General features: G+C 63.4%; 38 protein-coding genes (1 of these 38 cut by a window edge). 12 read left to right on the top strand and 26 right to left on the bottom strand.

Annotation, left to right across the window (positions count from 1 at the left end; translation table 11 throughout):
- Window positions 1–938: the 5' portion of a lytic transglycosylase domain-containing protein gene (locus GEOBRER4_RS02380; RefSeq protein ID WP_185244080.1), read on the bottom strand. It extends 499 nt beyond the left edge of the window; 938 of the gene's 1,437 nt are visible here — the first part of the coding sequence; the start codon lies at window positions 936–938; its stop codon lies beyond the left edge, outside the window.
- Between the two features lie 500 nt (window positions 939–1,438).
- On the bottom strand, window positions 1,439–2,575 hold the full coding sequence (locus GEOBRER4_RS02375) for a DUF362 domain-containing protein (RefSeq protein ID WP_185244079.1): 1,137 nt from the start codon (window positions 2,573–2,575) through the stop codon (window positions 1,439–1,441).
- Window positions 2,576–2,630: 55 nt separating this feature from the next.
- On the opposite strand from GEOBRER4_RS02375, the gene xerC reads away from it, so the two are divergent.
- Both xerC and GEOBRER4_RS02365 read left to right on the top strand, forming a co-directional pair.
- Entirely contained in the window at window positions 2,631–3,512 is an 882-nt protein-coding gene (xerC, locus tag GEOBRER4_RS02370) for a tyrosine recombinase XerC (RefSeq protein ID WP_185244078.1), read from the top strand.
- A 165-nt stretch (window positions 3,513–3,677) separates the two neighbouring features.
- On the top strand, window positions 3,678–6,194 hold the full coding sequence (locus tag GEOBRER4_RS02365; protein ID WP_185244077.1) for an ATP-binding protein: 2,517 nt from the start codon (window positions 3,678–3,680) through the stop codon (window positions 6,192–6,194).
- A gap of 70 nt (window positions 6,195–6,264) precedes the next feature.
- Here GEOBRER4_RS02365 and GEOBRER4_RS02360 read toward each other — a convergent pair whose 3' ends face one another.
- The gene (locus GEOBRER4_RS02360) at window positions 6,265–7,860 is read right to left on the bottom strand and encodes an acetyl-CoA hydrolase/transferase C-terminal domain-containing protein (RefSeq protein WP_185244076.1); all 1,596 of its coding nucleotides are present in this window, start codon (window positions 7,858–7,860) and stop codon (window positions 6,265–6,267) included.
- Between the two features lie 711 nt (window positions 7,861–8,571).
- A complete protein-coding gene (locus GEOBRER4_RS02355) occupies window positions 8,572–10,656 on the bottom strand; it encodes a methyl-accepting chemotaxis protein (protein ID WP_185244075.1) in 2,085 nt (694 codons plus the stop codon).
- A 292-nt stretch (window positions 10,657–10,948) separates the two neighbouring features.
- Here GEOBRER4_RS02355 and GEOBRER4_RS02350 point away from each other — a divergent pair, with 292 nt between their 5' ends.
- Window positions 10,949–11,392, top strand: coding sequence for a PAS domain-containing protein (locus GEOBRER4_RS02350; protein WP_185244074.1), 444 nt, complete (start codon window positions 10,949–10,951; stop codon window positions 11,390–11,392).
- Between the two features lie 97 nt (window positions 11,393–11,489).
- On the opposite strand, the gene bfr is transcribed toward GEOBRER4_RS02350, so the two are convergent.
- From bfr to GEOBRER4_RS02330, 4 genes are all read right to left on the bottom strand, one after another.
- Window positions 11,490–11,957, bottom strand: a complete 468-nt coding sequence (gene bfr, locus GEOBRER4_RS02345) for a bacterioferritin (RefSeq protein ID WP_185244073.1) — start codon at window positions 11,955–11,957, stop codon at window positions 11,490–11,492.
- Window positions 11,958–12,274: 317 nt separating this feature from the next.
- Window positions 12,275–13,552, bottom strand: coding sequence for a uracil-xanthine permease family protein (locus GEOBRER4_RS02340; protein WP_185244072.1), 1,278 nt, complete (start codon window positions 13,550–13,552; stop codon window positions 12,275–12,277).
- A 63-nt stretch (window positions 13,553–13,615) separates the two neighbouring features.
- Window positions 13,616–14,245 (bottom strand): uracil phosphoribosyltransferase, encoded by a 630-nt coding sequence (upp, locus tag GEOBRER4_RS02335; RefSeq protein WP_185244071.1) that lies wholly within the window; start codon window positions 14,243–14,245, stop codon window positions 13,616–13,618.
- A 186-nt stretch (window positions 14,246–14,431) separates the two neighbouring features.
- On the bottom strand, window positions 14,432–15,256 hold the full coding sequence (locus GEOBRER4_RS02330; protein ID WP_185244070.1) for a rhomboid family intramembrane serine protease: 825 nt from the start codon (window positions 15,254–15,256) through the stop codon (window positions 14,432–14,434).
- Window positions 15,257–15,454: 198 nt separating this feature from the next.
- On the opposite strand from GEOBRER4_RS02330, the gene GEOBRER4_RS02325 reads away from it, so the two are divergent.
- Window positions 15,455–16,546, top strand: a complete 1,092-nt coding sequence (locus GEOBRER4_RS02325; protein ID WP_185244069.1) for a Glu/Leu/Phe/Val family dehydrogenase — start codon at window positions 15,455–15,457, stop codon at window positions 16,544–16,546.
- Between the two features lie 35 nt (window positions 16,547–16,581).
- On the opposite strand, the gene GEOBRER4_RS02320 is transcribed toward GEOBRER4_RS02325, so the two are convergent.
- From GEOBRER4_RS02320 to GEOBRER4_RS02300, 5 genes are all read right to left on the bottom strand, one after another.
- The gene (locus GEOBRER4_RS02320) at window positions 16,582–17,802 is read right to left on the bottom strand and encodes a dihydrolipoamide acetyltransferase family protein (protein ID WP_185244068.1); all 1,221 of its coding nucleotides are present in this window, start codon (window positions 17,800–17,802) and stop codon (window positions 16,582–16,584) included.
- Window positions 17,803–17,940: 138 nt separating this feature from the next.
- Window positions 17,941–18,903, bottom strand: coding sequence for an alpha-ketoacid dehydrogenase subunit beta (locus GEOBRER4_RS02315; RefSeq protein ID WP_185244067.1), 963 nt, complete (start codon window positions 18,901–18,903; stop codon window positions 17,941–17,943).
- Window position 18,904: 1 nt separating this feature from the next.
- Window positions 18,905–19,960: a pyruvate dehydrogenase (acetyl-transferring) E1 component subunit alpha gene (gene pdhA, locus GEOBRER4_RS02310; protein WP_185244066.1), complete on the bottom strand. Its 1,056-nt coding sequence runs from the start codon at window positions 19,958–19,960 to the stop codon at window positions 18,905–18,907.
- Between the two features lie 290 nt (window positions 19,961–20,250).
- Entirely contained in the window at window positions 20,251–20,928 is a 678-nt protein-coding gene (locus GEOBRER4_RS02305; RefSeq protein WP_185244065.1) for a TVP38/TMEM64 family protein, read from the bottom strand.
- A gap of 158 nt (window positions 20,929–21,086) precedes the next feature.
- On the bottom strand, window positions 21,087–22,613 hold the full coding sequence (locus tag GEOBRER4_RS02300; protein ID WP_185244064.1) for a mercuric reductase: 1,527 nt from the start codon (window positions 22,611–22,613) through the stop codon (window positions 21,087–21,089).
- 251 nt (window positions 22,614–22,864) lie between these two features.
- Between GEOBRER4_RS02300 and GEOBRER4_RS02295 the strand changes: the two genes are divergently transcribed.
- Complete coding sequence (locus GEOBRER4_RS02295) at window positions 22,865–25,423, top strand: sensor domain-containing protein (protein ID WP_185244063.1); 2,559 nt, start codon at window positions 22,865–22,867, stop codon at window positions 25,421–25,423.
- A 102-nt stretch (window positions 25,424–25,525) separates the two neighbouring features.
- Here the strand turns inward: GEOBRER4_RS02295 and GEOBRER4_RS02290 are convergent, their stop codons facing one another.
- The 13 genes from GEOBRER4_RS02290 to GEOBRER4_RS02230 all read right to left on the bottom strand — a co-directional run bounded on the left by GEOBRER4_RS02290 (window position 25,526) and on the right by GEOBRER4_RS02230 (window position 46,324).
- Window positions 25,526–26,389 carry a hypothetical protein gene (locus tag GEOBRER4_RS02290; RefSeq protein ID WP_185244062.1) on the bottom strand — a complete coding sequence of 288 codons (864 nt, stop codon included), beginning with the start codon at window positions 26,387–26,389 and terminating at the stop codon, window positions 25,526–25,528.
- A 69-nt stretch (window positions 26,390–26,458) separates the two neighbouring features.
- On the bottom strand, window positions 26,459–26,608 hold the full coding sequence (locus GEOBRER4_RS02285; protein WP_012528890.1) for a lmo0937 family membrane protein: 150 nt from the start codon (window positions 26,606–26,608) through the stop codon (window positions 26,459–26,461).
- A 59-nt stretch (window positions 26,609–26,667) separates the two neighbouring features.
- Complete coding sequence (locus GEOBRER4_RS02280) at window positions 26,668–26,859, bottom strand: Thivi_2564 family membrane protein (RefSeq protein WP_085814049.1); 192 nt, start codon at window positions 26,857–26,859, stop codon at window positions 26,668–26,670.
- A gap of 182 nt (window positions 26,860–27,041) precedes the next feature.
- Entirely contained in the window at window positions 27,042–27,221 is a 180-nt protein-coding gene (locus GEOBRER4_RS02275) for a CsbD family protein (protein WP_185244061.1), read from the bottom strand.
- Between the two features lie 302 nt (window positions 27,222–27,523).
- The gene (locus GEOBRER4_RS02270) at window positions 27,524–28,174 is read right to left on the bottom strand and encodes a response regulator transcription factor (protein ID WP_085814051.1); all 651 of its coding nucleotides are present in this window, start codon (window positions 28,172–28,174) and stop codon (window positions 27,524–27,526) included.
- A gap of 10 nt (window positions 28,175–28,184) precedes the next feature.
- Window positions 28,185–30,527, bottom strand: a complete 2,343-nt coding sequence (locus tag GEOBRER4_RS02265; protein WP_185244060.1) for a PAS domain-containing protein — start codon at window positions 30,525–30,527, stop codon at window positions 28,185–28,187.
- On the bottom strand, window positions 30,524–31,510 hold the full coding sequence (locus GEOBRER4_RS02260) for an ABC transporter substrate-binding protein (RefSeq protein ID WP_185244059.1): 987 nt from the start codon (window positions 31,508–31,510) through the stop codon (window positions 30,524–30,526). Before GEOBRER4_RS02260 ends, GEOBRER4_RS02265 begins: the two co-directional genes overlap by 4 nt.
- 281 nt (window positions 31,511–31,791) lie before the next feature.
- On the bottom strand, window positions 31,792–32,676 hold the full coding sequence (locus GEOBRER4_RS02255) for a M48 family metallopeptidase (RefSeq protein WP_185244058.1): 885 nt from the start codon (window positions 32,674–32,676) through the stop codon (window positions 31,792–31,794).
- 12 nt (window positions 32,677–32,688) lie between these two features.
- On the bottom strand, window positions 32,689–33,192 hold the full coding sequence (locus GEOBRER4_RS02250; protein WP_085814055.1) for an SH3 domain-containing protein: 504 nt from the start codon (window positions 33,190–33,192) through the stop codon (window positions 32,689–32,691).
- A 161-nt stretch (window positions 33,193–33,353) separates the two neighbouring features.
- On the bottom strand, window positions 33,354–41,570 hold the full coding sequence (locus GEOBRER4_RS02245; protein WP_185244057.1) for a CHAT domain-containing protein: 8,217 nt from the start codon (window positions 41,568–41,570) through the stop codon (window positions 33,354–33,356).
- Window positions 41,567–42,211 (bottom strand): DUF1318 domain-containing protein, encoded by a 645-nt coding sequence (locus tag GEOBRER4_RS02240; protein WP_185244056.1) that lies wholly within the window; start codon window positions 42,209–42,211, stop codon window positions 41,567–41,569. Before GEOBRER4_RS02240 ends, GEOBRER4_RS02245 begins: the two co-directional genes overlap by 4 nt.
- A complete protein-coding gene (locus GEOBRER4_RS02235) occupies window positions 42,201–45,797 on the bottom strand; it encodes a translocation/assembly module TamB domain-containing protein (RefSeq protein ID WP_185244055.1) in 3,597 nt (1,198 codons plus the stop codon). The genes GEOBRER4_RS02240 and GEOBRER4_RS02235 overlap by 11 nt, the downstream gene beginning before the upstream one ends.
- A gap of 182 nt (window positions 45,798–45,979) precedes the next feature.
- Window positions 45,980–46,324, bottom strand: coding sequence for a hypothetical protein (locus GEOBRER4_RS02230; RefSeq protein WP_226377865.1), 345 nt, complete (start codon window positions 46,322–46,324; stop codon window positions 45,980–45,982).
- Window positions 46,325–47,231: 907 nt separating this feature from the next.
- On the opposite strand from GEOBRER4_RS02230, the gene GEOBRER4_RS02225 reads away from it, so the two are divergent.
- The 7 genes from GEOBRER4_RS02225 (at window position 47,232) to GEOBRER4_RS02195 (ending at window position 57,639) form a co-directional block, all read left to right on the top strand.
- Window positions 47,232–47,849 (top strand): TetR/AcrR family transcriptional regulator, encoded by a 618-nt coding sequence (locus tag GEOBRER4_RS02225; protein WP_185244054.1) that lies wholly within the window; start codon window positions 47,232–47,234, stop codon window positions 47,847–47,849.
- Entirely contained in the window at window positions 47,839–49,314 is a 1,476-nt protein-coding gene (locus tag GEOBRER4_RS02220; RefSeq protein WP_185244053.1) for an ABC1 kinase family protein, read from the top strand. Before GEOBRER4_RS02225 ends, GEOBRER4_RS02220 begins: the two co-directional genes overlap by 11 nt.
- A 146-nt stretch (window positions 49,315–49,460) precedes the next feature.
- Window positions 49,461–50,147 carry an ABC transporter ATP-binding protein gene (locus GEOBRER4_RS02215; protein ID WP_185244052.1) on the top strand — a complete coding sequence of 229 codons (687 nt, stop codon included), beginning with the start codon at window positions 49,461–49,463 and terminating at the stop codon, window positions 50,145–50,147.
- A complete protein-coding gene (locus tag GEOBRER4_RS02210; RefSeq protein WP_185244051.1) occupies window positions 50,144–52,693 on the top strand; it encodes an ABC transporter permease in 2,550 nt (849 codons plus the stop codon). Before GEOBRER4_RS02215 ends, GEOBRER4_RS02210 begins: the two co-directional genes overlap by 4 nt.
- 213 nt (window positions 52,694–52,906) lie before the next feature.
- Window positions 52,907–53,713, top strand: coding sequence for an outer membrane lipoprotein-sorting protein (locus GEOBRER4_RS02205; protein WP_185244050.1), 807 nt, complete (start codon window positions 52,907–52,909; stop codon window positions 53,711–53,713).
- Complete coding sequence (locus GEOBRER4_RS02200; protein ID WP_185244049.1) at window positions 53,710–54,942, top strand: hypothetical protein; 1,233 nt, start codon at window positions 53,710–53,712, stop codon at window positions 54,940–54,942. The genes GEOBRER4_RS02205 and GEOBRER4_RS02200 overlap by 4 nt, the downstream gene beginning before the upstream one ends.
- A 114-nt stretch (window positions 54,943–55,056) precedes the next feature.
- Complete coding sequence (locus tag GEOBRER4_RS02195; RefSeq protein ID WP_185244048.1) at window positions 55,057–57,639, top strand: sigma 54-interacting transcriptional regulator; 2,583 nt, start codon at window positions 55,057–55,059, stop codon at window positions 57,637–57,639.
- Window positions 57,640–57,671: the final 32 nt, after the last annotated feature.

The raw sequence follows: 57,671 nt of genomic DNA, 5'->3' as shown, positions 1-57,671 counted from the left end.
GTCGAGCCGCGGCGCAGCGCGGGGTTCAAGTCGCGTATGGCCTGCACCTCGACACCGCAGGCCTTGGCCACGACCTCGAGGTCGGTGCGCGACGGGATCTTCACCACGTCGAACTCGATTGGGGGAAGGTAGGCAACGTCGGCAAAGCCGTGCTTGGCTGGTTCCTTGGCGATGATGGCGGCGGCCAAGAGTTTCGGGACGTAGTCCTTGGTCTCCCGGGCCAGATAGCTCCCCTTGGAGATCTCCCAGAAGTCGCGGGTGTTGTACATGTTGATGGCGCGCAGGATCTTGTTTTCTCCCGCGTTGTACCCTGCGGCTGCCAGGTACCAGTCGTTGTTGAAGAGCGCGTAAAGCTCTTTAAGGTAGAGCGCCGCGGCAACCGTCGCCTTCAAGGGATCGCGCCTCTCGTCGATCCAGGGGTCGATCCTGAGCGCGTAACGTTTCCCCGTCTGGGGCATGAACTGCCAGGGACCGACCGCGCTCGCCACCGAGACCGCGTGCGTCATGAAACCGCTCTCGATCATCGCCAGATAGACCAGGTCCTCGGGGAGCCCTTCCTTCTTCAGCACCGTCTTCATCATCGGGATGTAGCGCTCGCTCCGGGAGAGCCACTTGGCGAAGACCGGACGAGCCGGCCCCTGGAAGTAGCGGACGAAGTAGTCCACCTTGGTGTTGAAGGTAAGCGGGATATCGGAGTCGGGAAGTTCCATCTCCGGCAGTTTGAGGTCGTAATCCTGGGAATCATCGCTGAAATCTTCATCGTCGGAGAAATCCGAGGGGGTGAGGCCGAGTCCTTTGGAGAGCGCGACGTCGGAGGAGTTGGAGGCGACCTGCATGGCCCGGGCCAGGTGGCGCTCGTCGGCGGCCGAGCTGGCGGGCGCTGCGAAAGCGGTGGTAGAGAACAGCAGTGACAGTATGATGAGGGTCGCTTTGATCATTCAATACCTATTTACGGGGTTGTACCGCGGCCGAACGCACAGGTGCGCAGAATAGCGGAATTCAGAGGAGTTGTCAATTCAAAGGGGCTTTTGACGCTGTCGCGAGGGGGTTGCGCTTGAGGGGGGGGCACGGCGCAGGTTACCGTTTCCTGCCGGATATGAGGGAATGGACTTGTGGCAAATGCGCAGGGGCGGTGGCTGCGGGCTCGTCGGTGCCAGGTTAAATGCCCGGCAGAAGCGGGAAGCTGGGTGGGGAAATGAAAAAGCCCCCTGCCGGTAGGGCGGGGGGCTTTTTGGGGAACGCCCGCCGGTGTTATCCGGCGGGCTGACTAGGGCAACCCTCTTTGCAGTGGGTTACGGGGCGAATCATATAGAAATTGGTCCACATATCTGATGTCTCCTTTTCCCTGGTGGATTTTCATCCCTCGCTGTGTGGTTCCCGGAGGATGCTGCAAATATAATACTCGCGTTCTTCAATGTCAACCCGCCCCCAGGGTGAATTAAAGGGAGGTGCCGCTCTTTTTTATTAGCGAAAGAAGCCAGCCGTCCCTGAGCCTCAGCGCCGCATGCGGGCAGAGTTCCCGGCAGCAAAAACAGCGTATGCAGCGACGGTAATCGAAGCGCAGCCTCCCCCCCTCGACCCTGATCGCCCCAGGAGGACAAGCCCTGACGCAGATCTCGCAGAGCCGGCACGCCCCCTCCACCACCTCGGGCCGAGAGGTGAGCTGGTTTCTGAGCCGGTGCTTCAGGAACCCGGGAAGGCCGAACTGCACGTCTGACAGGTGGGGTAGTCTGAAGCTGCGGTAGGGGACTTCATTAGATTGAAGCCCAAGATATTCCACCTCGGAGCGCTCGGCTCCGGGAAGCTTCATCCGGCGCGCCGCGTTCTCCACGTAGAGGAGCTTTTTGGGGATGCCGGCTATCTCCGCTGCCACGAGGTCCACGGCGACGGCGTTCTCCCCCGCCAGAAGGAGGCCGACCTGGCAGGGGTCGCCACTTCCCGGGCCGTTTCCCTCCATGCCGACTATGGCGTCCACGATGTTCAGGTCCGGTTCGCGCAGCCGGTACACCTCCAAGAGCATCCTGGCGAAGAGATCCTTGTCCGCACCCGCCTTCAGGTGCCAGGCGGCCTTCTGCGTCCCCACAATGGCGCCGAAGAGGTTCTTGACGCAGCAGGTCATGGTCATCATCTCGTGCGTTTTCAGCTTGGGGAGGTTGATCAGGCGGTCCGCCTCAAGGTAGGGGGCGGCGAGCTCGAAGCGCCGGTAGAGTCCCAGGCCCGGAACCTCGCGGGTCTGCTCGAATGGGACGAACTCGGCCCCGGTCTCCTCGATCACCGGCAGCAGCCCCGAGCGCTTGGCGACCTTGACGGCGCTTCCTATTCCCGGCGAATCCCCGACCAGCGCCACTCCCCCCGCCAGCTGCACCTGCCGGATCACGGCCCGCAGCAGTTCCGGGTGCGTGGTGACGGCGGCCTCGGGAGGCTTCGCGGCAAGGAGGTTCGGCTTGATCAGAACCCGTTCGCCGGGCTTCACGAAGCGCTCCATCCCGCCCAGGCGGGCCAGGAGCCGGGCCACCCCTTCCTGGACCAACTCCCGCCGGTAATCACCCACCTTCTCTACCGCAACCTGGTACATCGCTCCTCCGGAAATTCGTTGTCAAGCTGGGGTTTCATGAGTAAGATTCCATACCATGAAAGCTGAACTGGAGCAATTCTATAGCTACCTGGAGACCGAACGCAACGTCTCCCCCCACACGGTCGCCGCCTATAAAAGCGACCTGGAGCAGTTCCGCGCCTTCCTTGCCAAAGACCTTGAGGAGCCTCGTGCCGAGGAGGTCGACCACCTCACCATCAGGCGCTACCTGGCGCAGTTGCACAAGGTATGCGCCAAAAGCTCCATCGGCCGCAAGCTCGCCGCGATCAGGGCGCTGTACCGGTTCCTAATACGCGAAGGGAAGCTGGAGAAAAACCCGGCTGAACTCGTGAGTACCCCGAAGAAGGAAAAAAAGCTCCCCTTCCATCTGAACATCGACCAGGTAAGCGCACTGGTTACGGCGCCGCAAGGGGATTCCCCCCTGCCGCTTCGCGACCGCGCCGTTTTGGAGACGCTTTACTCCTGCGGCATCAGGGTGAGCGAGTTGACCGGCATGAACGTCGGGGACATGGATCTTGCAGCCGGTCTCGCCCGGGTCCTGGGCAAAGGGGGGAAGGAGCGGCTGGTCCCGGTCGGCTCCTGCGCCAGAAGCGCCCTGGCCGCCTATCTTGCCGAGCGCGGCAACCCTGGCTCATCCGAGCCGCTGATCCTGAACGCCCGCGGGGGACGGCTCACCCGGCGCAGCGTGGCACGCATAGTCGACGCCCACATGCTTCTCATCGCCACCATGCGCAAGGTCTCCCCGCACACCCTGCGCCACACCTTCGCGACCCACCTCTTGGAAGGAGGCGCCGATCTGCGCGCTATCCAGGAGCTCTTGGGACACGCCTCCCTCTCCACCACCCAGAAGTACACCCACGTCAGCATCGACAAGCTGATGGAGGTCTACGACAAGGCCCACCCCAAGGCGCGCGACTAACCGGTCGCGGTTAATCTTCATTCATTCCCGCTATTTAAGTACACAGAACGCTTGCGCGGCGGCGCAATACGTTGTAACTTGCACAGCGCCATTTTCTTAATGAGACAGCCCACCCCACATCCGGACCCCGGATCCAGCAGCAGCACACTGATGGAGCCCATCCCCATGACGAAAAAGCAGCTATACAACAGCAGGATACTGCTCACCTACCTCAATCTGCTCAAGAACAGGTACCAAGAGGTGGACCCCGCCGACATCCTGGAGTACGCAGATATAAGCCCGTACCACGTGACCGATGCCGCCTACTGGTTCACCCAGTCCCAGGTGGACCGGTTCAACGAGCGGTTGGTGCAGCTGACTGGGAATCCCGGCATCGCGCGCGAGGGGGGAAGATACGCCGCCTCCCGCGACTCGCTCGGCTTCATAGGGAAGTACGTCCTTGGGCTCGTCGGCCCCGGCGACGCCTTTTTCAGCATTAATAAATCCAGCTCCAACTTCACCAAATCCTCACGTTTCGAATGCAGGAAGATCGCCAAGAACAAGGTGGAGATCACTGTCACCGCTCTTCCCGGGGTGAGGGAAAGCGCCTTCCAGTGCGAAAACCGCATCGGCTTCTTCGAGGCGATGCTGGCGAGCTTCAACTGCGAATCTCCCCTGATCGAACATCCCGAGTGCAGCTTCAAGGGAGGCGCCTGCTGCCGCTACGTCATCTCCTGGCGCAACAGGCTGCCGCGACGGCTGCGCACCACTCGGAACTGGCTCACGGCTGCGATGGTCGCAGCCGCCGTCGGTTTCCATTCCCCCTCCCCCTGGTCGGCCCTGTCGCTCGGCCCGCTGTTTCTCGCCTTCTTCTTCGCCTTGAGCCACCTGGCCTCGCACCTGGAGAAACGTGAACTGCGTGCGGCGCTGGTGAACCTCAAAGAATCGACGGACGAACTACTGGAACAGACGACCACCAACTACCAGAACGCCCTGCTGGTCAACGAAGTCGGCCAGGCGCTCAGCAAACGGGCCGGCCAGGAGCGGCTGCTCGAAGACATCGTAGCCGTGCTGGAAATGAGGCTCGGTTACGACAGGGGGATGATCCTTCTTTCCGACGCCCAGCGGAGCAAACTGAAGTTCCGGGTCGGATTCGGTTACGACGAGTCCCAGCTGAGCGTGCTGCAGGACGCCTGTTTCAACCTGGACAAACCGAACTCGCGTGGGGTCTTCGCCACCTGCTTCACGGAACAGAAACCTTTCCTCATCAACGACTTCGCCGAGGTGGCCGCGCTGCATTCCGCCCACAGCGTCCAATTCGCGCAGCAGATGGGGACCAGGTCCTTTATCTGCTGCGCCATTGTCTGCGAAGGTGAACCGCTAGGGGTCCTGGCAATGGACAACGTGCGCAGCAAGAGGCCCCTGGTCGGCAGCGACCTGAGCATTTTGATGGGGGTGGCGCCGGTAATAGGGATCAGCATCAGCAACGCCATCCATGTCGACAACGAGAGACGGATAACGGAGCAGTTGCGGCAGTCGCAGAAGAGGGAGGCGATGGGGGAATTCGCAAGCGGCGTGGCACACGACTTCAACAACCTGCTGACCGCCATAATCGGCTTCGCAAGCCTGGCACAAGCGAACCTCGTTGCCGACAGCATCCCCTTCCAGTACCTCGACGAGGTGCTAAACGCCTCAGAGCGCGCCACCTACCTCACCCGGGATCTGCTCGCCTTCGGCAGGAACCAGGCGGCCAACCCCCAGGCGGTGGACCTGAACCGGATCGTCGGGCAGATGGAGAGGCTTTTGGGGCGGCTCATCTCCCGGCAGATCGAACTCAGGGTCTCGCTTTGCGACGAGGCGCCCACGGTCCTCGCCGACCCAGGGCACCTGGACCAGGTTGTGATGAACCTGGCCACCAACGCCCGCGACGCCATGAACAACGCCGGCATCCTTACCATAGAGACTGCTGTAGTGGAGCTCTCCTGCGACTCCACCAGGTCGCCAGGCGCCAAGTCCGCCGGGCGTTACGCGAGGCTCTCGGTCCGGGACACGGGGAGGGGGATGGACGAGGAGACACGGGGGAGGCTTTTCGAGCCTTTCTTCACAACCAAGGAAGCCGGGCAGGGAACCGGTCTGGGACTCGCCATCGTCCAGGGGATCGTGCAGCAAAGCGGTGGCTTTATCGAAGTGGAAAGCTCTCCCGGGAAAGGGGCCTGCTTCCTGATCCATCTCCCCCTGCTGCAGGAGATCGAAGAACCCGCTCAGGCTCCGCTGGCCGTATATCCCCTCTCCTCCCCCGGCGGCGAAACCGTACTGGTGGCCGAAGATGCGCTGGAGGTGAGGAGGGTCACGGCTGAGTTGCTGCAGCAGCACGGCTACAGGGTCATCGAGGCGGCTGACGGATGCGAAGCGCTGGAAAAGTTCCTCAAGCACCAGGATCAGATCAAGCTGGTGATCATGGACCTGGTGATGCCCAGGATGGGCGGCCGCGACGCCTTCGACGCCATCGCCAAGTGCAACCCCGATCTCAAGGTCCTTTTCACGAGCGCCTACCCTCCCGAAGAGGTCGACGCTGGCCGGTCGGTCCTGCCGGAAGGAAGCTTCCTTGCCAAGCCGTGCCAGCCGCGTCCCCTGCTTCTTGCCGTCAGGCGCCTGCTCGGCAGCAGCCTGAGCATGAGGCAGTACTCGGCCAGACGCGGCTGAGGCGCCAGGACGCAAAAAAGCCCCGCCGGACTCCGGCGGGGCTTTTTCAGTTGTTTCAAACTGCGAGCGATTACTCGCAGAGGTCGATCTTGACGTCCCAGTTCTTGAGCTTCATGGTGCCGTTCTTCTCAAGGTTGAGGTGCATCTTGAAGGCGCGGTCCCAAAGCTGCGGCTCGTGGCCGACCTTCTTCGCCAGGCACTCTTTCTCGGCGATGTCGAGGTACTCGGTGAGCTGCGCCTTGTAGTCCGGGTGCGCGCACTTCTCGATGATGCGGCGGGCACGCTCCTTGGGAGCCATGCCGCGCAGGTCGGCCAGGCCCTGCTCGGTGATGACGCAGTCGAGGTCGTGCTCGGTGTGGTCAATGTGCGAGCAGTGCGGCACCACGCAGGAGATACCGTTCGGGTCGGTCTTCGACGGACGGGAGGACGGGGTGTGCATCATCTTCAGGAAGCCGTTCCTCAAGAAGTCGCCCGAGCCACCCAGGCCGTTGATCATGCGGGTACCACCGACCAGGGTGGAGTTTGCGTGCGCGTAGATGTCGATCTCGACCGGGGTGTTCATCGCGATGCACCCCAGACGACGAATCGGCTCAGGGGCGTTGGAGATGGAGAGCGGACGCAGGGTGATCTTGTCGAAGTACTTGTCCATGTTCTCGAAGAAGCGCGGGAAGCCCGGGGTCGCCGAGAGGGAAAGGGAGCAGGAGGAGGCCGCGTCGAGCTTGCCGGAATCGAACAGGTCGAGCATGGTGTCCTGGAGCACCTCGGTGTACACGGTCAGGTTGGAGAAGGGGCCCTTGGCGAGGCCGCCGATGACGGCGTTGGCGATGGAGCCTACGCCCGACTGGATCGGGAGGAGGTTCTTCGGCAGACGGCCGGCTTTCACCTCGTGGGTGAAGAAGTCGATGATGTGGTTTGCAATCGCCTCGGAGGTGTCGTCCTGCTCAGCGAAGGCACGACCCTGGTCGCGCAGCTTGGACTCGACCACGGCGACGACCTTGCTCGGGTCGCACGGGATCGAGGTGGAGCCGATCCTCTCGCCGGCGTGGGTGATCCCCAGGATCTGACGGTTCGGCGGGGTGAGCGGGGTCAAGAGGTCGTGGATACCTTCGAAGGAAGGCTGTCCGGTGTTAACCTCGAGGATGATCTTGTCGCAGATCATCAGGATTTCGGGGATGACGCCGCAGGAAGAGGTCGGCACCAGGGAGCCGTCTTCCTTGATCGCGGAGACTTCGATGATGGCGAGGTCGAGCTTGCCGCTTTCGGAGTCCTTGGTGTAGAAGCCGTAGCCCAGGTCCTGCGCGAACAGGGAGAGGTGCTTGTCGCCCATGCGGATGCGGCCCGCGTTGATGCCGGCGGCGATGTTCTTGCCGGTCTGGTACGGCCAGCGGCGGTCGATCATGTCCAGAGTTGCCCAACGGTCTTCGGTCTCGGCGCCGACGGAAGCACCGATGAAGAGGTTGAATTTCAGCTTGCCCTGCAGGTTGTTCTTCTCGACATGGTCAGCCAGGGCGATAGGCACCACTTTCGGGTAACCGGCCGGGGTGAAGCCGGACCAGCCAAGGTTCATCCCGTTCTTGAAGAAATCGATGGTCTGCTCGGGAGCCATGACCTTGTTCAAAAGTTGCTTGCATTGTACCCGGTCTTGCAGTGTGCCGTACTCGGACATAACTTCCTCCTGTTCTGTTTTGGTGTCTACGACAAAAACCAGCCGCGAAGCTGATGTATAACAAGGGCTTGGCTGCGGCGCCGGATCGTTTTGCTTCATGATCCTGCAACGCGGTTGCATGTGCCTGGCGAAAATTAGAACCGGATTCTACTGAAGAGAACTATGAGAGTCAAGCGTAATAAACCAAGGGAGCTGCGCCCTGTTGCATCGAGTGTCTCACCCGCGTCGAGCTGATTAACGCCTTCTTAGCATTGCACGGGATCCGATGTATACAGTATGCAATCTAATCTGAACGCGCTGTTTCAGTCAAGAATAAAAAAATGTTTCGGGTGTGGCTTAGAGGGGTTGGTTCAACTGCCGGCCATGTTTGTCACGTGATACCGAAGGGTTCGCTTTCCCGGCCTCACTCCGAGAGATGGCATTTTTGCCCCGCGATAAAGGCCGCAATGTGCGCTATCCTGCGGCCGTAAAAGCCGTACCAGACCAGCTTCAGGACCCGCCTCTTTTCAGGAACGCCGGCGGCGGCAGATGCCGGAAACAGCAAACACCGTATCAGGAGAAAAAGGCGCCTGAAACCGGCGAAAATAGAACAACTGCGCCCCCGAAGGGCAGGATCGTGCACAGCAAAAGGGCCAATTGCTAAAAAAACGGCCGTACCCCAAGGAGGTACGGCCTGTTTTATTTCGAAATATTCCTGCTGAAAGCGGAGCGTCACTCCTCGGCCCGGTAGCCCAAGCGCACGGCACCCCAGTGACGGTTGTTGAAGCTTATCGGCGTGGAGATGTCGTTCATGATCTCGCCGGTATCCCTCATGTAGGTCTGCAGCAGGAACGCCTCGCTGTTTTGCGCGGCCTTGAGTCCGGTCTTGTCGTTGAAGATCCTCTTGGTACGGTTGTTCACCCGGTCCAGGTCCGGGTCGCCGGTCAGGGGCTTTGAGTAGCGCAGGTTGTGGCTGGCGACGTAGCCGCGGTCGTCGACGCAGATCGCGAAGAAGACGTTGCCGTTACGGGCCAGGATCTCCTCCTGGAGCGGCGAGACATACTGGTCGAAGAAACTGTCGAATGCGGTGTTGTATTTTTGCGGCGACGTGTTCGGGATGGGGCGGTAGTTCCTGTCGCTCATATCCGCCATGGTGATCTTCCCGGCAGCGACCCCGGCTTCTATGGCCTCGACAAACCGGTCCCGCAGCTCGCATGCCATGCGCTTCATCTCGTCATGGCGGTTGCCCACGCTGAACTTGCCGACGGTGGAGAAGATCTGCTCCGCCACACCGGTCAGTTCTTGGAACGCCTTTTCGCTCTCAGTCATGTCTGTGTGCACCATAGATGCCGATTCAGAAACGTTGTGGATCTTGTCGGCGATCTCGTTGGTGGTGGCGCTTTGTTCTTCCGTGGCCGACGCTATCTGGTTTATCAGCTGCGCCGTCTCGCCGGCAAGCCCGAGGATTTTCTCCAGGCACTCCTTGGCAGCCAGCGACTTGGAGACGCCGTCTTCCACCCGCTCCTGCTCCTGCGAGATGGATCGCGCCGCCTCGCGGCTTTCGACCTGGATGTTGGTAATTATCTTGGCTATCTCCTTGGTGGAGGTGGCCGTTTTCTCCGAGAGCATCTTCACCTCGTCAGCGACAACGGCGAAACCGCGCCCGTGCTCCCCCGCACGAGCCGCCTCGATGGCCGCGTTCAGAGCGAGCAGCTTGGTTTGGTCCGCTATGTCCTCGATCAGGTTGATGATGTCACCGATCTGCGCTGACGACGATTCGAGTTTCCCCACCGTCTCCAGGGTCTGCGCCACGTTCTCCCGCACCGACACGATGCTGTTGCAGGCATCGTCCACAACCGACATCCCGCGACTGGCCGCCTCGTCCACCTCCGCCGAGAACCCGGCAGCCTGGTGGGTGTTGCCGGCGACAACGTTGAGCGTGGCGGCCATCTCCTCGGTAGCCACCGCCACCGTCTCGGAACGGTCCTTCTGGTCCGCCGAGCAGACCACCGTTTTTTGCGCCCGACTCGAGACGTGGCAAAGAGAGATGGAGATGTGCTCTGCCAGGTCGTAGAGGACCGTAACCGTCTCCCTCAGCTTTCGCACCAGGTGGTTGATGTGCCGCGCCAGGTCCCCTATCTCGTCGTTGGAACGTACCGGGATCTCCTTGGTGAGATCCCCTTCCCCTTCGGCTATGTCCTTGAGCTTCTCGGAGAAAAAGAGCAGGTCGCGCACCACCGTCTTCTTGAAGAAGAGGTACATGCAGAGCATCATGCCCAGGAAGAAGGCCACCCCCGCCGCCAGGAGGATCGCTATCATCCTGATCGCGTTCTTGTACCCCTCCTCCATGGAAGAGGTGAGCAGCAGCCCCCCAAGATACTTGTCAGAGGCGTCGTGGCACTGCTTGCAGCGCTCCTCGTTAACAAGCGGAACCGCGGTACGAAGCACGTGTATCCCGTCCAGGACCTGCCGGATCTCGATCCGTTTGCCCGCCGCGAGACTGTCTGCTACCTGCCGGTCCAGCTTCTCGGATACGGTATCCTTTCCTTCCTTGTTGAAGATCTGGACATCGAAGCCGAACTTCTTCTCCTTGGCCACCTTCGCCAGGTTCGCCACCGACTGGATATCCTCTTTCATCATGAACGCCGCAACCTCCTCGGTAATGACGGCTTCCATGGTACGGCTGTTTTTTGCCTGCAACTCCATGCTCGACCGGTACTGCAGCCAGATGGCAAGGCACCCTACAATGGTGATGCCGATGAAGAGGTTTATCCCCACTATAGACAGGATTTTGTGCATCAGTTTGTTCTTGAACATCTGGCCTCCTCGAATAATCCTTTTCCAACGCCTCTTTGGTAGGAGTATCGGCAGGTTGTCCCGCTACTTTAGCGGTGACGTTTACAATTATTTTTACTTAACCAAACAACGTTCTTGAAAACCACAGACTAACGCGGACGGTTTTTCGGGCACCGCCGTCACTGTTGGCTCATGACGACTGTCTCTGTAAATTTTTTTTGCCAGATGCGTTTAGCTGCCGCTATTTGATCTGAATCAAAGCCTGTCGCTGCGACTGATGATATGCTTTGCTAAAAACACCCGGAGGTGTTCCATGAACCAATTAGAGGACCATGAACTGCACCGGCAACTGGTGCAAGAGTGCAACGACGCCATCATCTTCTCCGACCGGCAAGGGGTGATCAGGCTCTGGAACAGTGGAGCCGAGCGCATGCTGGGGTTTTCCGCGGAAGAGGCGATAGGGAAGTCGCTGGACATCTTCATCCCGGAGAACCAGCGCGCCCGCCACTGGGAGGGGTACTTCAGGGTGATGGAAACCGGTTACACCCATTACCAGACCGACCTGCTCGCGGCCCCCGCCCTGCGCAAGGACGGCAGCCGCATTTCCACCGAATTCTCCATGACCATCATCAGGGACGCAGACGGCAAAGTTGCCGGGACGGCGGCGGTGATGCGGGACGTTACTGCGAAGTGGCAGAAGGATAAGGCGCTGCGGGCAAGGCTTGCCGAGCTGGAAAAGGAGTTGGGGGAGAGGTGATGCCGCAGGCGTGTCGCTGGGCCTTGGAAAAAGAAAGGGCTCCGGAGTTTGACTCCGGAGCCCTTTCCGCGACCGCGATGGGTAGGAGGTGGCGACTTCACCCCACCTGGTCGACGAGGTAGTTCTGCACGCCCATCTGGGCTATCTGGTCCAGTTGCGCCTCGATATCGTCTATGTGGTCCTCTTCCTGATCGAGGATCGACTGCAACAGTTCGCGGGTTCCGTTGTCCCCCAACTCCACGGCAATCCTGATGCTTTCGTTGTACCCCTTGATGGCGGTCTCCTCCAGGGCGTGGTCGAACTGGTGCATCTTGGGGATTTCGCCGCCGATATGGATCGGGTCCAGCCTGCTGACGATCGGCCTCCCTTCCAGGAACAGTATCCGCTCGATGAGCTTCTCGGCGTGTTTCATCTCCACGATCGCCCTTTCCCTGATCTTTCCGTGCAGCCTTTTGTACCCCCAGTTCTCGCACATCTCGGCGTGAACCATGTACTGGTTCGTGGCAGTCAGCTCTTCGGCCAGGCGCACGTTCAACTGCTCAATCACCCTTTCGTTTCCCTTCATCTAAAACCTCCTTTTATATATGTGGTAGCAGCCGCCAGACCGCTCGACACTCCGACAGGGGTACGCTGGCACTGGTTAAAATTAATAGTCATTAATTTTAACGCATATGATTATACCGAGCGAGAGACGATTGGCAATGCTCGGAGTTCGTTGCGAAGAACGGTTGCTGCCGGCTTTGTCCGGATGGTTGCCTGGGGCAAGGAAGATGGGACGCGAACTGAAAGGCGGGTTGCACGGGAGAGGGTGGCGATACGAAGAGTGGGCAGCTGAAAAGCGCTGACGCGCCGGCGGCAGAGGCCGGCGCGCCAGGATCAATGTCAGGGGACGGTCTCCGGTTCCGCCTCGTCCGTCTCGACCCCCATGGGGAGTGCTTCGCCCTTGGGGAGGACCAGGTTGAGCAGAATCGCAGCTATGCCGCAGAGCGAGACGCCGTGCAGGTGCTGTCCGGCCACGTTGAGGCTCAGCCCTCCGATGCCGAAGACCAGCACCAGCGAGACGATGATCAGGTTGCGCGGGCGGTGCATGTCGACCTGGGCGTGGATCAGGGTGTTGAGGCCCACCGACGCGATGGAGCCGAAGAGGAGCATCATGATACCCCCCATGACCGGGACAGGGATGGACTGCAGGATGGCGTTGAACTTGCCGAAGAAAGCCATGACGATGGCGAAGCCGGCGGCCCAGGTCATGATGACCGGGTTGTAGCAGCGGGTGATCATCACCGCCCCGGTTACCTCTGCATAGGTGGTGACGGGGGGGCCTCCGATCAGCGCGGCGGTGCAGACGGCGAGCCCGTCGCCGAGCATGGTGCGGTGCAGGCCGGGCTTCACGGTGTAGTCCTTGCCGGTCACGGCGCCAATGGCGACGACGTCGCCGACATGCTCGATGGCCGGGGCGAGCGCCACCGGGATCATGAACAGGATTGCCGCCCAGTTGAACTGGGGGGTCACGAAGGTCGGGACCTCGATCCAGGGGGCCGCGGCAATCTTGGTGAAATCGACCAGCCCCAGGAAGATGGAAAGGACATAGCCGACGGCCACGCCGGAGAGGACCGGCAAAAGCCGGAAGATCCCCTTGGCGCGCACGGCAACCGCGGCGGTGGTGGCAAGGGAGATCGCCGCCACCAGGATGGCGGTGTCGTAATCGACCAGCACCCCCTTGCCGTCACCGGTCTTGCCCATGGCCATGTTGACCGCAACGCCGGCAAGCCCCAGGCCGATCACCATGATGATGGGACCCACGACCACCGGGGGCATGATGCGGTGGATGAAATCCGCGCCGCGCAGGTAGATCACCAGGGAGAGCGCGAGGTAGAGCCACCCGGCGGCGAAGAGCCCGCCCAGGGTGGCCGGCATCCCCCAGGTCTGGACGCTGTAGATGATGGGCGCGATGAAGGCGAAGGAGGAGCCTAAGAAGATGGGGACTTGGCGCTTGGTGCAGATCTGGAAGATGATGGTGCCCACGCCGGCGCCAAGAAGGGCCATGCTCGGGTTGAGCCCGGTGAGAATCGGCACCAGCACCAGCGCCCCGAACGCGACAAAAAGGATCTGCGCTCCGGAAAGCGCCTGGCGCCATACCGGTTCTTTTGCTTCTGACATGCAGTTGACCTCGCTAGGAAAGTGATACGGGAGGAAACGCCCCCGTTTTAATTGCAGGGTGCGTTACTTGGTGCCGAAGATCTTGTCGCCGGCGTCCCCCAGCCCGGGGAGGATGTAACCTTGCTCGTTCAACCTCTCGTCGATCGCGGCCACGTAGATGTCGATCTCGGGGTAGGCCGCGGTGATCTTCGCCAGCCCTTCCGGAGCGGCGACGAGGCACAGGACGCGGATCTGGAGGCAGCCGTTCTTCTTGAGCATCTCTATGGTGGCGGCCATGGAACCGCCGGTTGCGAGCATCGGGTCGATGATGAGTGCAAGGCGTTCGTCGAGGCTTCCGACGAACCTCTCGAAATAGGTATGCGCCTCAAGCGTCTCCTCGTTGCGGGCCAGCCCCACCACGCTCACCTTGGCGTTGGGGATCATGTCCAGGACGCCGTCCAGCATGCCGATGCCGGCGCGCAGGATCGGGACCACCGTCACCTTCTTCCCCTTCAACTGCTGGATCACAACCTTGCTGCCGTCCCATCCGGTGATGGTCCTCGGCTCGATCTGAAAATCCCTGCTGGCCTCGTAGGCGAGCAGGGAGGCGATCTCCGAAGTGAGCTCGCGGAACTTCTTGGTGCTTATCCCGGCCTCGCGCATCAGGCCGATCTTGTGCTTCACCAGCGGGTGGTTTACTTCATGGACACTCATCAGGATCTCCCGTCCGAAAATTTTGGTCTTACCATACCGGAATTTGCCCATACAAACAAGCAGTTGAGCATTAGACACAACCAATAGGAGACGGATGGGAGGAGCGGCGGAAGAAAAGGGGGACGGGGTACTTTTCATTGGTAAAAAGTGGCCTGTCCCTTTTCCGGTGCGGGGGATTAGTGCGGCTCAACTGAAGCGGTAGGCGAGGGAAAAATAGGCAGCGTAGCAAAGGACGGCCACGGTGGCGACGAGGCAGATCAACGCGAGCAGGCGGTGCGCGCTGTTCTCGCGGCTCCCCTCTTGGTACCCCAGGAGTTTCGCCAGCACGACACCCCCAACGACGCCGCCGCCGTGCCCCCAGTTGTTGATGCCGGGCATGATCAGGCCGAAGAGGACCAGGCTGATCAGCCAGCCGCTCACTTCCCGGGAAACGGCCGCGCCGTAATTGCCGCCGCGGCTTTTACCGAAATAGTAAAGGGCTCCGATCAGGCCGCAAACGGAGGCGGAAGCACCGATGGTGAAGGGGATCCCGGCGAAGAAGGAGGCGACGTAGCCGGCAACGCCGCTTAAGGTGTAAATCACGAACATGCGGCTCGCGCCGAACTCGGCGCTCACCCAGGGGCCGATCTGGCGCAGCGCCATCATGTTGAAGAGGATGTGCAGCAGTCCCCCGTGCAGGTAGTTGGCCGAAATAAGGCTCCAGACGCGCCCCAACTCCAGCACAGGAATGGTGCCAGTAGCGCCCAGCAGCAGCAAGCTGTTCTGGTCCGGCGACAGGAAACTCAAGGGGTTCATGTCGAAGCCGCGCCTGCCGCTCACCAGCAGCGACAGCAGGTAAAAAACGACGTTGGCGGCGATGATCCCCTGCACCACGAAGCCGGCATCGAGACCTCCGCGCAGCATATCTCTGACCCTGGCGCCGAAGCTTGGACGCGGCGCGCCGCACCACATGCATTGTGGTTGTCTGGCGTCTATCTCTCTGCCGCATCTGGAACAGGTTATGGAACGCATCTTTCTACCTCGTAATTTAAGCTGCCCCCCACTGTACCATTTCGCATCTATAAAACAACAAGGCAGAGAGCTTTCGAACGAACAGCCGGCATCTCTGACAGAGAAAGCAAGTGCAATCATTGCGGCGGCCGGTTGGGATGATAGATTTTACGGGTTCGTTTTACAAGCAGGCTGAGAAAAGCAAAGAGGAGGCTTTTTATGCCAGAGATGCTGTTTGACGACTTCGGACCGTGCAAAGTGATAGAACTGTACTCCCCCAAGGAAGGGGTGCGGGGCATCGTGGTGATCGACAACGTCGCGCTAGGCCTGGCTGTGGGAGGCGTCCGTGTCACCCCTACCGTCACTACCGAGGAGATTCGTCGCCTGGCCCGCACCATGACATTGAAAAATTCCATCGCGGGGCTTCCACACGGCGGCGCCAAGGCCGGCATCGTGGCGGACCCGGCCGATCCACGCAAGGAGCGGATCTTCCGCGTCTTCGCCAGGATGATCAGGGGACTTACCGAGTACATCCCCGGCCCCGACATGGGCTGCGACGAGACGTCGATGGCGTGGATCCTGGACGAAACCGGGAGAGCGGTGGGGCTTCCCGAGGAGATCGGAGGGCTGCCGCTGGACCGGCTGGGGGCGACCGGCTACGGGGTCGCCGAATGCGCTGAGGTGGCTGCCCGCTTCGCGAACCTGGAACTGAAGGGGGCCAGGGTGGCGGTCGAGGGGTTCGGGAGCGTAGGCAAAGCCGCCGCGCGCTTTCTGATCGACAAAGGGGCCGTACTCGTTGCAGCCTCCGACACCAAGGGGGCCGTCCATGATCCGGCGGGAATCGATGTGAGCGAACTGATCGAGGCAAAGCGTCAACAGGGGTCGGTCACGGGGTTCGGCAAGGGGAGCCGCCTGGCCGCAGCCGACCTCTTCGACGTCCCTTGCGACATACTGGTCCCGGCCGCAGCCCCGGACGTGATCAACGCCGGGAACGTGGAAAAGATAAAGGCGCGCATTATCCTGCAGGGAGCCAACATCCCGGCCACGGCGGAGGCGGAAAAGCGGCTGCAGCAGCGCGGGGTCCTGGTGGTGCCGGATTTCATCGCCAACGCCGGCGGCGTGATCATGGCGGCCATGGAATACGCAGGGAAGAACGAGACGGAGGCCTTCGCCGCGATCAGGGAGCGGATCAGGAAGAACACCGCCCGAGTCCTTGAGAAGGCGGCTAGCGAGGGGACCCTGCCGCGGACGGCGGCGGACACGCTGGCGCGGGAACGGGTGAGAAAAGCGATGGGGTACCGGGATTACTAAGGAGCCGGTCGCGAAGCGGCAGCCTGGCGCCTGGCCTAGGCGCTGTGCAGAAAAAGCAACGCGGGGTCCTCGAGGTAGCGGAGTACCTTCCCCAGGAACCTCGCTGCATCGGCACCGTCGGTGGCGCGATGGTCGAAGGTGAGCGACAGCGGCAGGATCTTCCTGATGGCGATCTGGCCCCGATGCACCCAGGGGCGCTCGACGATGCGCCCAAAACCCATGATGGCGATGTCGGGCCAGTTGATGATGGGGGTGGCGAAGGTGCCGCCGAAATGTCCGTAGTTGGTGATGGTGAAACTACTCCCGCGCAGTTCCTCCAGCGATATGCTTCGCTCGCGCGCCTTGCGGCCGAGTTCCTGGACCGCCTGCGCTAGCTCGATGATGCTCTTCTTGTCCACATCCCGGATCACCGGGACCATGAGCCCCTCCGGCGTATCCACAGCGATTCCGAAATGGTACTGCTTCTTCAGCACCAGCTCCTGCGCCTCGTCGTCGATAGAGCCGTTCAAAAGCGGGTGCTCGCGCAGCGCGTGCTGGACCGCCTTGATGAAGAAAGGGAGGAAGGTCAGGTGCGCGCCCCGGGACTCCACCTCCCCCTGCTCCCGCACCCGCATCTCCCAGATGTCCGTGATGTCGACCTCTTCCATGCTGGTGACGAAAGCGGTGGTCCTCTGGGAAGCGAGCACGTTCCGGGCGATGGTGCGCCGCAGCCCTCTCAGCGGCAGCCGTTCCTCCTCTTCCGGCACCGGCTTCGCTTTCTGCGCCGCCTGTGGCATCTGGTCCAGGTCCTCGGGCTTGATGCAGCCGTGAGGGCCGGTCCCCCGGATGCCTTTCAGGTCGATACCCCGCTCCCTGGCCATCTTCCGCACCATCGGCGTCGCCAGCCCCTCGAACCCGGCAGGCGCCGCCGGGGGAGACTCCTCCTCCGGTTCCGGCAGTGACCCCACGATGCCGACCGAGGCGGAACGCGGCGTCGGTTTACGCTCCTCTTCGGCACGCTCATTCCTGGCCGGCTCCTTTGCCTCGGCGAAAGTCACCAGCGTCTCGCCGACCAGGACCGTCTCCCCCTCCTTGCGGTGGAGGCGGGCAACGACACCTGCGCGCGGAGCCGGGACCTCGACCACAGCCTTGTCCGTCTCCACCTCCACCAGCGGCTGATGTTCCGCAACAGCGTCCCCTTCAGCCACCAGCCAGCGGCGCAGTTCCACCTCGGCGATCCCTTCACCCAGATCGGGGAGTTTGAAATCCGTAGGCATAAGAAACCCCTTGTTACCCAATCGCTTTTGCCTTCCTCTGTGATGAGAGCCGTTGCTTTTCCCCGGGAAAACCTCTGTGGCCTCCGTGGACCTCAGCGCCCTCTGTGTTCCACCTTTCGCCGTTTGCTCCGGTTTTTGTCAGTACTTAAGCACCTCGTCCAGCGCCGCCCGTATCCGGTCGGGACCCGGAAGGTACTGGTCGATGAGCTTCGCCAAGGGCACCGGCACGTCGGGAGCGGTCACCCTCAGGATCGGCGCGCGCAGGTGCAGCATCGCCTCCTCCGCCAGCGTCGCGGCTATCTCGGCCCCCAGGCCGCAGGTCTTGATCGCCTCGTGGACGATGACCGCCCTTCCGGTCTTTTGAACCGAAGCAAGCAGGGTCTCCAGGTCCAGCGGGTTCAGGGTGAGCAGATCTATGACTTCGGCGTCGTACCCGTCGACCGACTTAAGCACCCGCTCCAGCATGCTCCCCCAGGCAACAACGGTGACCGCGGAGCCTTTACGCGCTAACCGCGCCTTCCCCAGTTCCAGTTGGTAATCCCCTTCCGGCACCTCTTCCTTAATCATGCGGTAGAGCCGTGTCGGCTCCAGGAACAGGACCGGGTCCGGGTCGCGCAGGGCCGCCAAAAGTAGCCCCTTGGCGCTGTAGGGACCCGACGGCACCACCACCTTGAGCCCGGGGATGTGGCAGAAGATGGCCTCCGTGCTTTCCTCGTGCAGTTCCGGCGCCTTGATTCCACCGCCGTAGGGGGTGCGGACCACCAGCGGGCAGCTGAAACGCCCGCGGGAGCGCGATCGCAGCCTTGCCGCGTGGGCGAAGAGCTGCTCGAAGGCGGAGTAGGTGAAGCCCATGAACTGGATCTCCGGCACCGGGCGCAGCCCGTAAGCGGCCATCCCGACTGCGGCCCCCATGATGGCCGACTCGCAAAGCGGGGTATCCAGCACCCTCTCCGGCCCGAAGCGCTCCTGGAGCCCCTCGGTGACGCGGAATACCCCGCCGTCGCGTCCCAGGTCCTCCCCGAGGAGCACCACCCGGTCGTCGCGCGCCATCTCGTCGGCGAGAGCCTGGTTTATCGCCTGCACCATGTTAAGTTGCGCCATGTCAGCGTCCCTTCCTTTGCTCGGCCTGTCGCTGGGTGAGCGTCGCCAGTACTCCGTCGAATAGCTCTGCCGGCGAGGGGTGGGGTGCCGCCTCCATCTCCCCCACCGCCCGATCGATCAGCGCAATCGCCTCGTCCTTGACCACCCTCCCCTGCTCGGGGGTCCAGGCGCCGCTTGCCGCCAGAAAACGCTCCAGCCTGAGAATCGGGTCGCGCCCACTCCAAAGCGCCACCTCCTCGTCCGAGCGGTAGCGCCCGGCGTCGTCAGCCGTGGTGTGGTCGGCCATGCGGTAGGTGAGGCATTCCAGGAAGGTGGGACCTGCGCCGCTTCTGGCCTTTTCCAGCGCGTTGAGGGTCGCGCGGTAGACGGCCAGGATGTCATTGCCGTCCACCTGCACACCTTCGAACCCGTAGCCCAGGGCCTTCTGGGCCAGCGATGCCGACGCCGTCTGCCCCTTGAGCGGGACCGAGATGGCCCACTGGTTGTTCTGGCAGATGAAGACGACGGGGAGCTGGTACACCCCGGCCATGTTCATCGCCTCGTGGAAGTCCCCCTTGGAGGTCGCACCGTCGCCGAAGTAGACGACCACGGCGGCGGGATCCCGGCGGTAGCGGATGGCGAGCGCTGCACCGACCGCATGCGGGATCTGGCTCCCGACCGCAACGCAGAAGGGAAAGATGTTTAGATCTGGCGGCGTCTTCTGGGCCCGCTCGTCCCCTCCCCAGTACTGGAGTAGCTGCGGGATGGGGTACCCCAGCGTCAGATGCGCCCCCATCTCCCGGAACGAGGGGAACACCCAGTCGCTAGCCTTGAGCGCGAAGGCGCTCCCCACCTGGGCCGCCTCCTGCCCACGGATCGGAGGATAGGTCCCCAGTCGCCCCTCCCGCTGCAGGGAGACGGCACGCTCGTCAAAGCAGCGCGCAAGCACCATGAGCTGGTACATGCGCCAGATCTCGTCGGCCGAAAGTTCAGGCATCAGGGACAAATCGGCGCTGCCGTTCTCATTGAGAACACTCAGGCGTTTTATTTGGAAAGTGGCAAGGATTTCTTCGGGCATGCTCGGACCTTCCGCGGAGGTGGCGATCAAAGATTGGGAGAGTGTAAACGCACACTTGCAGGATGTCAAAAGAGGTCGAGAAAGGAGGGACTACTTAACCAGCCTCGCGCAGGAGGCGGAAGAGACTAATGAAAGCGATTCTGATGGGATAGGCAACGCCGGGGTAGAAAGGAGCTTGCGCACCCGCAGCTTTTCGCCCCCCGAGGACTGTAGAAGGATCATCGACCATCACCCTGTCCCTCTCCCACAGGGAGAGGGAACCCAGGTTTCAAGGAATTCAGTGAGAACTGCTAGCCGGTTTTCTTTTTCACCTTACTGTAGATGACCGGCACCAGGGCGAAGAGTCCCAAAAGGGCAAAGGAGCCTAGCACCCGGGGAGAGGCGACGTCGGAGAGGGAATCGATGGTGGCAAGGCTCGCCCCTGCGTTGACGAAGACGAACCCTCCGGGGATGATCCCGATCAGCGTCCCCGGGACGAAGACGCGCAAGGGGAGGCGAGTGAGCCCGGCGGCGAGGTTGATCAGGAAGAACGGGAACAGCGGCACCAGCCTAAGAAAGAGCAGGTAGTTGAAACCGCGTGCTTCCAGCTCCCGGTTCAGCCCCTCCAGTTTCGGTCCGAACTTGCCGAGCACGAGGTCGCGCAGCAGGTAGCGGGTCACCACGAAAGCGAGCGTCGCTCCAACGGTGGCGGCGATGACGGCGTAGCAGGTCCCGGCCAGGGAGCCGAAGATGGCGCCTGCCGCCAGCGACAAGATGGCTGCGCCGGGAAGCGAGAGCGCCGTCTGCAGGATGTAAAGGGCCATGAAGCCGGCGACCGTGGCAGCCCGGTGCGCCGCGTAGTACTGGAGGAGCGCCTGCCGGTTGGCCTTGAGCGACTCCAGGGTCAGGTAACGCCCCAGATCGAGGTAGAAGAAGAGGAAGACGCAGATGACGGCAACGGCGAGGAGGAGGATCTTTTTCAGGTTCATGCGGCGAGGTACTCCGGAGACAGAGGATAAAAGATTAAGATTAATAAAATCTGATTTTAGATAGCGATTGGTGCCTTACCCTGAAGACAAAGGTTTTCTTAACTCAATCTCAATCTTAATCTCGACTCCATCTGTTTAGCACATCCAGGGGCGATTGGTTACCACTTTCTTTGCCAGGCTAGCCAGGCCGTCATCAGCTTCTTGACCGAGGGAGTCAACCTGCCGCGGTTGTAGGAATCGGCGAGCTTTCTCAGGCTCTCGGCCTGGGTGGGGTAGGGGTGGATAGTGCGCCCTATCGCGGAGAGCCCCAAGCCGGCGCCGATGGCAAGGACGACCTCGACTATCATCTCTCCAGCGTGGCGCGCCACGATGGTCGCTCCCAGTATGGTGTCGCTTCCTTTTTTCAGATGCACCCGCGCGAACCCTTCCGTCTCCCCGTCCAGGACGGCGCGGTCCACCTCGGCGAAGGGGATTGTGAGGGTCCGCACCTCGACTCCATGAGCCGCGGCATCCGCTTCGTAGATCCCCACATGCGCCACCTCGGGGTCGGTATAGGTGCACCAGGGCACGGTCAGGGCGGAATTCTTCCTCCGGCCGGGGAAAAGGGCGTTTTCTATCACGACCCTCGCCTGCGCGTCGGCTACGTGGGTGAATTTATAGGCGGAGCAGATGTCTCCGGCGGCATAGATACGCCGGTTCGAGGTCTGCAGGAAATCGTTCACCTTGACGCCGCTTCCGTCGAACTCGACTCCCGCCGCCTCTAGCCCCAGCCCATCGGTGTTGGGCGCGCGCCCGGCCCCAACCAGGACGGCGTCGACTGCAACCTCGAACTCTGCCCCGTCCCGCTCCAGGAGAAGTCGCTTTTCGGAACCGCTGCTCCAGGCACGGACGAGCTTCGCCCTGAGCTCCAGCTGTATCCCCTCGCGCCTGAAGGCGGTTTCGAGAATTGCCGCCGCGTCCCGGTCCTCGCGCGCGAGGATCCCCGCTCCCCGCTCGATCAGGGTCACCTTGCTGCCGAAGCGCGCGAAAGCCTGCGCCAGTTCACAACCGACCGGGCCCGAACCGATGACAGCGAACCTTTGCGGAAGCGAGGTGAGGGAGAAGACAGTCTCGTTGGTCAGGCATCCCAACTCCTCCAGACCGGGTACGGGTGGAATGGCCGCCCGGGCGCCGGTGCAGAGTGCGGCCTTGGCGAAACGGAGCGTTGCCCCATCGACATGGAGCGCGTCCGCAGCGGTGAACGTCCCCTGCCCCAGGTACACGTCTACCCCCAGTTGGTCCCGGAAGCGAAGCGCTGAGTCATGGCTGCTGATCCCGGCCCTCAGCCCGCGCATACGCTTTAGCGCCACGCTGAAATCCGCCTGAAGCCGTTCCCCCCCCACTACTCCGAAACCGCCGATTCCGCGCGCATCGAAAACGGCACGCGAGGCCCGGAGCAGCGCCTTCGACGGCACGCATCCCACATTCAGGCAGTCCCCCCCCAGAGCCAGCCTCTCGACCAGGGCCACGCGCGCACCAAGCGCAGCCGCCCCTGCGGCGCAGACTAGCCCCGCGGTCCCGGCGCCGACAACGACGAGGTTGTAGCGCCCGGACGGCACCGGGTTTTGCCAACCTGGGGGGCGCACGTTCCACTCAAGTTCCCGGTTCTCTGCGCTGTCAGGCTGAAACAGGATGTTCTCACTCATGGCGCTCATCCTTTGCAAGGTGTTCTTTATGTATTAACATAGAGAAGCTAGTGTCACGGTTCGCATGGGCAAACCGGCAACTCCGACAAGGATAATTCACGGTGAAGTTTTACGCCAATTACCTTATCATTTTCTCAGCGGCAGGCAGATAGCAAATCTTCCCTTTTCCTCCCTGGCCACGCCGTGCCGATACTGTAGCTTATCAGCAGATGAGCTCCCTCCCGAAGAGGCCCGAAAGCATCGGAGGAGTCATGAGCGATGCAGATAGGAAAAATGCGGCGAACCATTCCAGACAACGCAAAGCCTTTGACAGCGACAACCTCTCCCTGTCCCGGGAAGAACTCGTCAGGGAACTGAAGGTCTACGCCGACCTCTACGAATTTTCCCCCTTAGGACATTTCACCCTCGACGCCGACGGCAAGATTCGGAGCGTCAACAGCACCGGGGCAGGCCTCATCGGCAGGCTCCGTCCGGAATTGCTCGGGATTCCCTTCGAACAGGTAGTGGCGGAGCCCTCCCGGGCGGAGTTTTCCGCCTTGCTGGATGACGCCCGCACCAGCCGCGCAAAAACCGCTTGCGAACTCACCCTAATCTCCAATAGTTCCGACCAGCTCTCGGTGCGCATCGATGTGCTTTGCTGCAAAGAGGGCAACGAGTACCGGCTGTCGGTGCTCGATATCTCCAAGCGCAAGCGGTCGGAGCAGGCGCTGCAGCGCTCCGAGGCCCGCTACCGCAGCCTCTTCGAGACCGCCAAGGACGGCATCATGATCGTCGAGGCGGAGAGCGGGGCCATCACCGAAGTCAACCCTTTCCTGGTCGGGATGCTGGGGTGCGGGCGGGATGAGCTTTTGGGCAAGACGGTCTGGGAACTCGACTTCTTCGCCCGTATCGTACCGAGTGCCGCCGATTTCAAGGCGATGCAGCAAAGGGAATCCTTTCACGGCGACGACCTGCAACTGGGCACCCTGTGGGGGCGGGACATCCCCGTGGAAGTGGTCAGCAACAGCTACATAGACCAGAGCAAGGTGGTGCAGTTCAACATACGCGACATCACCATCCGCAAGAGCGCCGAGGAGGCGCTTTTGAGCAGCGAAGAGCAGTGCCGGACCATAGTCAGCAACATCAACGAGTACGTCTACAGCGTCCGCTTCGAAGAGGGGGAGATCACCTCGATCTACCACAGCCCGAAATGCTTCGACATCACCGGGTACGCCCCCGAAGAGTACTACCGGGACCCCCTGCTCTGGTTCAGCATGATCCACGTGGAGGACCGCAACCTGGTGGTCGAGTTTCTCAACAGCATCTTCGCCGGGGTGGACCAGGAGCCGATCCGGCACCGCATCCTCCACAAGGACGGCTCGGTGCGCTGGATACTCAACAACTGCTCCGTGCAGAGGCAGCAAAGAGGGGATCGCCTCAGCATCACGCGGCTGGACGGCTTCATCCTCGACATCACCGACATAAAACGGGCGGAAGAGAACATCTTCTTCCTCGCCCACCACGACCCGCTCACCAAGCTCCCCAACCGCAGCACCCTCTACGAGCGTATGGAGCAGGTGATCTGCGCGGCACAAAAGAGCGCGCGCAACGTGGCCCTGCTCTTTCTGGACATCGACGACTTCAAGCAGATCAACGACTCCATGGGACACGACGTCGGGGACCGGCTCTTGCAGTCGGTGGCAAAAAAGCTCAACGACTGCACCCGCTCCTGCGACGTAGTCTCGAGGCTTGGCGGGGACGAATTCGTGGTGATGCTTTGGGACTGCGGCGTGGCGGAGACCACAGTGGTCGCGGAGAAGATCATCGGCACCGGGTTCCAGGTCATGGGCAGCAGCGTCATGGTCACCCCGAGCATCGGCATCAGCATCTATCCCGAGGACGGCCGGGATTACCTGACCCTTTTGAAGCACGCCGACATCGCCATGTACCACGCCAAGAAGTCGGGGGGGAACAATTTCCAGTTCTTCACCCACAAGCTGAACGAGATGGCGCACCAGCGGTTCATGCTGGAGGGGGAGCTGCGCCGGGCTCTCGACCGCAACGAGTTCGTACTCTACTACCAGCCCAAGGTCGACCTGGCGACCGGCAGGTTCAGCGGCATGGAGGCCCTGATCAGGTGGCAGCACCCGGTTCGCGGGCTGATGCTCCCGGTGAGCTTCATCGGCATCGCCGAGGAATCCGGGATCCTCACCCAGATCAGCAAGTGGATCATCCCGACCGTCTGCCGTCAGATCCAGCAGTGGCAGCAGCAGGGGATCCAGTCGGTTTCGGCTGCGGTGAACCTGTCGGCCAGCTTCTTCCAGCACCCCGATTTCGAGGAGACCATTGAGGACTCGCTGCTGCAAACAGGGATCGCCCCGGAATGCCTGGAACTGGAACTCACCGAGGCGACCATCATGAGCGACCCCCAGCGGGTCCTGGGAAGCATGGCCGCCATGAAGGCGCTCGGGCTGCAGCTCTCCATCGACGATTTCGGCACCGGCTACTCGAGCCTTAGCTACCTGAAGAAACTCCCCGTCGACAAGCTGAAGATAGATCAGTCCTTCATCCACAACATCGCCCGCGACGCCGACAACGCCGCAGTGGTGCGCGCCGTGATCAGCATCGGGCGCAGCATGCAGCTCAGGGTGATCGCCGAGGGGGTGGAAAACGCTTCCCAGCTCGCCTGGCTACAGGCCGAGGGGAGCGAGGAAGCGCAAGGGTACTACTTCAGCCGCCCGCTGCCGGTGGCGAAGATGACCTCGCTTTTGAAGCAAAGGGCGAACTTCCTGCACAACCCCCGAGGGAGGATGCAGCTGAAGATGCTTTAGGCGCAACGGGGAAGTTGGCCGGTCTGCATAGGAAAAGGGGTTGGCAGGCCGCGTTTCGCGGCCTTGCCAGCCCCTTTTTTCCTGAGGTTCACCCCTTCCCGGTCAGTCGGTTGTGACCTCCTCCTCATCCTCTAGATCGTACTCCTCGTCCTGACCCTGGTCCTGGTCCTCTTCGTCGTTCATCATCTGTTCCGTGCCGGGGTGCTGCCACTGCATCATGTCGTGCATCTTCTCCATGTCCTCGGTCAGCTCGGCCCGCTGCTGCACCATCGTCGCCACGGTCTCCGCCACAAGGTCCAGCTTCGCCTGGCCCGAAGCCTGCCGCATCCGCTGCACCAGCTGGGCCAGCTCCGCGTCCTGGCGCTTTACCTTCTTCATCATGTCGTCCATCATCATGGCGTGGTCGGGGTTTCCAGCCCGGCAGTCGCACCCCCGCATCCCGCCGTAGGCGCCTTGGCCCTGCCCTCCCCGGGGGCCTGGACCGCTACCACACCCCGCCCCCCCGCACTGCATGAAGATCGACTGCAGTTCTTTTTTCACCTGCCCCGAATCGATCTGCTCCTTCTGCACCAGCTCCTCCAGCTGCCGCAGATGCGTCTTCACCTGCACCAGGTGCTCGTCCATCATCTTCTGCCGCTGCGGCGGCAGCTGCATTTCGGCAAGCGCCGTCGCCCTTTGCTTTTCCATCTCTTCGACGCTGCGCCTCATCTCGGCGACCGCGGTGCGGGCCAGGGGGGCCGGCACGGAAGGTCCCTGCTCCGCAGCCTGGTAGAGGGTCTCGGCGAAGTTGGCGACGTTTCTGTGGTACGCCCTCATCAGGAGATGGGAAGGCGTAGGCATCATCACTTGGTTCATTTGCTGTCCGGGAGGCACCTGCCGCACCGTGGCAGCGGCGCCGCCATCCGCGGCAATACAAGGCACTACGGCAAGGGCAAGGATCGTTATTACTGCGGCTGTTACTCTCACTGGCAACTCCCCCTTTTCTTTTTCTGTCAACCCAGGCCCCTGGACAGCGGTCACGACCGATGCATCAGGCTACAGAGGCCGTCTTCCCTGAATAAGGTTGATTATAACCACGATGATGGCAAGTACCAGCAGCAGATGAATGAACCCGCCCAAGGTATAGCTGGTTACCAGCCCGAGAAGCCACAGGATCAGCAGTATCACCACGATGGTCCAGAGCATGTCGTCCTCCTTTGAGAAACGGTCCTTGTTGCTGCCGGCCGCTTCCGGTTGTTGTTAGCTCACTTTCCTACCCTTAGCCGGGTGATGTTCTCCATAAGCCCGAATACGTTCAAAAGCCAGATCACGACTACTATCACTACGACCGCGTTAAGTATCGACTTGATGGAACCTGCCATGGGGACGTAGGTGTTGACCAGCCAGAGCAGGACACCAACCACGATGAGAACCAGTAAGACCTGTACCAGGGGCATGTCGGATACACCTCCTTGTTGTTCTTAGTCCCCCCCGTCTCCTCGAGCACCTGGTTCATCCGGGATGGCCCAACCGTTTCGATCACCAGCAGAGCGACCGCAACCACCACCGGCGCCTTGAATAGAAGCCGCTTCAGATCGCGCGGAACGCCGGGCCTCGATGGCGGGACCGCGTCAGGCGCCTACTTCTGCAGTTTTTTCTCCGCCTTTCCGGCATCCTTTTGCACCTTGCCGGTCACCTTCTCCGTCCTCCCCTGCTGCTCCATGGAGACGTTGCGGGTGACATTTCCGGCTTGTTCCTTCACCTGTCCTTTCATCTCGTGCAGCTTGCCTTTTGTCTGGTCTTTCGTGCTCGGTTTCATGGTTTATACCTCCTGACCGATTAACCTTCGTGCCGGATGATGCATCTGTTGCTGATGACTGCGGCCGCTCTGCTGGTGATCGAGACTGCAGCGGGTGCTGCGCGGGGAAAACGGGCGGCAAAATCCTGAAAGTGCTCCGGGATTTTGATTAATTAACGCTAATTTTGCAACTCGTCTAGTTTATATGGGGCGGGTTTGGTGTCAAGAGGGATGGGGGACGGCTCAGGGAGGCGGGGAAGCATGTGGAGGCGACGATGCCGGGAATCGGCAGGAAGGGGGTGCGCTGGGCACCCCCTGGCAGGTCAATTGAGCGAGGTGAGTCCCTGGCGTACTGCGTACTTGGTCAGTTCTGCGATGCTGAACAGGTCGAGCTTTTTCATGATGCTGTGGCGCTGGTTCTCCACGGTCTTCACGCTGACCCCGAAGCTGAAGGCTATCTCCTTCGCGTTTTTGCCGTCGGCGATCAGTTGCAGGATCTCCCTTTCCCGCTGCGAGAGGTTCTCGTAGGTGGCCGGCACCTCGTCCGGGATCCGCTGCAGGTACTCCTTGATCAAAAGCGTGGTTACCCGGGAGGGGAGATAGGTTTCGCCAGCGGCCACGACACGGATCGCGGTGGCCAGCTCGGCGAAGGCCGAGTCCTTGAGAACGTAGCCGTTCGCGCCGGCCTTCAGCACCTCGACTACGAAGCGGCGGTCCGATTCCATGGAGAGCGCCAGCACCCGCGCCTGCGGCCACTCGGAGACGATGGCGCGCGTTGCGTCGATGCCGTTTAGGTCAGGCATGGTGATGTCCATGACGATGACGTCGGGACGGTTCTCGCGGGCCATCTGGATCGCCTCGACGCCGGTCGCCGCCTCCGCCGTCACCTCCATATCCTGTTCCTTGTCGATCAGCACACGCAGCCCCTGCCTCACTATGGCGTGGTCGTCCACGATCAATACCTTCATGCTCATATCCCGCCTCCTATCCGTTCTCTATCTCCACGGGAACCTCGATGGCAGCCCTGGTGCCTCCCTGCGGCCTGGATTCGATGCTGAACACCCCACCCAGATGACCTATTTTCTGGCGGACGTTCGAGAGCCCGAACCCGCCGCTTCTGGCAGTGGCGCCGTCGCTCGCGCCCTGCCTGAATCCTACACCGTCGTCCTCCACCTCGATCGCGATGCGCTCCCCGACCCTGCTGAAGCGTACCCGGCATTTCTTGGTGCCGGCGTGCTTGGCGACGTTCAGCAGCAACTCGCGCACCGCCTGGAACACGGTGGAGCGGACCTCGTAACGGAGCGGCTTGTCCTTGCCGTCGTCGCTGAACGCAACCTCCAGCCCGAAGTCTGCTTGCAGTTCCTCCCCCAGCCAGCGCAGGGCGGCTTCAAGGCCGGCGGTGGCCAAAAGAGGAGGACGTAGCTGAAAGGTGAGCGAGCGTATGTCCTGGAGGGTCTGCTCGATCAGCGTCTCCACCCCTATCGCCTCCGCCTCGCACTCCCCCAGGGGGAGCTTGCTCGCCAGGGAGTCGAGCTTGATCTTGGCGAGGATCAGGCGCTGTCCCACCTGGTCGTGCAGTTCGCTGGCGATCCGGTCGCGCTCCCGCTCCTCGGCCATGGAAATGTCGTGGGCCATGTCCTGCAGCTTTTGCTGCTGGGCCAGCAGTTCCACCTCCACCTTCTTGCGCACCTCGATCTCCTGCATCAGGTGCTCGTTGGTGAGGGAGAGCTTCGCCGTTCTGAGCTGCACCTCCCGCTCCAGGTGCTGTCTCGCTCCCAGCAGCACCTGTTCGGCTACCTTGCGCTCCGTTATGTCCATCACCGAGCCGGTGAGGCCGATGACCGCCCCGGTGTCGGCTATGAGGGGCTGGAAGCTCATCAGCCAGTGGCGCAGGCCGCTGGGCCACTCCTCCTGCCCCTGGACCTCCAGGTCAAAGAGGGACTCACTCTTCTCAAGGACCGGGCGCCACATCTCCTTCAGGGCGGCGACGAACTCCGGGGGGTGCACCTCGTCGATGGTTTTGCCGATATGCTCGTCCATAGGCCTGCAGTTGTAGCTGGCCATCCGCTCGTTGAGGCGCAGGTAGCGCATCTCCCGATCCACTGCGAAGAGGCCGACCGGGGTGTGGGTGTAGATGTTGGTCAACTCCTGCAGCTTCATCCGGTAGCGGCTCTCGCTTCGGGCGAGCGCCTCCTCTACCCCCTTGCTCTCCGTGATGTCGGAGATGAAGCCGTGCCAGAGGGTCCCCCCGTCGGGAAGCCTCATGGGGCGCGCCTGGCCGCGCAGCCACCGGATCCTCCCGTCCGGCAAGGTGATCCTGAACTCGTGCTCCCAGGGCTGCAGCGTGTCGGCCGAGTTGAGAAAGGTCCCGACGATCGTCTGGTACTTCTCGGGCTGGAACCGCTCGAAGAGCTGGTCCAGCGCCTGGGCAGGCGCCGCAGCGTTTCCATGGCACAGGTCGTCCACCCCGCGGCTCACGTAGGGGGTGCTGAAGACGCCGGCGGGGGTGATTTGGGCCTGAAACAGGATGCCGGGAACCTGGCTGGAGAGGTCGTTCAACAGGTCGTGGCTTTTTTTCAGCTGGCCGGTGTAGTCCTGGACCTTGTCGAGGACGCTGTTGAAGACCTGGCTGAAAACTGCCAGCTCGTCGCTTCCCCGGCACTCCATCCTGTGGCTGAAGTCCCCCGATGCAATCCTCGCCACCCCTTCGTTCAAAAGCTGCAGCCTGCGGCGCAAAAGGGAGTTGATGAAAAAGGCGTTGGCCCTCCCGGCTGCGACCACGAGGAGGACGAAAGCGAAAGTGAGCAAGATGGACCGAAAGTTCGCCCTGTCGTAACGCTGCCGGGTCAGCTGCTGCAGCTGGGAAGCGGATTGCTGCAGGGCGGAATCCTTGAGCATGATCTGACTGTAGAGCCGGCTGGCTAGTTCGTCGTGGTGGGCGTTATCCAGTTCCGGGCCCCACTTTCCCCGCAACAGTTCGACCAGCCTCTGCGAAACCAGTACCGATTCACTGAAGTCGACCCGCACCTTTTCCAGAACCTGACGCTCTTTCTGCGTGTGGAAGCGCTCGCCTCCCCGCCGGATCAAGCCGTCCGCATCGCGATTCAGGTCGAACCACTGCACCCTGGCGCGCTCCAGTCCGTAGAGAAAATATTCGTCGCGCAGCGTGGCCCGCTCGAAGACAACGGTCTGGATGTCGTCCGAGAGCACGTCGTTTTGCCGGGCCGAGTTCAACTCCTCCGAAGACCAGAACAGAAGAGCCACCCCGAACACGAGGAGCGCGAAGAACATGATGGAGCTGATTTTCATCCGCTCGGCAAAGGTCACTGGCTCACCTTTTTGATGTTGATCGCTTGAGGCTTCACCTCCTGCAGCGGCCTGACGTCGATGTAATCCAGGTAGTTGGGCATGGGCCCCTGCGGGACCAGCTTGCGCCTGAGCGCCCACCGGCTCTCCTCCTCAAGCGACAGAAGCAGCGAGTGGTCAAGGGAAACCTTCAGCCTGCTTTCGTTCCAGAACTCCCTCAGGAGCTCGGGGGTCAGCTTCAGGGCTGCGGCCACCAGAGTCCGGGACTCTTCGGGATGCAGGGAAGCATAAGCCTCCGCCTTCAAGAGGGCGCGCAGCACGCGCCGCACAAGATCCTGGTTGGCGTCGATGTAGCTGCGGCTTCCAGCCAGCACGTAGGTCAAGGTAAAGAGGTAGGGATCGAAAAAGACGCTCGCGGCGGCGCCAACTCCTGTTGCTGCCTGCTTCAGGATGGGATTCCAGGTGCAGGCCGCGTCCACCTCGCCTGAGCTCAGTGCAGCAGGTATCTGCTGCGGGGCCAAGGCTACCAGGGTCACCTCCTTTCGCGCGATCCGGGACGCCATCAGGAAAGAGTCCAGAAACACTTCGGAAGTGGTGCCCGGGGTGTACGCTATGCGCTTGCCGCGCAACTCTTCCGGGATGTCGATCCCCTTGGCGACGACGCCGTTGCTCTTCCCGGAGGAGAAGATGCCGGCGACCAGGGAGACCGGTTGCCCTTCGAGCGCGGCAAAGACGAATGGGGTCTCGGCCGCCGTCGCGAGGTCGGCCTTACCCTCTATAACGGAGGCAATCGCCTGTTTCCCGAAGCCGACTACCACCGGCTGCAACAGCACGCCCTCCTCCTGGAAATATCCCTTGGCCACCGCCAGGTGCACCAGCGCGCAATTGGGCTGCTCGGTGTAGGCAAGCCGCACGGGAATAGGCCGCAAAGTCTCGGGATTGGTCTTTGACTGGCAACCGAGGACCAGCAATGACAAAATCAGGATGATCGCAGCTCTTTGCATGAACCTTCTCCTCCGGCTCGGTTACATTGAAGCTACCTGACCGGGTATGAGCCTGCCAAGAGAGAGCTCCCTCTGTTTCAGCCTGACTTCGCTATGTAACCGACATTATGCCTTGTTGCTTAAAAAGTACAATACCTTTGTTGAAATGAACAACCGGAATGGCCGATAATATCCCTGGAAGAAGGGGAAAAAAGAAAAGGGCGAATTTGTCTTCGCCCTTTTCCTGCTCTACTATATGAGTCGCACAATTAAGGCAGGCTAACGCCAAACTCTTCAGTCTATTACTTTCCCTTCTTGGCGACTTTGACATATTTCGCGAATCGGGCCGGGACTTTTGCCAAAGAGGCATGGTCCGGGTACTTCTCCAGGCGGGAAGAAAGGCGTGCAATGCGCTCGTCCAGGGGGGGGTGCGTGGAGAACCAGGACCCCTTCCCTGAATCGCTTGCCTCAAGTTTCTTCAGCTTCTGGAGCACGCTGACCATCGCGGCAGGGTCGTACCCGGTGCGGTAGGCGGTCTCCAAAGCGGCCAGGTCCGCCTCGTATTCCATCCCCTGGTCCAGCCCCTTGTCGAAGAGCGTCGACTGCAGGTCGCCGATCATGGATTCGAACTTCTTGCCGTCCCCCCCCTTCATGGTGGCGGCGGAGATGGTCCCGACCCCCTGCAGGAACTGGGCGCGCCGGATGCTCTTCAGTGCGTGCTTTTCAGCCACGTGACCTACCTCGTGCGCCAGAACCGCCGCGAGTTCGGCCTCGTTGTCGACCACGTCCAAAAGGCCGCGGCTCACGAAGATCATCCCGCCGGGGGCGGCGAAGGCGTTGCGGACCGGGCTGTCCAGCACCACGAACTGGTAAGGGATGGTGGAGCGCCGGCTGTTCCTTGCCACCGCGTTCCCCACCAGGTTCACGTACTTTTGCAGCGCCTCGTTCGGCACCGGCTTGCCGAAGCGCTGCATGCTCTCAAGCGCCAGGCTCTCCCCTACTGTCCGCTCGGTCGAGTAGCTCATCTCCTGGGAGCTCGAGACGACCTGGGTCGCGCCGGAGAGGATCTTTCCCTCCCGCGACTCGGGGTTCATCAGGTTTTGCAGCTTGTCCTGCCAACCGGCGTGCGCCTCGACGGAGCAGAGGCAGGCGAGCGCAAAAAACAGCGACATGGTTGAAGTTCTCATCGCATCCTCCTTTTATTGGGCGTACTCGCCGATTTTGCCTTCCTTGAGGAAGGTCCTCACTTCCTTGTCGCTCACCTTGCGGGAAAGGATCTTGTCCAATTCCTTCTTGAGAGCCTCCGGGGTCCCCCGTTGCTTCGCGTACTGGGCCACCTCGGGAGAGAGGCCGCGGATGCTGCGGGCGCTGTCGGCCTTGGCCGTGTTTATCTGGCTTTTCTGCAGCGAATCGCCGAAGAGCCCTTCGCCCCCTCCCACCTCGGCGACCGGTTGGGTGTCGGAGACGCGCCCGGCGTAGACCCATCCCTCTTTCCCGTCGGCGCTTTGCACCTTGAGCCAGCGCCCCGCCCCCTCCACCAGGGTGAGCTCCGCACCCACCGGCAGCTCGGCCACCTTCGCCGCGCTCACCGACTGCTCGGCCTTGAGCTCCGTCCCCTCGCTCACCACCCAGCGCTTCTCCGCGCCAAGCGCCGGCGCCGCGGCCAGTGCCAGGAGCAAGAGCGCCACTGTCGTCTTTTTCATTGGTCTCCTCCTTTGTTCTTCATCCGCCGCGTGCCTTGTACGGCGGATCGGTCTAAGTGCAGTTTCGAGTTCTCCCCCTCCCTTAACGGGCCCGCGCGCCGTAGCGCTTCGGTCGGCGAAGGCGGGAAGGGGAACTTTTTCGCTGATGTGACTGCGAGATTCTACTGGTAATCCCCGGTTAGCACAAAAGCCCCCCAGTACCCCGGATGGGGATAACGGTTTCTCACGTGCAGCATGGCGAGGCGCAGCGCCTCCGCCTTCGAGCTGCGGCTGTAATCGCGGTAGAACTGCTTCATAAGCACGGCGCTGGAGACGTCGCTCACCCGCCAAAGGCTCGACATGAGCGCGTGGGTTCCGGCGAAGAGGAAGGCACGGTTCATCCCGATCACGTCATCACCGCTTGTCACGTCCCCAAGCCCGGTCTGGCAGGCGGAAAGCACCACCAGATCCGCCTTCACGTCCAGCCCGAACACCTCCTCCGCCTGCAGCCTGCCGTCGGCCTTTGCGTCCCTGGCGAGCCTGATCGAGGAGAAGAGCGGGTTCACCGGGTCGAATTCCCCGTGCGAGGCAAGGTGGATGATCCCGAAGCGGGCGATGTTCTCCCTCACCCAGCTCTCCGTCGCCCGCTCGCGGGTGAGCGTGGTGACGTCGCTGTAGTTCCAGCGCAGCGTCCCCGCCTCCTTCTCGGCGAAGGGGAGGTCGAGCGCGGCGCTTCCCAGGTCGGGGTTCCCGACGGCCAGGATGCGGAGGTTCTTTTCAGCCTGGCGGCGCGACAGGGTGTGGCGCAGCACCGACGCGGCGGGGAGATGGAACAGGGTCTGCCGGTCGATAAGGTAGTTCCTGCCGTCGTAGAGCGTCGCGAAGGAGAGGTAGTGGAGGCTTCCGTGCGGCACGATCCCCACCGGCTGCAACTCCTTCACACCGGCCAAAGGCTCGGCCAAAAGGAGCTGGTACAGCTCACGCGAACTCTGCTCCAGGGGCTCCAGGTTCTGCAGCATGCGCCGGTAGTTGGAGATCTTATCCGCCAAGTCCCGCGCCGCGACCGGGAGCACGAAGAGCTTCGACCCCTCCTTGGAGAGGCGCCAGCAAAGAAGCCGGTCCGACAGCTGGTAGTAGGAAAGAAGCGTCACCCCCGGCTCCAGGAGGGACTGCACTTCTTCCACCCCCATCGGGGACACCTGAACCAGGGAAAGGAGCTCCGGCCGCTTTCTCTCGATGTCGAGCAAGAGATCCTGGTAATCGGCCTTCAGCCGCTGCAAAGCCTCGGCGTACATGGCGCGCTCGGCCTCTTTCTGCGCCTGCACCGAGAGCTGCTCTTGCTCCAGGATCTGCTCCTTCAGCCGGTTCTGGCGGTCGTAGAGCTCCTGGTCGCCGCTTCCGGAGAGGGAGAGCCGCTGCCTCCCCAGGATGTCGATCAGGTTCCTGGCGCGAGAGCGCTCCGCCACCGCAAACGCCTCGTCGTCCCGCTTAAGGTCGACCAGGAGCCCGACGAGGCCGGAGTAAACGTCCATCTTGTCGGCGAGGAAGCCGTCCTTCAGCTGGTCCAGCCGGATCTCGGCGCGCAGCCCCTCCACCGTGTCGAGCGCCTGCCGGTAGGACGCGACCGCCGCCATACTGTCGCCTCTCTGTTGCTGCAACCTGGCCAGGCCAAGGAGCGCGCGCCAGCGCACCTCGCGGACCAGCATGGCGTCGGCAAGCTCCAGTGCTTTGCGGTAGCTTGCCTCGGCCTGCGCGGGAAGTCCGCTCTTGGCCCGGGCGTCGCCAAGCGCCAGGTGGATCTTCGCCTGGTTCACCTTGTCGCCGATGGCGTCGGCCAGCTGCGCCGATTCGGTCAGGAGCTTCAAGGCGCCCGCGGGGTCGCCCATCTTCAGGCGGGTCTGGCCGAGGTTTCTCAGATCGTAGGCGATGGCCCAGCGCGATCCCAGCGAGCGGTCAATCTCGAGCGCCTTGCTGAGAGTCTCCAGCGCCCCCTGGTAGTCCCCCGACTCGCGCTGCACGAGGCCGATGTTGTTGAGCGTGGTCGCCTTCTCGTCCCGCCGGACCTCCAGCTTCCCGGCCTTCTCCAGCGCCGCCCTCAACTCCAGGAGCGCCCGCTTATTGTCACCCAGGGTCCACCAGATGAGCCCCCCGGTGTTCTTGGCCATGACCTCTTCCAGGGGCCAATGCTCCTTCTCCGCCGCCTTTTCCACCTGTTCGCGCAGATCGAACGCCTCCTGGTAGCGCCCCTGGAACCAGGCGTTGTTCCCCTGCTCCAGGACGATCCGCATCCGGGTCTTGAGATCGTTGCCGCTTTTGGCGAGGGCTTCGCGGTAGAGGAGATCGGCGGCGGGAAAATTCCCCAAAAGCCTCTGGCAGCGCCCGCGGTCGAGGATAGCCTCCGCCTCGAGGGCGCCGCTGCCGTTCTTTGCGTAGAGCTCCTGGGCCTTTTTGTAGTAGCTCTCGGCAACGGCAAACTGGTTCAGGCGCAGATCGTAGATCCTTCCTAAGTTCCGGTACTGGTCGGCCAGCGACAGCTCGTCCTTCAACTGCAGGCGCAGCCCGGCGGCCTCCTCGAAGAGGGAGCGCGCCGCGGGGTAGTCGACCGCGTTTTCCATCACCGCACCGAAGTCGGAGAGTGCGGCGGCCTGCTCCTTCACGAGCCCCAGCTCCGCCAGTATTTCCACCCCCTCCTTGAGCGCGGCCGCCGCCTCACCGAAGCGCTCCTGGCGCCCCTGCAAAAGGCCCAGCCGCAAAAGCGCGTCGGCGTGCTCGGCGGTGTACGGCTTCTCCTTGGCGAGCCGCTGCACCAAAAGACCCGCGTGCTCCACGGCGCGCCCGGTAAGTCCCGCCCCGAAAGCGCTCTCCCGTGCGTGCCGGTGCAGGGGGGCCGTGTTCTTGGCGAGCTCGGGAGTCGAAGCCGCGATGATGAGCGCATTGTCGAAGAGTGCCAACGCCTGCGGGTAGCTCCCCTCGTTGTGCGCCTTGATCCCTTTTTTCACCATCTCGGCGAACTGCTTTTTGGCGAGCTTGGCGTTCTCGGCGGCATCCCCGCCGAAATCCCCCACCAGGATCCACCCGGCGGGAAGCTTCCGCCTGGCCGAGGCGAGCGACTCCGAGGCGTAGGCGCGGGCGAAAGCCTGCGCGTCCCCTGCCCCGTTTTCTGAGATGAGGAGGCTCGGCACCCCCACAAGCGAGGCGAGCTGACCCAATTCCCAGGCCCGGTCCACCCCACCCTTGGGCGCCACCAGGAGCGACACCGACTCTCCCTGCGCCAGCTCCAGCAGATCATGCCGCGCCCCGGCTGAGTCCTCGAAGGCGGCGGTCGCCCGCCCCCCCTCTCCCGGCCGGTTGGGTACGGCGGCAAGAAGCCCCGCTCCCCCGGCAAGCGCCACGGTGTGAGCGTCCGGAAGCGATTGCCCGGTGAGTATCACGAACGGCTCCTGAGAGGGCCACCATTTGGCCTCGTCCAGCACGCGGGAGCGCAGCGGCCGGCGCCCTTCAACGGAGCGTAAAAGCTGGGTCGCCGTCACTCCCCAGGTGAGGACCGGGGCGGAGGCGAAGCTTCCCGGCTCCTCGTGCACCGCGACCGCCGCCGGGTCCGCAAGCCGGGCCGCGAGAGCGCTTTTATCCAGCGTCTCCGCCGTGATCCCCGCTTTGCCACCCAGCGTAAAGAGGAGGAAGCGCTCGCCGGAAAGCCGCGCCAGGCGCAGCACTGTCCGATTGGGTAGGCGCTCCAGAACGTCGATCGCCTCTACCGGCTGAGGCGTCAGGAAGGAGCAGAAGCGCTCCCCCTTCCCCGCCGCGCAGGCTTTCCTGTAATCCGAGACAAGAGCGTCGAAGCGCGCCCGCTCCTTCCCTCCGTCGCCGGGAAGGGCCAGTGCGGACGCTGCGAGACGAAGGGCACCGGGACCGGCGAGTTGGTAGAAGGAAGGAAGCTGCTCCAGGTCCTTGCCCAGCAGCGAGTCGATGACCGTCTGCTCCTGCTGGCGGCGCAGCTGCAGGTAGGAAAGATCCCCCTGTGCGGCAGGCTTCGCGATTTCCGCGTTCACCCGGTCCAGTTCGGCCAGGCGCGGCGCGGCGCTTTTGAGGATGCCGGCGGTAACCGGGTCGGAGAGCCCCAGGAGGGTCCGCCCCAGTATCTGCACCCGCTCCAATTCGCCCAGGCGCTCCAAGAGCGCGAAGGACTGCTCCGGGTCTTTTGCTGCCAGAGCCTCCAGGCGGGGGGCGAAACGCTGCGTCAACTCGCCGCGTTTTAGGTCGTAGCCGGCAGGAGAGATGCGCTCCAAAAGCGCCGACGCCTCGTCGTAGCGCGAGAGCGCCGCCAACGAGCGCCAGGCGAAGGAGTCGCTTCCCTCCTTCTGCGCTTCGGCGAGGGTCGCAGCGAAGCCTGCCTGGGCCGCGTCGGCAAGCCCCAGTAGAGCGAGCGTTTGCGCGCGGTTGAGCGAGGCCGCGAGCTTCGAGCGGCGCAAATCGGCAGCATCCTTGTCTCCGGCCGGGAGCGCGAGCACCCGGTCCCACCTGGCGACGGCGCGGTACAAAAGCGCGTCGCGGCGGCCGTCCGCGGAGAGGTATCCGGCCAGTCTGGAGAGGATGGCGCCGACGTCGTTGCCGTAGCGGGCAAGGGTATCGGAAGGAAGCGCCTCCCGGTAGGAATTCGCAAGAGCAGAGGTCCGCGCCTCCAGCTCCAGGAAGCGACCCACCTCGCCGGTGGCGTCCTTTTCCGGGATCAACATCCCGTAGTTCACCAGGTTCAGCATGGCGCCGACGGCGTTACCCCCCCGGACCGCGATGGCCGTGGCGTCCCTGAAGCCCGCGGCCGCGGTCTCCCTCTCCCCGCGGGCGAAGGCCAACTGGGCGCTTCGGTGGGTGAGAAGCCCGACGCCGAAGAGATCCCCCTCGGAAAGGTCCTCCACCTTTTTCGGGTAGCGCTGCAAGAGCTTCGCGAAGAGCTGCGCCGAGGCGGCGGTGTCCCCGAGGTCCGCTGAGATGCGGGCCAGGTAGCTCTCGGCCAGACGCCTCTCCTGCTCGGCGCTGAAGCCGAAGGCGGCCTCGGTGGCTCCCCCCTTGTCGAGGGCGACGTTGGCCTGGACCTTGAAGAGCCCCCCTCCCTTGCCGGGGGCTGTCTTCTGCCGCGGCGGGTACTGGTCGATCAGCGCCAGCACCTCGCGGAAGCCGTCGCGCGCGGCTGTGAGCAGCCTGCGCCGGTCGGCGCCGGTGGCATCATCCGCCTGGCGGTAGGCGGCGATGCTCGCGGAGCGGCGGTTCGCCACCAGGTTTCCGGTGCGCCCCAGATCCCGGTTCAGCTGGAAGGCACGGTCGAAATGCTCCAGCGCCAGGGCGAAGCGGTCCGCGTCGAGAGCGGCGAGCCCCAGCCGGTCGTGCAGCTCGGCTTCCGTTTCCACCAGCCGCGGCACCGCGTCGAGTTCGCGCTCTACCCCGGCCAGCATCCCCTGCAGCTCCGTCACATGCTTTGCCTGGGCAGGTTCACGGCCGGAGGCGGCGACGAGCTTTTGCTCCCGCGAGACCAGGCGCCTAAGGGCCGCGTCGAAGCGCTGCCAGGCCGCGGACGGGGGAGGCTCCACACGGTCCGCGCCCAGAAGCTCCAGTTCGGCGTTGATCGCCTGCTGCTCGCGCAACCCCTCTTCCTGGGCCGGGGAAAGCTTCGTGCCCGAGAAGAAGCGCTCGACGGCGCGGCGGGTCAGGCGGCCGAACTGCTCCAGCGGGCGGGCCGTGTCCAGTCGCGACTCGTTCAGCTTGAGCGCCCTCTGGTACCCGGCGATGGCCCCCTCCTTCTCGTGCACCTGGAAGGCGACCGCCGCATAGCGCTGCTGGAACAACAGCTCCGTGTCCGGGTTGTCGAAGGGGATCGCGGAGGCGAGGCGCGCGCTGTAGTGGCTCCAGGCGAGCGAATTGCGGCCGAGGAGGTATGCGATGTTGCCGATGTTCAGGTCGAGGTTGGCCGCGTTGTCAGGGTTCTCCTGGGGGCGGTTCAAAAGCTTCGCCCGCCGGTAGAAGTTGAGCGCCCGCTCCAGCCCGCCGCGCTCACCGTGCACCGTCTCCAGCACCTCGGCGATGTAGCCGCGGGTCTGCGGCGGATACTCGGAACCGGGAAGCCTCTCGGCGGCCCGGGCAATGAGCCGGTCACCCTCGAGCAGGGCCTCCTTCCCCGGAAGGTAGGTCCGGCAGAGTCCGGCCGCGTAGAGAAGGACCGGGTCGTCGGGGTATTGCTGCAGCATCCGCTGGTAGAGGGCGAGGAGTTCGGGGGCCTGGTTCTGCGCCGCCACCGACTTGATGTAGCCGCGGTGCGCCTCGAGGCTCCGCCCCTCGTAGCGGATCAGGTCCAGGAACGCCGCCCGAGCGGCTGAGACCTCTCCCTGCCGGTACAGGCTCTCGCCGGCGGCGAGGCTCTTCCTGATGAAAGCGGCGCGGGCCAACTGGTAGAGGGGGGCATCCTCGGGGTGCTGGGACATCTCCTTCTCGTAGAGCGCCGTAGCCTCCCCGAAGCGCTCCTCCCGGTAGAGGATCTCGGCCAGCGCGAAGCGTGCCGCTGCCGTCGGGGTCGCCACGGGGGGATATTTCTCCAGCACGGTCCGGTAGGCGTCCTTGGCCCTGACCCAGTCGTCGCCGCGGTAGGCCAGGTCGCCGATCCGGTTCCAGGCCCCCATGGAGAGGCGCGGCAGCTCCGTGCGGTACTTTTCGGCGAGCGCGGCCAGGCGCTCCCTGGGGTCCCCCGGCTGCGCCGTCAACTGCCGCAGGATCTCCGCTATAGCCGCCTCGGCCCAGCGCTCCTGGCCGTCGTATCTGCGCGCCACTTCGGTGAGCGCAGCCACGGCCCCTTCCCCCCCCTCGATGCGGGAGAGAAGTGCTGCACGGCGGTAGGCGGCCTCGGCGCGGGTCGCCTCGTCAGTCCCGGTCCCGCCCGCTGCCTGCTCCAGGAGCGCTATGGCGGCCAACTGGTCCTCGGCACCCGAACCGAATTCCGCCAGAAGGCGCGCCCCGTCCACGAAAGCCCGGGCTGCTACGTCGGCTCCCTTCCCCTGTGCCGCCTGCACCATCTCTTGCCTCGCCTGCGCGATCACCTCCTTGCGGCGCCCGGAAACCACCACCTCGCCGCAGCGGCGCACCGCTTCCAGCCTGATGCGGGCGATCTCGGCCAGGGCCGACTCCGCCTGGAATAAGGCGTAGCGCCTGGCGGCCTCGGCGTAGCGGGACTCGGCGCCGGGGAGGTCGCCCCCCTCTTCCAGGATCCCGGCTAGAGCCAGCGAGGCGAGCGCCCCCTCACGGGCAGGCTCCTTCTCGCGGGCCAGCACCCGCAGACAAGCCAGGCGCGCCATAGCCGGGTCGGCGGGCTGCCGCTCCAGGATTAAGCGCGCCAACTGCCACTGCCCGGCCAGATCCTTCTGGTCGGGGAGCTCGCCGGAAAGCGGAAGCGACAGCACCTGTCCGCCCCCCATCTCCCCCGCGACGAAGAGCACCCGGTCCGGCGCGGCCAGTGGAGCGGCGGTGGAGAGGAGGCCGGAGGTGAGGGGGAAGGAGGCGGGAAGCCCGTCGCTCCCCTTGCGGGAGAGCTTCAGCCGGAAGATGGCGCCCCCTTCCGGCCCGGTCGCGGAGTCCCCTGCGGGAGGGGCGAAGCGGGTGAAGAGGATGGTGTCGGAATCCTGCCAGGTGGGGTAGAGGTCCCGATCAGGCCCGGAGGTGAGCTGGGTGAGAGAACCGCGGTCGTAGAGCCAGAGGTCCCCGCCGGCGTCCTTTTCGCGCGAGACGAAGGCGAGCTTTTCCCCGTCCTGGGAGGGGGCCGCGAACGCCGCGTCGATGCCTATGGGAAGCGCTTTGGCGTTCCTTGCGGAAAGCTCCAGCCTGACGATCTCGCGCCGCTCCACGCCCGGGAGCTGGCGCTGGTACAAAAGGGCCGAGCCGTCGGGCAAGAAAGCGGGGGCGTCCTCTCCGGCGTCGTTGCCTGTCAACCGGCGCGGCTCGGCGTTCAGGCGGGCAAGGTCGATGAGCCAGATGTCGCCTTTAAGGTCGTCCCGCTCGTCGGCATAGGCCAGAAGCGTTCGGTCGGCGTTGAAGGCGGGAGCGGAGATCCGCACCGGGCTTTGATGCAAAAGGAGCGGGAGCGCCTCGTGGTTCTCAGGCGCATGCAGCCAAAGCTCGTAACCCGCGTCACCCTTCTCCACCGTGGCCACCAGCCTTCCGTCCCGGGACTCAGCCGCGTAAAGCACCGAGCGGGGGGTGTAGACGGCGGGGCGGGGAGCCGACTCGGGCCGCGACCTGGGGGCGGGGCGGGGAGCCGCCGGGGCCAGCAGCTCCTCGCCAAGCGGCGCGGCACCGGCGCTGATTTCGGCGAGACATGGCGACAGGGCCAGAAGTAGCGCTATCCATGCGGGGAAGCCTCTCATTGGTTCACCCAGCGGCCGTCGTCCCCCTGGACCTTAGTGCCGGGGGCGCTGTTTTGCCGATTGATGCGGGCAAAGACCTTCCTGATGGCGGGGAGATCCTTCGCCGTAAAGTTCTCGTTGGTGCGCACCACCCTGAGCATCAGGATCTCGCGGGAGCGGTTCACCTCGTCTACCACCTGCTTGAATTCACCCTCGCTGAAGCGCGCGGCAAAGGCCTTGAGGTCTGCGGGTGCCTTTTCCGGAAGGGCACGTTCGAAGGGGGTGAGGTTCCCCTCCAGGTTCTCCCCGACCCACCCCAGCCGCTTGAAGGTCTCCACGTCGTCGGCGTGGAAGGCAATTGCCTCCAGCGCCTGCGCCGCTTCCTGGTGTTCCGGCGTGTGTTTCTGGGGCGCGTCCACCTTGCCTGTCGGCGACACGCCCCGGACAGAGGCAACCAGGAGCACGTCCTCCGAGAGCGCGTTGTATGTCCCGAGCACCTGGTTTTCCAGGGAGGTCCTCTCGCTCACCACGTTCACGTCCACCTTTGCCAGCGTGCAGCCCCCAAGAAGGAGCGCCAGCCCCAGCGCAAGCGGCAGGAGGCCTGCCCCGGCTCTGACTCTGGAAGGTCGAACGTCGAACGTTGAACGGTTTCTATTTCCCATTGCTCCTCCTTTTCAGCGACAGCGCGCCGTCCGCCCCAACCACCAGCGTGTCGGCCCGGGCCAGCTCCAAAAGCGCCCTCGAAGAGGTGATGCCTGCGGTCAGGCGCTCCAGCTCCTTGCGGATGGGGAGCTCGGAGAGGCGCAGCCGCTCCAGCTTGGGGATGTCCACCCCCACCCCCTTGACCAGCAGTTCACCCTCGCAGTCGAGCGCACCGTCCACGGCGCTCACCCTGAGCCCCTTCAGGTCGGCCAGTTGCAGCGATTTCCTCTGCGCCACTATCTTTTCGTTTCTTTGGTACGGGTCCATGGCGTAAAGCGCCCGGTCCAGAATGCGCGAGCTGAAGTGCCGCAGGTTCAGGTTCAGCTTCACCCCCTCCAGGAGCGCCCGCTGCTCGGCGGCAAGCGGCGCGGAGAGGGAAAGCTCGCCGGTCAGCTCCTCGCCGGGACGGGCTGCCCCCGTAGCGGGGAATAGAAGCGCCGGATCGAGGCGCGAGAAATAACAGTAGGTAGAAAGGACCGGGACCTCGCGGGAGAGGTCGATCACACCACGCGCCCGCACGGTCCCACCTCCCACCTCGGCCTGGAAGAAGCTGAGCCCCAGCGTGTCCGGCTCCAGCAGCAGGTCGGCTTCCAGCGCAGTGGCGCTCAAGGGGATGGCGCCGGAATTGAACGAGGCGCTCTTGATGCCGATCTTTCTGGGGCCGCTCGCCTCCCCGCGCAGATCCTGGTAGATCCTCGCGGCAAGGTCCGAGTTTGCGGCTGCAGGCGGCGCCACCGGTGGGGGACGCACCAGGAGCGCCGAGAGGGGAACCCACTGGTCCCCTTTCCCCTGGGCCAGTGCGTAGCTGCGGTCGAAGACCAGGTCGGCCCGGATCCCCTGCGCCGACATCCCCTTGCCGTCGGCGACGCCGAAGTCGCGGCACTTGGTGTAGCCGCGCATCCTCAGTTCCCGTGCGGCGGTGAGATCCAGCCGTGCGCCGGCGGCGACGTTGCCGGAGAGTTTGAGCCCGGCGACCGCCTGCTTCGCCTCGCGCGGGAAGTTCCCCTCCAGGTGGGCGAACATGGTGGCGTCCAGGCGCTTCAAAAGGGTCGGGGTATCGAGCTTTGCCGAGTCGTCCAGCAGACGGTCGATCCCGCCCACCGTCAGCTCCGCCACTTGTGACAGCCCCAGCGAAGCTACCCGCAGTTCCTCGGTCAGGCGAAGGTCCTTCCACTGCGAAAGCTCCCCCTGAACTGTGAGCGCGCCGGACTTAAGCGGGAGCTGTCCTGCTGCGCCGGCAAGGCCGGTGATGCCGGCGAAGCTGAAGGCGCCGTCAATGGCGACCGGTTTTCCGGACGCGGGAAGCGAGAACATGGCCGGGGTGGTGGTGCTGAGATTTTCAACCGTGTAGGTCGCTTTAGCAGTGGGAACGCGCAGATCCAGGCTGTTCAGCTGCAGCGCGATGCTCCCCCGGTCCAGGAGGGCGCAGGCGCCGCGCGCCATCCGGAGCGGGTTCTTCTCCTTGGCGAGCGTCGCGACCGGCAGAGGCGCCTCCAGATCCCACGTCGCCGCCGCCACCCCTTTTCCGTCGAACCCCGCGGGAAGAAAAGCTGCCGCCACCGGCATCAGTTTTTTCAGATCGACCCGCGCTTTTCCCGTCGTGGCCGCCACCTGCTTGAACAGGCCAGAGAGACCCGCCTGGGCCTCAATGTAAAGCGCGTCTGCCGCGGTGGCGGTGAGATGCGCACGCTTCACCGTGGGGCTACCCTCCCCCTTCTTCGGGAGGTGCACCCCTTCCGCCGCAAGCGTCGCCGAGAGCGGGGTCAGCAGCACCTGCTTCCCCCCCTGGTTCGCGCGCAGCTTCGATGCGGAGAGCTTGAGCCCGGGAAGCGTCGCCTCCAGCTCTCCCCCCGCGAGCGCCCGCCCCTGGAGCTGAAGCTCCTCGCGCAGCTCCTCGACGGCGAGCTCCTGGCCGACCTGAACCTGCGCGAGCTCCAGCGACTGGCCGACCTTTGCTACCGCGCGCTTCCGCTTCAGATCCAGATCGGTTAGAGACAGCGCCAGCGCGCCTTTCCCCCCTTGGAGCAGCACCTTCTTCTTGCCGGACAACTCCGCTTTGTTAACGCCTAAGCGCAGGTCGGCGGCTAAGGAGAGCGGGGCAAGCTTCTTCAGCGGGACCGCCGCACGCTGCAGGACGAGCGAGAGCCCCTCCCCCTGTAGCGACCCGTTAGCCAGGCGCAGGCGCAGTTGCGGCAGATCGACCCCCGCCTTTTCCAGGGTCAACTCGCCGTCGTTGTCCGGTCCCTGCAGCCGCGCCGCGAGCTTTACGACCGACGCCGTCCCGGTTATCTCCTGCACGGGAAGATTCGCCGGCAAAAAGGGTGCAGCCAGACGCTTTGCCGCTGCCAGGTCCAGCCGCAGCGGGCCCAACTCCGCGGCCACAGAACGGGAGCGCTCCGTCGGGCGGTCGACCACGGCGCTCCAGGCCGCCGACAAAAGACCGGGGCTTGCCAGGGTGCCGTCACTGAAAGTCACACGCTGCCGCTTGTGGTCACTCACCAGCTTCTGGTGCAGCTTCAGATCGAGCGGCCCCGCAGTCCCCTTCTTACCCGGGATCTTCCCGATTGAGAGCCGATCACCGGCCAAGTCGAAGAGGACCCGGAGGTCGGCGTTTTTGTCCAGCTCCGCTCCCAGGTCGAGCGCCAGCGTCCCCTCCAGCGCCGGGAGTTCCCGGTGCGCCAAGCTTGCCGCGAGCGGCGCCAGTTCCGGCAGGTTCACCCGCACCTTGGCCGTGAGGCCGCCGGGGCGGTTCACTCCGCCGCCGGCGTCGAGGGTGAGCCCCGGGAGGCCCGCCTGCGCCAACAGGAGCGACGCGGCAGGCTTGATCCGATTGTTCGCCGTCACCAGGTCCGAGAGCCTAGCCTTGAAATTCACCAACTGGGGCTTCGCGCCCGGCAGCGCCACGGTTCCCGTGAACGAGGTGTCGATTGGTTGCCTAGATAGAGAAGGAACGGCAAGGGCGAAGGCGACGTCGCGCAGCACCGTCTGCTTTCCGGAAGCCGGATCGAGATAGGTCACCGTCATGGGAGCGGCGTCGACTGCGAGACGCACATCCACCGGAAGCGGCCACTCCATACCCTGGAACTTCTGCACCGCCTCGGCCACCTGCGTCAGGGGATCCTTGGCCGGCTTTACGGGGGGCGGTTTTTTCGGCCCCGGAGCCAGGCTCGCCTCCAGCTTTTTGAGCTTCACGTCGAGCGAGACCGTGTAGCGCCCGGAGTCATCCCACTCCAGCCCCGGCTTTACGCGCAGTTCCGCCAGGGTCGCGTTCATAAGAGGCGGAGGTCCGTCGCCGACGGTGAGCCCGGAAAGGGCCAAACCTCGCGACCACGACACGGTGAGATTGAACCAGGAAACCGGCTTGTTCAATGACTTGGAGAGCTGAAGCCTCAGCAGGGATTGGACTTGGGAGGTGGAAAGAAGGGCCGGCAGGAAGACCACCAGGAGGACGAGGGCGATCAACCCTGCCAAAGCGGCCAGGGCGCCCGCGTACATCACTTTTTTGAATCGGAGTGCACCAATGTAGGAAAGCAGGCTACGGAGCATCAGTCGGTATCCCGGAGGCGGCGCTGGACTAAGGGGAAAGGAGCTGCTGGAGCAAGGTGATTTTCTTATCACCTCCGCAATTCAAAGTCAAACTGGTTCGTCCCGTCACCACCCTGCCCTCAAGGACTTATGGCAGAGGTAACACAACTGGTCGCCTTTCTTTATCAGGTGTGGCGGCTTTGTCAGATCGTGACAGGAAAGGCAGGTGATTTTTCCGTCCTGCAGTACCACCCCGCCTCGGTTATCTCGGCCACGGAAGCGAAATCGAAATCCTTGCCGTAAGGGGGATAGGGGCGCAGGACCGAGTGCTCGTTGGTATAGAGGCAGTGGTCGGTGAGGCAGATCGAGACGGGTTTTCTCGACGCGGCACCGGAGTGGCAGGCAAGGCACTCCTCCGCAATCAGAATGCCGCTGGCGCTGGTCTGGTGGGCCAGATTGGCTTGAGTCGGCAGCAACGACGCTATTCCGACTATAGCAATAGCCACGGACAGTACCAGTGCTACCTGCACCTTGCCGACTTTTACCATGGCGGCACCTCTGTTCCAGAACCAGCAACCACCCTTTAACTTTCAGGCTCGCTCAGCGTCCGTCAGAAATAACCTCTGAAAGGATAACATAGGGGCAGGTGCAGGCAACGCAGCAGCCATTATATTCGGCTCATTCAGTGCTGGGTCTTCCAGCCCTCATCGTACGCCTTCAAACTCCGGCGTTAAAAGCGTCGTTTTATGAGTTATCCACCACAAGTCAGTGTATTCAAAAGGCATTGAGAAGTTCGTTATTTCCTCTTGTTTTCCTCCAATTTAACATTGTAAACATGAGGCTCAAAACTAAAGACAAACGGTCTGCTTATCAATGCTGACACTGTCTTTCCTTCGAAATCCCAATACCAGTAGCTATATGGAGAGGGCCATGAGGTTGGGAAGATCATCCAGGCACTGAAGCCTGTACGGTGTGGATCACCCCATGCATCTTTCAAGGGTTGTGCTTCAGGCATGTCAAAAATCGTGCTGAAAAAGGGCATAGACTCGTATTTTTCGAGATCTGGGTACTCTTGTTTGAGCTGTTCCAAAGACTTACTAAATTCATTTGGAGCAGGTAGCTTCGTGAAATGGCTCGACGTTGAGCACCCTAAGCTGAACATGAATAAAAAGCAGAAAAGGAAAAGTCGATAATACGGTTTCATAGTGTCCCTTAAAATTGAATGGCCAGCCACATAAAGAGATTGCCAAGTTAACACAACCGGGCTCAAGCTGTTAGAAAAAATTTACCTTCCTTGCCTCAATCGTCCTGCAAATACTCACCGCTAAGCCGGAGTGCGGCAGTTACATACGAAGCCACCAGTCCGACATTTTTATGAACACGCTCACTTTGTCGTTGACGAAAATTTCGCCTCTGCTATAGTGAGCGCGTTCACATTCCGTATCTGGAGCTTCAATGCGCATTACCGAACAGGCAAAACAGCAATGCCGGGCAAGGATCCTGGAAAAGGCATCCGAGCTTTTCTGCGCCCGCGGCTTCGACCAGACCACCACGCGCGACATAGCGCTCGCCGCCGGGGTCGCCGCGGGAACCATGTTCAACTATTTCCCCAGCAAGGAGACCATGGCGATGACCATGGTCTCCGACGCCCTCGCCGCAGGAGAAGAGGAATTCCGGGGGCGCACCGGCGGAGAACTTGCCGAGGACCTCTTCGGTTTCATCGCCTCGGGGCTGAGGAAGCTGCGCCCCCTGCGCCCCTTTCTCGGCCCAGTTCTGGAGCGCTCGTTAAGTCCGTTCCCGCGCAAGAATGTCTGCCCGGTGGGAGAGGCGGCGCGGCAGCGGCACCTCGACTTCATGCAGCAGATCCTAGCCAGCCACGGGTTCAGCTCCGCGCCCGATTACGTCGCCACGACCATCTACTGGTCGCTCTACCTGGGGGTGCTCGCCTTCTGGACCAGCGACTTCTCCCCCAACCAGGAAGCGAGCCAGGCCCTGGTGGACTACTCGGTCCGCACCTTTGTGCATATCATCTCCGGCAGCGCCGGGGGAGATGGAGGTGAGCATGTCCTGTAACGCACTCGCGTCGGACGCTGCCAGCCGGGAGCGCCTGCGGCAACTCCTTCCCCGCGAGGAAGACGCCGCAGCTCGGGAGAGGCTTGCCGAACTGGTCGAAACCGCCTGCAGCAACAGGCCCCCGACGAGTTCCCTTTCCCGCCTCTGGATCCTGGGAAGCCTGCAGGCGAAGGTCGCCGGCGCTTACCTCGCCTGGTGGCTCAAAAGCCGCTGGGCCGATGCGGACGAGAAGGAGCGGACCAGGAACGAGACCCACCTGAAGGCGGCGCTGGAACTGCTCGGCACCATGGGGTACCTGCGCGGGGCTGTGATGAAGGTGGGGCAGATGCTGACGCTCCCCGAGATGGTGCCGGAACAGTACGCCCGCCTGCTCTCCTCGCTCAGCTTCGAAGCGCCGCCGATGCACTATGCCATGGTCCGTGAGGTGTTTTACGACGAGTTCGGGCGGGAGCCGGAGGAGATGTTCGCCAGCTTCGAGAAGAGGGCATTCGCCGCCGCCTCGCTGGGGCAGGTGCACCGCGCCCGGTTACATTCCGGAGAGCAGGTGGCGGTGAAGATCCAGTATCCCGGCATCGCCCGAACCATCCAGTCCGACCTCAAGAACCTCCGCCTGTTGCTGCAGCCGATGCGCGTCGGTGACGACTGGCCCAACCTCCTGGACAAGCTGGCCGAGATCGAGAGCGTGCTCCTCGCCGAGACCGATTACCTGAAGGAGGCCGAGGTGGCACGGGCGGTGCGCGGCCATTTCCCCCCGGAGTACGGTATCGTGGTCCCCAAGGTCCATGACGGATACTCCAGCCGCCGGGTATTGACGACCGAGCATCTGGAGGGGGTGCACATCGACGAGTTCCTCGCCTCCGACCCGTCGCAGGAGGTGCGGGACCACTACACCCACCTGATGACGGTAGCTACCATGCGCCTTTTGTACCGGATGCACTGGCTTTTGGCCGATCCCAACCCCGGCAACTACATCTTCATGCCCAACGGCAGGCTGGGGCTGGTCGATTTCGGCTGCACCCGCGTCCTCACCGACGAGGAATGGCAGCTTCAGTGCGAGGCCGAAGCCGCAGCTTTCCAAAAGGACGACAAGGAGATGGAGCGGATCATCGTCAAGGCCTCGCTCTACGAGTCGGCGCAGGAGATGGGAAAAAAGCGGGTTGAGCTCGTGGGGCGGGTGATCAGGTGGCAGTTGGAGCCCTGGCTCGTCGAAGGGCTCTTCGACTTCGGCGACAGCGACTTCTTTCACAGGGGGATCGACGCACTGCGTGAAGCCACGAAGACGGGGTATCTGCGCGGCATGCCGCTGCACATCTGGACCACGCGTTTCGTACTCGGCGCGCGAGCGGTGGTCTACCGGCTCCGGGGGCGCTGCCATTTCAAGGAGATCTACCTGCAGGAGTCCGTGCCCCCAAAAGCATCGCACGCGGATGACGCGGAAAAAACGGATACCCGCGGATCAATCTAGACAGATAGGGATTAAACAAGGTCCTTGTTGTACAAACGTTAAGGTTTCAATGTTTTGCTTGATCTGCAGTTATCGCTTTTTGTATCCGCGTCATCCGCGTGCGACGCAGTTGTCTCTCGACTTATTCTTTACACAGGAGGTAGCACATGCTGCAGCTTCGTGACGTGGTGAAATCCTACGAGGGGAAATCCACGGTGACCGCGCTCGCCGGGATCACCCTTTCCATCGCCCCCGGCGAGATGGTGGCCATCATGGGCCCCTCCGGCTCGGGAAAATCCACGCTGCTGAACCTGATGGGGGGGCTCGACGTCCCGACCTCGGGACAGCTGCTGGTCGCGGGGAAGGATCTCGCACGGGAAAGCGAGAAGGGGCGCTCGCTCTTTCGCCGCAGCAACGTCTCCTACATCTTTCAGGCTTACCACCTGATGCCGACGCTCAGGGTGCGGCAGAACGTGGCGCTTCCTCTGCAGTTGGCCGGCGTCTCTGCGAAGAAGGCGGCACTGCAGGTGGAACGGGTCCTCGCCGAAGTGGGGTTGGAGCAGCGCGGCGACCATCTCCCGGACGAGCTCTCCGGCGGCGAAAGGCAGCGGGTAGCCATCGCGCGCGCACTGGTGACCGGCGCGCCGCTGCTCCTCGCGGACGAGCCCACCGGAAACCTCGACAGCGCACGCGGCAAGGAAATCCTCGCCTTGCTGCGCTCCATCCACGCCCAGAGGAACACCACCATCGTCATGGTCACCCATGACCACGACGCGGCCTCAGCCTGCGACCGCCTGATCAGGCTGCGCGACGGGAAGGTGGAGGACGACGGTCTCGCCGGAGGTGAAAGATGAGGTTCCTACTCCGCACCCTCTCCCTTTCCTACGCACGGCGGCACCTGGCCAAAACGATCCTCACCCTGTTGGGGGTGGTGGTCGGCGTCACCACCTTCAGCTCCATCAAGACCGCTCAGGACGCCCTGGTGAAAGGGATCGGCTCTACAGTGGACCGCGTCGCCGGAAAGGCGCACCTGCAGGTGACCATGGAAGGAGGGGTCCCCGAGGAGGTCCAGGAAAGACTCCGGTCGCTACCCGAGATCAGGGCCACCTCTCCGGTGATCGAGCAGATCGTGGTCCCGGAAAGGGCAGAGCTGGGAAGCCTGATGGTGGTAGGCGTCGACCTTCTGGGCGACCGCGAGATGCGCGACTACGGCTTCGAGGGGGACGACGCCGACCTGGACGACCCGCTCCTCTTCCTGGCCCAGCCCGACTCGGCCCTCTTCACCCGCGACTTCGCCCAAAGGGCAGGGCTCGCCACCGGTAAATCGCTCTCGCTGAAGCTCCCGACCGGGGCCAAGAAGGTGACGGCGCGCGGGCTCATGAGGCCAAAGGGGTTCGCCGAGGCCTTCGGCGGCAACCTGATGGTGGTCGACGTCTACGCCGCGCAGGAGCTCTTCGGAAGGGGGAGGCGCTTTGACCGGATCGACGTGCGGCTCCAGGACGGGGTGACCGTGGCGCAGGGGACCGCGGCGCTGGAAAAGACGCTCGGTCCTGCCTTCCGGGTGGAGACCCCGGCGCGCCGCGGCGAGCAGATGGAGCGCCTGGTGGCGAACTTCACCGCCGGCTTCAACGTCTCCAGCGCCTTCGCCCTCGCCATCGGCGTCTTCCTGATCTTCAACGCCTTCAACGTGGCGGTGAACCGCCGCCGCCGGGACATCGGGACGCTCAGGGCTCTCGGCGCCACGCCGCGCCAGGTCCAGGTACTCTTCCTCGCCGAGGCGCTCATCCTGGGCGTCGCAGGCGGGGTCCTCGGCTGTCTTACCGGGACCGCCTTTTCCCAGGGGCTCCTGGTGAGCATGGGGAAGAGCACCGAATCGATCTACGGCATCAGCGGCTCCGGCGTGGTTCACCTCACCCCGGCCATAGCGCTGCAGTCGATCCTGCTCGGGGTCGGCGCCTCGCTCCTCGGTGCCTGGGGACCTGCTCTTTCCGCCTCGCGCATCCCCCCTACCGAGGCCTTCGCCAAGGGTGCGTTCCAGGCCCGGGTCGAGCGCCGGGTGGCGCCGCGGCTGGCAGCGGCGGCCGTGCTTGCCGCAGCTGCTGTGTACTGCGCCCTTTTCTCGCCGCTTGCGGCTAACCAGATGCTGCTGACGGTGCTCATCCTGGGCGGGGCTGCGCTTGTCCTGATCCTGGGGCCGATCTCCCGCGCCGTCCTGGTTGCAGCGGCGCCGCTCCTCTCCCGGATCTTCCCGTCCGCGGGCCCGCTCTCCTCGGACGCCCTCCTGGGAAATCCGCGTCGAAGCGCCGGCACCATCATGGCCATGGCGCTCTCGCTCACCTTCGTCCTGGGGCTCGGGGGTTACCTTGGATCCACAAAAGGGACCATACTGCGCTGGATGGACGACGTCCTCACCTGCGACCTATTCGTCCGGGCTTCCGCCAACTTCACCCGCGGCGACTACCTCTATCCCGGCGCGCTGCGGGAGGAGCTGCTGCAGGTCCCGGGCGTACGGGCCGTGGAGAGCTACCGCGCCATCAAGCCGATGTACCGGGGGAGGCAGATATCGGTCGGCTCCATGGAAGTAGCGTCGCTTCTGGACCGGGCGAAGTACGAGTTCGCGCAGGGGGACGCGCGCGCCATGCGCGAGGGGGCCACGAAGGGGATGTGCACCGTGTCTGAAAACTTCTACCGCCGCTTCCACCTCGGGGTGGGGGACCAGGTAGAGCTGATGACGCCGGGGGGATTGGTGAAATTCCCAATCTCGGCGGTGATCCGCGACTACAGCTCCGACCAGGGAGCCGTCTTCCTCGACCGCAGCACTTTCCTCAAGCACTGGAAGGACGACCGGGTCGACATCTACGACGTCTCGGTGCATCCGGGGGTGGATCCGAAGGCGGTCCGGGAGCAGATCCGGGCCAGGCTGGCGGGGAGGCATCCGGCCCTGATCTCGACGCAAGCCGAGTTCAAGGCCGAGATCGGCAAGGCGGTCGACGCCTTCTACGCCGTCATGCGCATCACCGTCTTCCTCGCCCTCGGCGTCGCCTTTTTGGGGATCGTGACCGCGCTCCTCATCTCGGTTGCCGAGAGGACCCGCGAGATCGGGATACTGAAGGCGCTGGGGGCGATACCGTCCCAGATCGCCAAGAGCGTCGTGGTCGAGGCGCTGGTGTTGGCCCTGGTGGGGCTCTTACTGGCCATTCCCGCCGGGAACCTGTTCGCCTCCTTCATGGAAGGGCCGGTAGCCGTCGCCTTCACCGGCTGGACCATGCCGCACCGTTATCCCTGGGACGTCCTCGGGCAGCTCCTCTTCGCGCTGCCGCTGGTCTCCGCGCTCGCAGCCTGGGTCCCGGCCCGGCAGGCAGCCAGGGTCAAGGTGACCGAGGCGATAGAGTACGAATAAGTCAACGGCATCGCACACGGGCCAAAGGCATCGCACACGGATTAAACGGAAGACACGGATAACGGCAGATTAATCTTGAAGAAACAAAGCTTGAGTTTTTACCGGGTTTTGTTGATCCGGTAGTTATCGCTTTTGTTTCCGCGGTAATCCGCGTGCGATGCCGTGGTTCCCGTTACAAACGCATATGCACTCTTTAAGACGGAGGAACAGCAGATGATCGCACGATTCGCCAGACCACTCGCGGCCGCGGCCGCCGCCCTTTTTCTCGTTTCGCTCAGCGTGGGGTGGGCGCTCGCGGCTCCCGACGCCCGCGCGCTCCTCAAGGAGAGCGAAAACAGGCACCGCACGAAGACCCAGCAGTACTCAGGCGACCTCACCGTAGTGAACAAGGAGGGTAAGGTCCGCAAGAAGGGTTGGCGCAGCTACCGGGAAGGGTACGCCGGCGACGCCAAGAACCTGATCCGTTTCACCGATCCCCCCGAGGTGAAGGGGGTCGGCTTCCTCTCCCTCTCCCGCCCGGGCTCCGACAACCCGGACCAGTGGCTCTACCTCCCATCGATGAAGCGGGAGCGGCGCATCGCCCCGCAGGACCGCGACGCCTCCTTCGTCGGCACGGACTTCAACTACGAGGACATGGAGGAGTTCGACCACGAAAAGTACAAGGTCTCCCTGATCGGGGAGGAGGTGGCAGAGGGAGTTCCCTGCTACGTGATCGCCGCCATCCCTACCGAAAAGGGGGGCAAATCGGTGTACCAGAAACTCGTCCTTTACCTGAGGAAGGACATCCTCTACCTGGTCCGCGAGGACCTGATCAGGAAGGGGGAAAAGGCGCCTGCCAAGCGGATGGTCCTCTCCGACTTGAAGAACGTGGAGGGGCACTGGGTGGCTGGACGGATGGAGATGACCGACCTGAAAAAGGGAAGTAAGACGACCGTCAACCTGAAGCAGATCACCTTCAACCGTCCGCACCCGGCCGGCCGCTTCACGCTGCAGAACCTCACACGGGAGGGGGGAGATTGATCCTGCCGCTCCTTTTCCTGATATCCCTGCTCCTCATGCCGATGACCGCCGCGGCAAACGACTTCTCCGGCTACGCGGAACTGAAGGGGTTCGCCTACACCGAGCGCTCCGAGGGGGAGCCGTACGGGGCGGGCTCCGGGACCCTCTTTTCCAAGTGGGAGCACCGGCCGGGCGAGGCGCAGCTGACCGCTTCGCTGCGGGCGCAATGGCTCACCTCGCCGCAGGACGAGCTCTCCTTCGACCCCGCGGACCGAAAACTCAGGCGCTCCCCGCTGTCGCTGCGCGATCTCTGGGTGCGCCTCCCCCTGGCCCCTTCCCACGACCTTGAAGTGGGGCGCTTCCAGTTGGGCTGGGGGCAGACCGACGGCTATTCCCCTGCCGACTCCTTCCTCCCGCGCGACCTGACCGACCCCTTCACCGACGAGAAGCTGCCGCTTTGGGCGCTCAGGGTGAGCGGACAGGAGGAGTCGTTGCGCTACCAGGCGGTGCTGGTGCCGGTCACCACCCCCTGGCGCCTCCCGCCGCTGGGAAGCCGCTACGCCCCCATCGCCACCGGCGCGCTGCCGCAGGGAACGGTCCTGCGCGAGCGGGAAGACGCCCCGCCGCTTCCTGGTTTCGCCGCCCTGCGGCTCCTGGCGACGCGTGGAGACTGGGACCTGGGGCTCTGGGCGAGAACCGGGGTGCGCCCGGCGCCGCTGCTTCGCTTCACCCTCGACCCGGCGCAGCAGGTGGGTCCCGCCCCGGTGGTCTCCGTGGAGCGCCGTTACGCCCGGGAGGACGGGATAGGTATAGAGCTCTCCCGGGTCACCGGCCCTTACGTGCTGCGGGCCGAGCTCGCAGGTCTCCTGTCGAGGGATCCGGAACTAGGTGACGCGGTGATCGGGACGGTGAGCGCGGAGCGGGGTTTCGGAGACGGAAAGCTCCTGGTAACGCTGGCCGCCAACGCCATCGACCCGCCGGTGAACCGGACGCTCCTCTTCGACCGGGCACTTCTCCCCGCTCTCATCGCGGCCTGGAACCAGACCGAGCCTTGGGGGGACTGGAAGGTGGTCTGGACGGCAGGCCTGGAGCGTATGGACGGGGTGCTGAAAGGCGAGATCGGCTACAACCTGACCGACACCTGGAAGGTAACCGGAGGGGGAGATCTCCCCTACGGCTCGGAGAACGGGGCGCTGGGCGCGCTCAAGAAAGCGCGGCGCGTCTACCTGGCGCTGCGCCGCAGCTGGTAAGCCCCCCTCTCTGCCCCCCTTTCCCCTGTCGGCACGGTATACACCGGTATACACATTTGAAGCTTCAAGAGCTTTTGCGCTACCATCTGCTTCCTTTTGGCCTTAGGAGGAGACGTGGCGTTAATCAGCTCTGAAACCATTTCCGGCATTCGCCTTTTCAGCGCCCTGACCAGGGAGCAGCTGGACAGCATCGCCCAAAAACTGCAGCTGCGCGAGTTCGCGCCGGGACAGATCATCCTCGCCAGGAACGAGCCGGCGCAGGAGCTCTACGTAATCCTGGCGGGAAGGATCAGGGTGGAGCTCCTGGACCAGGGGGGGCAGGTGCTGACCCTCACCGAGCTCGGCATCGGCAACGTCATCGGGGAGCGCGCCATCCTGACCGGCGAGAAGCGCTCGGCGGACGTGCGGGCGATCACCGAGGTCCAGGCGGCACGGCTCTCCCGGGAGGATTTCGAAGAGCTCCTGGATCGGATACCCGCGCTCTACGCCAACCTGAGCCGCATCTTCGCGGCGCAGTTGGGAAGCTGGGCGCACCGCCACCAGCGCGAGGAAAGCGAGCACCGCGAGGTGATCACCAACATCATCGGCTGGCAGCTGCTCCCCGAGTTCGGCGAGTTCCCCGGCGCCTCGCACTGGGTGCGCCTTTTGAACCAGCGCCTGCAGCAGTTGGGCGGCACCCGCAGCCACGTACTCATCCTGGGCGAACCCGGCACCTGGAAGGATCTCGCCGCCCGGCTGATCCACTTCCACAGCGAAGCCGACCGCCCCGTCCTTTTCCTGGACTGCGCCTCCCCCCCACCGGTAATTGAAGAGGAAAACGAGCCGAGCGAGGCCGAGCCCCAGGGGGGAGTGCTGCTGGGGCTCGCCCAGGAAGCCGCGCTTTTCGGCCATGCCTCGCAAGGTGCGGTCTATGCGCGGCGGGTGAGAAGGGGGATGATCGAGCTTGCGGCCGGCGGCGACATGATCCTGCGCAACGTCGACTGCCTCGCCCTTGGCGTGCAGGAGGAACTGGTCGATTTCCTGGAATCCGGTCACTTCACCAGGAGGGGGGAGACCAAGCTGCGCAGCGCCCGGGTGAGGATCATAGCCACCAGCGGCAAGGCCCTTGAGCCACTTATCGCCAGCGGCAAGTTCAACGGCGAGTTGTACCGAAAGCTCTCAAACGAGACCGTCGAGCTCGCCCCGCTGCGCGAGCGCAAGAAGGACATCCCGGTCATAGCCAGGAGCCTGCTCGCCTCGCTCAACGCCAAGCACAACCGCAACGTGCGCCGGCTCTCCCAGGACGCCCTGAACCGCCTGGTCGACCACGACTGGCCTCTGAACACGACGGAGCTGTACCAGGTCGTGAGCCGCGCCGTGGTGGTCTGCAGCGAAGGGGAGATCCAGCCCGAGCACATCTCCCTCCAGGGGCACCCCTTCGAGGAGGGGCGCTTCAACCTCTTGACGCTTCCCTCCCTGGAGCGGCTCGCCTGCAACCCGCGTTTCCCGAAACTGCTGCGCTGGCTGACCGTGCCGGCGTTTCTTCTGATCACGCTGTACACCCTGTTCGGCCCCGCGTCGGACAACGCCGCGAACCTTGCCGCCTGGACCCTGGGGTGGCCCGCGCTGATACTCACCGCCTTCCTGTTCGCCCGCGGCTGGTGCAGCTTTTGCCCCATGGAGGCGATCGGCGAGCGGCTCGGCGTCACCAGCCGCGTGGTGCGCGACCCGGCGCCCTGGCTGCGCCGCTTCGGGCCCTCTTTCAGCTTCGCCCTTCTGGTGCTGATTCTCCTCATGGAGCAGGCGACCGGGATGTTCTCCCACGCGGCGTCCACGGGGCTGTTGCTGAGCGGCATGCTGGCGGCGACGGTCAGCGCCGACCTGGCTATCGGCCGCCGCGGCTGGTGCAAGTTCCTCTGCCCGCTGGGGCGCATCGTGAGCCTCGTCTCGCGCATCTCGCCGCTGGAGATGCACAGCAACCACAACGTCTGCCTGAGCAGGTGCCGGGTGGACGACTGCATCAAGGAAAAGGCGTGCCCCATGGGGCTGCACCCGTCAGGAGTCGACAGCTCCGACCACTGCGTCCTCTGCCTCAACTGCGTCCGCAACTGTCCGCACCGCTCGATGCAGCTCGACCTCAGGAACCCGACCTCTGGCGTCTTCAACAAGGCCCGCCGCGGCTTCAGGGAAGCGTTTTTCAGCGTCACCCTCCTCGGCGCGGTGATCGCCGCCAAGGGGACCCCTCTTCTTGCCGGGCGGCAGCCAGAACTCTTCCCGCGCACCCTCTGGTCCCCGGACGACTACCTGCTGGCGCTTTGCCTCGTCGCGGGGTTCACCGCCCTTGCCATCATCGCGTCGGTGGCGGTTCCGGGCGCGCGCTGGCGCCAGGTCTTCACCGGTAGCGGGCTTGCCTACCTGCCGCTTGCCGCCGCGGGTCTTTTCATGATCTTCTTCCGGCCGCTGGTGGAGGGGGGCGCGCGGCTCGTTCCGCTCGCGGTTTCGGCCCTGGGTGCGGAAAGTTTCCTGGACGCGGCGGCGCTCACCCCCGAGCTGGGAACGCTGCGCCTGCTCATCTACCCCATTATCCTTTTGGCGGCGCTCTTTTCCCTGGTGGCGCTAGGTAGGCTGCAACGCCAGGACGGGCTCCCGACACAGGCCCTTTTCCGGCACCGGCTGCTGATCCTCGGGGCCACCGCGTTACTGATAAAAATCCTTTAGTTGACATTCCGCGAGGCGGGGTATAAACAGGA

Origin of the sequence: Citrifermentans bremense, from assembly GCF_014218275.1 — a bacterium.
Classification (GTDB): domain Bacteria; phylum Desulfobacterota; class Desulfuromonadia; order Geobacterales; family Geobacteraceae; genus Geomonas; species Geomonas pelophila.
Note: the sequence above shows the minus strand (reverse complement) of the source record. Positions and strands in the feature narration are given on the sequence as shown.

What these genes read in the sequence shown, in the direction of transcription:
- GEOBRER4_RS02235 (WP_185244055.1), bottom strand. Translation starts at nt 45,797, where the DNA reads ATGCTCCGTAGCCTGCTTTCCTACATTGGTGCACTCCGATTCAAAAAA.
- GEOBRER4_RS02225 (WP_185244054.1), top strand. Translation starts at nt 47,232, where the DNA reads ATGCGCATTACCGAACAGGCAAAACAGCAATGCCGGGCAAGGATCCTG.
- GEOBRER4_RS02305 (WP_185244065.1), bottom strand. Translation starts at nt 20,928, where the DNA reads ATGAACCTGAAAAAGATCCTCCTCCTCGCCGTTGCCGTCATCTGCGTC.
- GEOBRER4_RS02275 (WP_185244061.1), bottom strand. Translation starts at nt 27,221, where the DNA reads ATGAAACCGAGCACGAAAGACCAGACAAAAGGCAAGCTGCACGAGATG.
- GEOBRER4_RS02285 (WP_012528890.1), bottom strand. Translation starts at nt 26,608, where the DNA reads ATGCTCTGGACCATCGTGGTGATACTGCTGATCCTGTGGCTTCTCGGG.
- GEOBRER4_RS02315 (WP_185244067.1), bottom strand. Translation starts at nt 18,903, where the DNA reads ATGGCGCAACTTAACATGGTGCAGGCGATAAACCAGGCTCTCGCCGAC.
- pdhA (WP_185244066.1), bottom strand. Translation starts at nt 19,960, where the DNA reads ATGCCCGAAGAAATCCTTGCCACTTTCCAAATAAAACGCCTGAGTGTT.
- GEOBRER4_RS02375 (WP_185244079.1), bottom strand. Translation starts at nt 2,575, where the DNA reads ATGTACCAGGTTGCGGTAGAGAAGGTGGGTGATTACCGGCGGGAGTTG.
- xerC (WP_185244078.1), top strand. Translation starts at nt 2,631, where the DNA reads ATGAAAGCTGAACTGGAGCAATTCTATAGCTACCTGGAGACCGAACGC.
- GEOBRER4_RS02300 (WP_185244064.1), bottom strand. Translation starts at nt 22,613, where the DNA reads ATGAGTGAGAACATCCTGTTTCAGCCTGACAGCGCAGAGAACCGGGAA.
- GEOBRER4_RS02340 (WP_185244072.1), bottom strand. Translation starts at nt 13,552, where the DNA reads ATGTCAGAAGCAAAAGAACCGGTATGGCGCCAGGCGCTTTCCGGAGCG.
- bfr (WP_185244073.1), bottom strand. Translation starts at nt 11,957, where the DNA reads ATGAAGGGAAACGAAAGGGTGATTGAGCAGTTGAACGTGCGCCTGGCC.
- GEOBRER4_RS02280 (WP_085814049.1), bottom strand. Translation starts at nt 26,859, where the DNA reads ATGCCCCTGGTACAGGTCTTACTGGTTCTCATCGTGGTTGGTGTCCTG.
- GEOBRER4_RS02205 (WP_185244050.1), top strand. Translation starts at nt 52,907, where the DNA reads ATGATCGCACGATTCGCCAGACCACTCGCGGCCGCGGCCGCCGCCCTT.
- GEOBRER4_RS02350 (WP_185244074.1), top strand. Translation starts at nt 10,949, where the DNA reads ATGAACCAATTAGAGGACCATGAACTGCACCGGCAACTGGTGCAAGAG.
- GEOBRER4_RS02260 (WP_185244059.1), bottom strand. Translation starts at nt 31,510, where the DNA reads ATGCAAAGAGCTGCGATCATCCTGATTTTGTCATTGCTGGTCCTCGGT.
- GEOBRER4_RS02330 (WP_185244070.1), bottom strand. Translation starts at nt 15,256, where the DNA reads ATGCGTTCCATAACCTGTTCCAGATGCGGCAGAGAGATAGACGCCAGA.
- GEOBRER4_RS02270 (WP_085814051.1), bottom strand. Translation starts at nt 28,174, where the DNA reads ATGAGCATGAAGGTATTGATCGTGGACGACCACGCCATAGTGAGGCAG.
- GEOBRER4_RS02210 (WP_185244051.1), top strand. Translation starts at nt 50,144, where the DNA reads ATGAGGTTCCTACTCCGCACCCTCTCCCTTTCCTACGCACGGCGGCAC.
- GEOBRER4_RS02230 (WP_226377865.1), bottom strand. Translation starts at nt 46,324, where the DNA reads ATGGTAAAAGTCGGCAAGGTGCAGGTAGCACTGGTACTGTCCGTGGCT.
- GEOBRER4_RS02240 (WP_185244056.1), bottom strand. Translation starts at nt 42,211, where the DNA reads ATGGGAAATAGAAACCGTTCAACGTTCGACGTTCGACCTTCCAGAGTC.
- GEOBRER4_RS02245 (WP_185244057.1), bottom strand. Translation starts at nt 41,570, where the DNA reads ATGAGAGGCTTCCCCGCATGGATAGCGCTACTTCTGGCCCTGTCGCCA.
- GEOBRER4_RS02365 (WP_185244077.1), top strand. Translation starts at nt 3,678, where the DNA reads ATGACGAAAAAGCAGCTATACAACAGCAGGATACTGCTCACCTACCTC.
- GEOBRER4_RS02360 (WP_185244076.1), bottom strand. Translation starts at nt 7,860, where the DNA reads ATGTCCGAGTACGGCACACTGCAAGACCGGGTACAATGCAAGCAACTT.
- GEOBRER4_RS02355 (WP_185244075.1), bottom strand. Translation starts at nt 10,656, where the DNA reads ATGTTCAAGAACAAACTGATGCACAAAATCCTGTCTATAGTGGGGATA.
- GEOBRER4_RS02320 (WP_185244068.1), bottom strand. Translation starts at nt 17,802, where the DNA reads ATGCCTACGGATTTCAAACTCCCCGATCTGGGTGAAGGGATCGCCGAG.
- upp (WP_185244071.1), bottom strand. Translation starts at nt 14,245, where the DNA reads ATGAGTGTCCATGAAGTAAACCACCCGCTGGTGAAGCACAAGATCGGC.
- GEOBRER4_RS02215 (WP_185244052.1), top strand. Translation starts at nt 49,461, where the DNA reads ATGCTGCAGCTTCGTGACGTGGTGAAATCCTACGAGGGGAAATCCACG.
- GEOBRER4_RS02295 (WP_185244063.1), top strand. Translation starts at nt 22,865, where the DNA reads ATGAGCGATGCAGATAGGAAAAATGCGGCGAACCATTCCAGACAACGC.
- GEOBRER4_RS02255 (WP_185244058.1), bottom strand. Translation starts at nt 32,676, where the DNA reads ATGAGAACTTCAACCATGTCGCTGTTTTTTGCGCTCGCCTGCCTCTGC.
- GEOBRER4_RS02325 (WP_185244069.1), top strand. Translation starts at nt 15,455, where the DNA reads ATGCCAGAGATGCTGTTTGACGACTTCGGACCGTGCAAAGTGATAGAA.
- GEOBRER4_RS02250 (WP_085814055.1), bottom strand. Translation starts at nt 33,192, where the DNA reads ATGAAAAAGACGACAGTGGCGCTCTTGCTCCTGGCACTGGCCGCGGCG.
- GEOBRER4_RS02220 (WP_185244053.1), top strand. Translation starts at nt 47,839, where the DNA reads ATGTCCTGTAACGCACTCGCGTCGGACGCTGCCAGCCGGGAGCGCCTG.